Annotated in this window: 48 protein-coding genes, 1 tRNA gene and 2 pseudogenes (2 of these 51 cut by a window edge); 25 read left to right on the forward strand and 26 right to left on the reverse strand. The window is 60.5% G+C overall.

Translation table 11 applies throughout. The features are described from left to right. The 6 genes from L901_RS14115 to hutC form a co-directional block, all read right to left on the reverse strand. On the reverse strand, positions 1-1,157 hold the 5' portion of the coding sequence (locus L901_RS14115; protein WP_059757779.1) for an aldehyde dehydrogenase. 310 nt of this gene lie to the left of the window's left edge; 1,157 of the gene's 1,467 nt are visible here — the first part of the coding sequence; its start codon is at positions 1,155-1,157; the stop codon falls past the left edge of the window. Between the two features lie 4 nt (positions 1,158-1,161). Then, positions 1,162-2,202, reverse strand: a complete 1,041-nt coding sequence (locus L901_RS14120; protein ID WP_020813482.1) for an LLM class flavin-dependent oxidoreductase — start codon at positions 2,200-2,202, stop codon at positions 1,162-1,164. Then, the gene (locus L901_RS14125; RefSeq protein ID WP_059757781.1) at positions 2,199-3,137 is read right to left on the reverse strand and encodes a flavin reductase family protein; all 939 of its coding nucleotides are present in this window, start codon (positions 3,135-3,137) and stop codon (positions 2,199-2,201) included. Before L901_RS14125 ends, L901_RS14120 begins: the two co-directional genes overlap by 4 nt. Continuing rightward, positions 3,134-3,979, reverse strand: a complete 846-nt coding sequence (locus L901_RS14130; RefSeq protein ID WP_059757783.1) for an alpha/beta fold hydrolase — start codon at positions 3,977-3,979, stop codon at positions 3,134-3,136. The genes L901_RS14125 and L901_RS14130 overlap by 4 nt, the downstream gene beginning before the upstream one ends. A gap of 11 nt (positions 3,980-3,990) precedes the next feature. After that, on the reverse strand, positions 3,991-4,593 hold the full coding sequence (locus L901_RS14135) for an amino acid synthesis family protein (protein ID WP_003519589.1): 603 nt from the start codon (positions 4,591-4,593) through the stop codon (positions 3,991-3,993). A gap of 277 nt (positions 4,594-4,870) precedes the next feature. Further along, positions 4,871-5,611, reverse strand: coding sequence for a histidine utilization repressor (gene hutC / locus L901_RS14140; RefSeq protein WP_003519590.1), 741 nt, complete (start codon positions 5,609-5,611; stop codon positions 4,871-4,873). Between the two features lie 130 nt (positions 5,612-5,741). On the opposite strand from hutC, the gene L901_RS14145 reads away from it, so the two are divergent. The 5 genes and pseudogenes from L901_RS14145 to hutH all read left to right on the forward strand — a co-directional run bounded on the left by L901_RS14145 (position 5,742) and on the right by hutH (position 10,498). After that, positions 5,742-6,083: a hypothetical protein gene (locus L901_RS14145; protein WP_059757786.1), complete on the forward strand. Its 342-nt coding sequence runs from the start codon at positions 5,742-5,744 to the stop codon at positions 6,081-6,083. A gap of 101 nt (positions 6,084-6,184) precedes the next feature. Then, positions 6,185-7,222, forward strand: coding sequence for an ABC transporter substrate-binding protein (locus L901_RS14150; protein WP_059757788.1), 1,038 nt, complete (start codon positions 6,185-6,187; stop codon positions 7,220-7,222). Between the two features lie 95 nt (positions 7,223-7,317). Continuing rightward, positions 7,318-8,174: pseudogene (locus tag L901_RS14155) on the forward strand (ABC transporter permease). Beyond that, on the forward strand, positions 8,167-8,997 hold the full coding sequence (locus L901_RS14160) for a glycine betaine/L-proline ABC transporter ATP-binding protein (RefSeq protein WP_059757791.1): 831 nt from the start codon (positions 8,167-8,169) through the stop codon (positions 8,995-8,997). Before L901_RS14155 ends, L901_RS14160 begins: the two are co-directional and overlap by 8 nt. Next, on the forward strand, positions 8,990-10,498 hold the full coding sequence (hutH, locus tag L901_RS14165) for a histidine ammonia-lyase (RefSeq protein ID WP_059757793.1): 1,509 nt from the start codon (positions 8,990-8,992) through the stop codon (positions 10,496-10,498). The genes L901_RS14160 and hutH overlap by 8 nt, the downstream gene beginning before the upstream one ends. Before the next feature lie 42 nt (positions 10,499-10,540). Here hutH and L901_RS14170 read toward each other — a convergent pair whose 3' ends face one another. From L901_RS14170 to L901_RS14205, 8 genes are all read right to left on the reverse strand, one after another. Beyond that, entirely contained in the window at positions 10,541-11,239 is a 699-nt protein-coding gene (locus tag L901_RS14170; protein ID WP_059757796.1) for a GntR family transcriptional regulator, read from the reverse strand. A gap of 142 nt (positions 11,240-11,381) precedes the next feature. Continuing rightward, positions 11,382-12,266, reverse strand: a complete 885-nt coding sequence (gene purU, locus L901_RS14175) for a formyltetrahydrofolate deformylase (protein WP_059757797.1) — start codon at positions 12,264-12,266, stop codon at positions 11,382-11,384. Positions 12,267-12,459: 193 nt separating this feature from the next. Next, the gene (gene glnT / locus L901_RS14180) at positions 12,460-13,767 is read right to left on the reverse strand and encodes a type III glutamate--ammonia ligase (protein WP_059758125.1); all 1,308 of its coding nucleotides are present in this window, start codon (positions 13,765-13,767) and stop codon (positions 12,460-12,462) included. A gap of 85 nt (positions 13,768-13,852) precedes the next feature. Beyond that, positions 13,853-15,181 (reverse strand): FMN-binding glutamate synthase family protein, encoded by a 1,329-nt coding sequence (locus L901_RS14185; protein WP_020813492.1) that lies wholly within the window; start codon positions 15,179-15,181, stop codon positions 13,853-13,855. 16 nt (positions 15,182-15,197) lie between these two features. Further along, positions 15,198-15,884, reverse strand: a complete 687-nt coding sequence (locus L901_RS14190) for a GXGXG domain-containing protein (RefSeq protein ID WP_059757800.1) — start codon at positions 15,882-15,884, stop codon at positions 15,198-15,200. A 37-nt stretch (positions 15,885-15,921) separates the two neighbouring features. Beyond that, positions 15,922-16,827, reverse strand: coding sequence for a glutamine amidotransferase family protein (locus L901_RS14195; protein ID WP_059757802.1), 906 nt, complete (start codon positions 16,825-16,827; stop codon positions 15,922-15,924). Positions 16,828-16,923: 96 nt separating this feature from the next. Beyond that, entirely contained in the window at positions 16,924-17,604 is a 681-nt protein-coding gene (locus tag L901_RS14200; RefSeq protein WP_059757805.1) for an XRE family transcriptional regulator, read from the reverse strand. Positions 17,605-17,638: 34 nt separating this feature from the next. Beyond that, positions 17,639-18,613: a GlxA family transcriptional regulator gene (locus tag L901_RS14205; RefSeq protein ID WP_059757808.1), complete on the reverse strand. Its 975-nt coding sequence runs from the start codon at positions 18,611-18,613 to the stop codon at positions 17,639-17,641. Between the two features lie 89 nt (positions 18,614-18,702). Here L901_RS14205 and L901_RS14210 point away from each other — a divergent pair, with 89 nt between their 5' ends. The 4 genes from L901_RS14210 (at position 18,703) to soxG (ending at position 23,800) form a co-directional block, all read left to right on the forward strand. Continuing rightward, a complete protein-coding gene (locus tag L901_RS14210) occupies positions 18,703-19,953 on the forward strand; it encodes a sarcosine oxidase subunit beta family protein (protein WP_059757811.1) in 1,251 nt (416 codons plus the stop codon). Positions 19,954-20,026: 73 nt separating this feature from the next. Continuing rightward, entirely contained in the window at positions 20,027-20,302 is a 276-nt protein-coding gene (locus tag L901_RS14215) for a sarcosine oxidase subunit delta (RefSeq protein ID WP_059757814.1), read from the forward strand. Then, the gene (locus L901_RS14220) at positions 20,299-23,259 is read left to right on the forward strand and encodes a sarcosine oxidase subunit alpha (protein ID WP_059757817.1); all 2,961 of its coding nucleotides are present in this window, start codon (positions 20,299-20,301) and stop codon (positions 23,257-23,259) included. The genes L901_RS14215 and L901_RS14220 overlap by 4 nt, the downstream gene beginning before the upstream one ends. Continuing rightward, a complete protein-coding gene (gene soxG / locus L901_RS14225; RefSeq protein WP_059757820.1) occupies positions 23,252-23,800 on the forward strand; it encodes a sarcosine oxidase subunit gamma family protein in 549 nt (182 codons plus the stop codon). The genes L901_RS14220 and soxG overlap by 8 nt, the downstream gene beginning before the upstream one ends. A 9-nt stretch (positions 23,801-23,809) precedes the next feature. Here soxG and L901_RS14230 read toward each other — a convergent pair whose 3' ends face one another. Further along, positions 23,810-24,850, reverse strand: a complete 1,041-nt coding sequence (locus L901_RS14230; RefSeq protein ID WP_059757823.1) for a LacI family DNA-binding transcriptional regulator — start codon at positions 24,848-24,850, stop codon at positions 23,810-23,812. 148 nt (positions 24,851-24,998) lie between these two features. On the opposite strand from L901_RS14230, the gene L901_RS14235 reads away from it, so the two are divergent. The 7 genes from L901_RS14235 to L901_RS14265 all read left to right on the forward strand — a co-directional run bounded on the left by L901_RS14235 (position 24,999) and on the right by L901_RS14265 (position 32,093). After that, positions 24,999-25,964 carry a substrate-binding domain-containing protein gene (locus L901_RS14235; protein WP_059757825.1) on the forward strand — a complete coding sequence of 322 codons (966 nt, stop codon included), beginning with the start codon at positions 24,999-25,001 and terminating at the stop codon, positions 25,962-25,964. Between the two features lie 104 nt (positions 25,965-26,068). Further along, positions 26,069-27,073, forward strand: coding sequence for an ABC transporter permease (locus L901_RS14240; RefSeq protein WP_031234566.1), 1,005 nt, complete (start codon positions 26,069-26,071; stop codon positions 27,071-27,073). Between the two features lie 9 nt (positions 27,074-27,082). Continuing rightward, positions 27,083-27,904 (forward strand): ATP-binding cassette domain-containing protein, encoded by an 822-nt coding sequence (locus L901_RS14245; RefSeq protein ID WP_059757828.1) that lies wholly within the window; start codon positions 27,083-27,085, stop codon positions 27,902-27,904. 23 nt (positions 27,905-27,927) lie between these two features. Further along, positions 27,928-28,830 carry a sugar phosphate isomerase/epimerase family protein gene (locus tag L901_RS14250; protein WP_059757831.1) on the forward strand — a complete coding sequence of 301 codons (903 nt, stop codon included), beginning with the start codon at positions 27,928-27,930 and terminating at the stop codon, positions 28,828-28,830. A gap of 82 nt (positions 28,831-28,912) precedes the next feature. Next, on the forward strand, positions 28,913-30,085 hold the full coding sequence (locus L901_RS14255; protein ID WP_059757833.1) for a Gfo/Idh/MocA family protein: 1,173 nt from the start codon (positions 28,913-28,915) through the stop codon (positions 30,083-30,085). An 81-nt stretch (positions 30,086-30,166) separates the two neighbouring features. After that, positions 30,167-31,108, forward strand: a complete 942-nt coding sequence (locus tag L901_RS14260) for a sugar phosphate isomerase/epimerase (protein ID WP_059757836.1) — start codon at positions 30,167-30,169, stop codon at positions 31,106-31,108. A gap of 55 nt (positions 31,109-31,163) precedes the next feature. Continuing rightward, positions 31,164-32,093: a sugar phosphate isomerase/epimerase gene (locus L901_RS14265; RefSeq protein WP_059758128.1), complete on the forward strand. Its 930-nt coding sequence runs from the start codon at positions 31,164-31,166 to the stop codon at positions 32,091-32,093. 94 nt (positions 32,094-32,187) lie between these two features. Here L901_RS14265 and L901_RS14270 read toward each other — a convergent pair. From L901_RS14270 to L901_RS14295, 6 genes are all read right to left on the reverse strand, one after another. Continuing rightward, positions 32,188-32,277, reverse strand: a tRNA-Ser gene (locus L901_RS14270). A 197-nt stretch (positions 32,278-32,474) separates the two neighbouring features. Further along, positions 32,475-33,356 carry a dihydrodipicolinate synthase family protein gene (locus L901_RS14275; protein ID WP_059757841.1) on the reverse strand — a complete coding sequence of 294 codons (882 nt, stop codon included), beginning with the start codon at positions 33,354-33,356 and terminating at the stop codon, positions 32,475-32,477. Beyond that, positions 33,353-34,996, reverse strand: a complete 1,644-nt coding sequence (locus tag L901_RS14280) for an ABC transporter ATP-binding protein (RefSeq protein ID WP_059757844.1) — start codon at positions 34,994-34,996, stop codon at positions 33,353-33,355. Before L901_RS14280 ends, L901_RS14275 begins: the two co-directional genes overlap by 4 nt. After that, positions 34,989-35,912, reverse strand: a complete 924-nt coding sequence (locus tag L901_RS14285) for an ABC transporter permease (RefSeq protein WP_059757846.1) — start codon at positions 35,910-35,912, stop codon at positions 34,989-34,991. The genes L901_RS14280 and L901_RS14285 overlap by 8 nt, the downstream gene beginning before the upstream one ends. 15 nt (positions 35,913-35,927) lie before the next feature. Further along, positions 35,928-36,842, reverse strand: a complete 915-nt coding sequence (locus L901_RS14290) for an ABC transporter permease (RefSeq protein ID WP_003506052.1) — start codon at positions 36,840-36,842, stop codon at positions 35,928-35,930. A gap of 76 nt (positions 36,843-36,918) precedes the next feature. Then, positions 36,919-38,427, reverse strand: a complete 1,509-nt coding sequence (locus L901_RS14295) for an ABC transporter substrate-binding protein (protein ID WP_059757849.1) — start codon at positions 38,425-38,427, stop codon at positions 36,919-36,921. A gap of 323 nt (positions 38,428-38,750) precedes the next feature. Here L901_RS14295 and L901_RS14300 point away from each other — a divergent pair, with 323 nt between their 5' ends. The 3 genes and pseudogenes from L901_RS14300 to L901_RS14310 all read left to right on the forward strand — a co-directional run bounded on the left by L901_RS14300 (position 38,751) and on the right by L901_RS14310 (position 42,023). Next, a complete protein-coding gene (locus L901_RS14300; protein ID WP_059757852.1) occupies positions 38,751-39,947 on the forward strand; it encodes an exo-alpha-sialidase in 1,197 nt (398 codons plus the stop codon). Then, positions 39,944-40,899: pseudogene (gene pdxA, locus L901_RS14305) on the forward strand (4-hydroxythreonine-4-phosphate dehydrogenase PdxA). The gene L901_RS14300 and the pseudogene pdxA overlap by 4 nt, the downstream one beginning before the upstream one ends. Beyond that, positions 40,896-42,023: an iron-containing alcohol dehydrogenase gene (locus tag L901_RS14310; RefSeq protein ID WP_059757856.1), complete on the forward strand. Its 1,128-nt coding sequence runs from the start codon at positions 40,896-40,898 to the stop codon at positions 42,021-42,023. The pseudogene pdxA and the gene L901_RS14310 overlap by 4 nt, the downstream one beginning before the upstream one ends. A gap of 45 nt (positions 42,024-42,068) precedes the next feature. On the opposite strand, the gene L901_RS14315 is transcribed toward L901_RS14310, so the two are convergent. The 4 genes from L901_RS14315 to L901_RS14330 all read right to left on the reverse strand — a co-directional run bounded on the left by L901_RS14315 (position 42,069) and on the right by L901_RS14330 (position 46,788). After that, the gene (locus L901_RS14315) at positions 42,069-42,776 is read right to left on the reverse strand and encodes a FadR/GntR family transcriptional regulator (RefSeq protein WP_003519630.1); all 708 of its coding nucleotides are present in this window, start codon (positions 42,774-42,776) and stop codon (positions 42,069-42,071) included. Positions 42,777-42,780: 4 nt separating this feature from the next. Next, a complete protein-coding gene (locus L901_RS14320; RefSeq protein WP_059757859.1) occupies positions 42,781-43,821 on the reverse strand; it encodes a four-carbon acid sugar kinase family protein in 1,041 nt (346 codons plus the stop codon). 163 nt (positions 43,822-43,984) lie between these two features. Beyond that, entirely contained in the window at positions 43,985-46,228 is a 2,244-nt protein-coding gene (locus L901_RS14325) for a polysaccharide deacetylase family protein (protein ID WP_059757862.1), read from the reverse strand. A 170-nt stretch (positions 46,229-46,398) separates the two neighbouring features. Further along, a complete protein-coding gene (locus L901_RS14330) occupies positions 46,399-46,788 on the reverse strand; it encodes an acyl-CoA thioesterase (RefSeq protein WP_035260778.1) in 390 nt (129 codons plus the stop codon). A 173-nt stretch (positions 46,789-46,961) separates the two neighbouring features. Between L901_RS14330 and L901_RS14335 the strand changes: the two genes are divergently transcribed. Continuing rightward, positions 46,962-47,156: a hypothetical protein gene (locus L901_RS14335; protein WP_003519634.1), complete on the forward strand. Its 195-nt coding sequence runs from the start codon at positions 46,962-46,964 to the stop codon at positions 47,154-47,156. Positions 47,157-47,187: 31 nt separating this feature from the next. On the opposite strand, the gene L901_RS14340 is transcribed toward L901_RS14335, so the two are convergent. Continuing rightward, entirely contained in the window at positions 47,188-48,996 is a 1,809-nt protein-coding gene (locus tag L901_RS14340; protein ID WP_059757864.1) for an ABC transporter ATP-binding protein/permease, read from the reverse strand. Between the two features lie 292 nt (positions 48,997-49,288). On the opposite strand from L901_RS14340, the gene L901_RS14350 reads away from it, so the two are divergent. The 5 genes from L901_RS14350 to L901_RS14370 all read left to right on the forward strand — a co-directional run. Further along, on the forward strand, positions 49,289-52,615 hold the full coding sequence (locus L901_RS14350; protein ID WP_059757868.1) for a DUF2126 domain-containing protein: 3,327 nt from the start codon (positions 49,289-49,291) through the stop codon (positions 52,613-52,615). Position 52,616: 1 nt separating this feature from the next. Then, a complete protein-coding gene (locus L901_RS14355) occupies positions 52,617-55,022 on the forward strand; it encodes a circularly permuted type 2 ATP-grasp protein (protein ID WP_020808587.1) in 2,406 nt (801 codons plus the stop codon). A 4-nt stretch (positions 55,023-55,026) separates the two neighbouring features. After that, positions 55,027-55,905: a transglutaminase family protein gene (locus tag L901_RS14360; RefSeq protein WP_059757870.1), complete on the forward strand. Its 879-nt coding sequence runs from the start codon at positions 55,027-55,029 to the stop codon at positions 55,903-55,905. A 167-nt stretch (positions 55,906-56,072) separates the two neighbouring features. Further along, positions 56,073-57,311 (forward strand): TadE/TadG family type IV pilus assembly protein, encoded by a 1,239-nt coding sequence (locus L901_RS14365; protein WP_059757872.1) that lies wholly within the window; start codon positions 56,073-56,075, stop codon positions 57,309-57,311. Positions 57,312-57,421: 110 nt separating this feature from the next. After that, positions 57,422-57,671, forward strand: partial view of an ABC-F family ATP-binding cassette domain-containing protein gene (locus L901_RS14370; protein ID WP_003519640.1) — the 5' end (the start) only. The gene runs 1,373 nt beyond the window's last position; the window shows 250 of its 1,623 coding nt (coding positions 1-250); the start codon lies at positions 57,422-57,424; its stop codon lies off the right edge, out of view.

Below are 57,671 nucleotides of genomic sequence, written 5' to 3' on the forward strand. Positions count from 1 at the left end.
AGGACGGGGCCGAAGAACTCTTTCTCCATCGATGGCGAACGAATGCCGTCGCAATCGAGAATGGTTGGCCGATAGAAATAACCGTCGCCATCTACAGGCGCACCGCCTGTGACAACCTTGGCGCCCGCGTCCACGGAGGCGGAAACCAGAGAAACGATATGCTTTCTCTGGCGCTCCGTCGCCAGCGGGCCTACTTCCGTCGCCATATCCAGCGGCGAGCCGATGCGGATCGCCTCAGCTTTCGCCTTCAGAATTTCGAGGAACCGATCCTTGACGCTTCTTTCGATGATCAGCCGCGAACCGGCGACGCAGCTCTGGCCGGTCGCGGCGAAAATTCCCGCCACCTGCGCATTGGCAGCGCTTTCAAGATCGGCATCGGCAAAAACGAGGATCGGCGATTTGCCGCCGAGTTCCAGCGAGGTGGAAGCGAGGTTTTCAGCCGAATTACGCACGATATGACGCGCCGTTTCCGGACCGCCGGTAAAGGCGATATGGGCCACTTTCGGATGGGTGGTGAGCGCCGTGCCGCAGGCCGCGCCGAAGCCGGAGACGATATTGACCACACCGGCGGGAAAACCGGCCTCATGCACCAGCCGGGCGAATTCCAGAAGAGGTGCCGGCCCATCTTCCGAGGCCTTGACGACAATCGTGCAGCCGGCCGCGAGTGCGGGACCGATCTTGACGGCGGCGAGAAATAGCTGGCTGTTCCACGGCACGATGGCCGCCACGACGCCCACGGGTTCGCGCCGCAGCCAGACATCCATATCCGGCTTGTCGATCGGCAGATAGGCGCCCTCGATCTTGTCGGCGAGACCCGCATAATAACGATAATAATCCGCGACATAGGCAATCTGCGCGGAGGTCTCGCGGATGATCTTGCCGGTATCGCGGGTTTCGAGTTCGGCGAGCGTCTTCGCATTCTCAGTGACCAGATCGGCGAGCCGGTAGAGCAGCTTGCCACGCTGTGTCGCCGTCAGTTTCGACCAGCCTGCATCTTCGTAAAGCGCCCGGTGAGCGGCCTCGACCGCACGGCCGACATCCGCCTCGCGGCTTTCCGGCATTTCGGCCCATGCAGCGCCGCTTGCGGGATCGAGACTTGCGAAACGCGCCTCGCCATCTTCGAAACGTCCGTCGATATAGCACTGGAAACTGCGCATCGCGTTACTCCCCGAAAGCCGGCATGACATCGGAAAGGAAGCGCTCCAGCGAGGCCTTCTTACGCTCGAAGCTCATGCCCGTATCGATCCAGAAGGAATATTCGTCATAGCCCATGGCCTCGTAAGCTTTAAGCCGGCTAATCACCTCATCGGCATTGCCGACGACATTGTTCTTTCGCATGACATCGGTGGAGAGCATCGCGTTGGCGGCGATGTCTTCGGGCGCAATACGCTCGATCAGCCCCTGATGGATCGGTTTTTCGTTTTTGAACCAGGCGAAGAAATAATTGTAATAGACGCTCATCTCATGCGCCGCCTGAGCGATATCGGCTTCATCGGAACCGACATAGGTGTGGCGAAGCAGCATGATTTTCGGCCGCTGTTTTTCCGGGTTTTTGGCGCAGGCATCGTTGAAGCGGCCCATCAGGGTTTCCACCTCGTCATCGCCCTGCCAGAGTGGCGTCACCTGCACGTTGCAATCATTGGCGACGGCGAATTCATGCGAATTCGGATCGCGCGCCGCCACCCAGATCGGCGGGAAGGGCTGCTGCAATGGCTTGGGAGCGGAGGTGGTGGCCGGAAATTTGTAGAACTCGCCGTCATGCGCATAGTCCCCCGCCCACACTCCTTTGACGGCCGGGATCAGTTCGCGCATGCGCTGGCCGGCGCCCCAGGCATCGAGGCCAGGAAGCAGCCGCTCATATTCAAACGAGTAAGCGCCGCGGGCGATGCCGATATCGAGACGGCCGTCGCAGATGAGGTCGGTCATCGCGGCTTCGCCGGCAAGCTTGATCGGGTGCCAGAAGGGCGCGATCACCGTTCCCGTACCGAGACGCGCCGTCCTGGTGCGCCGCGCCAGATCGGCGATCGTCACGAAGGGGTTCGGGGCGATGGTGAAATCCATGCCGTGATGTTCACCGGTCCAGATGGCATGCATGCCGCCGCGATCGGCGATTTCGCAAAGCGTCACGAACTCTTCGTAGAGCGTCTTGTGATCCTGCGAGGCGTCCAGCCGTTCCATATGGACGAAGAGGGAGAATTTCATGGATTTGCCGCCTTCATCGAGATGGGATGGACCCTGCCGGCAGTCTCGTTACCGACATAGACACCGAAATTGCCGATTGAACTTTCCAGCGCGAACCGGTTGACAATGTCCGCCGTCGCGCCGGAGTCGAACTTTGCCGAAGCCAGCGCGCCGGGCAACAGAAAACGGCCCTGGCGCGGCGCATCGTCCCCATCCGCAAGCGCGTGGTAGACGATGTGCTGACGCCCATCCGCCTTGTTTTCATAAACCGAGTAAAGAAAGCCGGTCCTGACCGGCAGCCCGGTGAGCTCTTCCAGCCGCGCCGTCAGCGCCGCGACCGGATCGCCGCCCGCCACGACGCAGCCGGGAAGCGACAGCACATCCTCGCCGACGAGGTAAATCTCGCCACGACGCTCAAGAACCGCGCCGACAGCGATTTCACCCTCTGCCGCAGCCGAAAGCGCCTTGGCGGCCAGCATCGGCGTGAAGTAACCGCCGCGCGCATAACCGAGACCGTTCAGACCGCTATTCTCGAAAGCGTCGATACGACCGAGCAGAATGACGTGGTCTCCGGCCTCGATAACCTCCTGCATCGAACATTCGAACCAGGCTGCAACATCGGCAAAGACCGGTGAGCCTGCCGGCGCATCCGACCAGATGGCGGCGGCAAAACGATCTTCCACCGGCCGGGCGAACGTATTGGACAGGTCCTTCTGGCCTTCCGACAGAATATTGACGGCGAAATTTTTCGCACCCGTCATCGTCGCGAAATTGCGCGAGGTGCGGGCAAGGCAGATCAGCAACAACGGCGGATCGAGCGAGACCGAGGTGAAGGAATTTGCGGTAAAACCCACCGGCTTTTCGGCTTCGTCGCGGGTGGTAACGATCGTCACCCCCGTCACGAAGGCGCCGAATGCGTCGCGCAGGGCGCGCGGATCAAGGGTTGCAACGGTCATTGCGGCTCCTCCTCTAAAGCCAGCCATTCGGCCATCAGTGCATTGACGGTTTCGGGTGCGGTCAGATTGACCATATGCCGGTGCGCCTCGACGATACGGGCATAACCGCGCGGCGTGATCGCCGCCATCTGCTCCGCCATCAGGGGCGTGGAGTTCGGATCGTCCGAACCGGTCAGAAAAAGCGCCGGGCAGGTGACCGAAGGCCAGCGGTCGGCATAGGTCTCGTCCCCGCCCGCAAAAGCGGTATAGGCGACCGCGTAACCTTCCGGGTCGACCATTTCCAACCAGCCCCGCGTCAATTCCCGCGCGTGCCGGCTTTTCAGATCATCGCCGAACCAGCGCAGCAAGGGGCCTTCCTTGTCCACGCCCGTGGTGCGGATCGCCGCCGCACGCGCAAGCACCGCCGCCTTCGCAACGGGGTCGCGGCGATAAACACCGTTCAGATACCCGACACGCGCTATGCGATCACCAAGCGTCGCGGCTGCCCCGCCGGAAATCAGCGCACCCATGGAATGCCCCGCAACATTGGCGCGCTCTATCCGCATGTCGTCTAGAAACCGGCCGAACCAACCGACGAAATCCTCAAGAGTGCTGCCGGCCGCAAGACGTTCGCTGCCACCGTGGCCGGGCATATCGACCGCGATGACGCGGTGCGTCCTCGAAAACACCTCGATCTGCGGCGTCCAGGCTTCGAGCCGCATTCCAACACCGTGGATGAGGATCAGATTCTCGCCCGCGCCGGCTTCGAAATAGGCGGCCCCGCCTCCGGTCGTTTTCCGGGGGAGCGTGCCGGCACCTGCCTTTGCACCATTGACCCGTGACGTGTCGGCGACCCTTTGCATTGGCGTCCGCCTCAAACGCCGGCCGGATTGGCGACATCCTGACCGAGATCCTTCAGATCCTGATAACGGTCACCGATGCGGTGGTGCGGCCGGCCGCCAACGGAAGCACCGAGCGCGACCACAATCTCGTCGGCGGCCGGAGCATCGGGAATGGCCGTCTGGATCGTCAGATAATGCGAACGGCGGCCCTCATCATTCTTGTCCATCAGCGGGATCATGATCGGCGCATTGCCGGGGCCGCGCGTGTTGCAGAAGGCGAGATAGGATTTGGCGCCGACCGCCTGACGATAGTGATTGCCGAAGCGCAGCGTATGGATGAGCGCGGAGGCATGTTCGATCTCCCCATCCAGCCCCACGACGGCCGCCTTGCCATAGGCCTCCACCGCCTCGCCGGAACCGACGGCGTCAAGGATCATCTTCGTCAGCAACTCGCCAAGCACCGGCGCGCCGGCGTGAATTTCCGGCTTCAGATCGGCTACGAAACCTTTGCCCGCCCACGGATTTTTAACGACCGCAATGGCGGCGAACAGCTTCAACGGCGCTGCGGCAGCCTTGCCCCCCTCAATCAACGTCGTTTCGACCTGCAGCAGGGTCTTGCGGATCTGGATGGACATCAGCGCTCTCTCCGTAAATATGATGGCTTATGGTATGCCATAATATATGACTGTCAAGTACCGTAATCCCGCAAGGGCGAGCAGTTGAATTTTGGGGATTGTCGTCGCCGACAAGTCGAGCGCTATGGGCAACCGATTGCACTTGGCAAGCAACGATTGGAGGCGGGAAAATGGGGCAGATTTGACCGGGGCGTCATCAGCCGGGCTGGATGCGCAAGTGGCCGCCTTATACGGCGATAATGTTCCGGAAGATCAGGGCAACTGAGGCCGGCGGCCTCTATTCCTGACTTTCAAGCCGATATCGGGAACCCGGATAGAGGAGCCGCACGGACGTGACGGCACGGCTCGACGACCAGGTTCTGCGGCGCACCAGAAGGCAAGGCTCGTTTCGGCTGATAGCCATCAATTTGCACTCCCAGGGCTGGGGCGATGCGGCCTCGATGAATTGCTCGGTCCGCGAAATCGGCGCCGCCGCCGTCAGATAGGCATTCGGGGTAAGCGTATTGAAGTCCTGCATCAGATAATCCGGAGCGATCTCCGCATTGACGAAGCGATCTTCAAGCTGGATCGGTACATCGTCTTCGTGGTGCACGATGATGGAGTGAAAAACCTTCGCTCCCACGGCGATCTCCAGCGCCGTTGCGAGATCGGGACCGCAAACTTCCGTCTGGGCGAGGATCAGGCTCGGTCGATGCGTCGAGCCGCGCTCCTTGATCTCGTCGGCAATGTTGCGCACGCCCATCATCCCGGCGCTTCGCTTTTTCGGGGCGACAAAAGAGCCGCGCCCCTGCACGCGAACGATCACCCCCTCGGTTGCCAGCTCCCGCAGCGCGCGGTTTGCCGTCATCCGACTGACACCCAACATGTCGACGATCTCGTTTTCGGAGGGTATCCTGTGGTTGGTCAACCACTCGCCGCTGGCGATCTTTTCCTTGATCTGTTCTTTCACCCGCTCATACAGCGGCAGGGAGGAGCGATCGCCCGAGACAGGAAACTCGTTTTCGGTGACGGGCAGCATTGAAACTCCTAAAAATCGGGCGACTGCACAAAACGCAGCCAGAATCCGCGCAAGCACAAAATTATCACATCCTATCTTGCTTGTCTTTCGCAAATGTGTGAAGTTACATATACAACTTGAGGGGAAAATAATGGCAAGCGAAGACTCGATCTCCGGCGGCCGCAAGTCTCCCGCCGATGGTCGGGGCGATATTCGAATGCCCGCCCAGCGCAACGGCAGGAGCTACCACACCGATGCCGAAGCCATGTTTGGTGGCTCGGCCGGGCAATATGCGCTGAAAGACCGCTCTTGCCAGAACCCGCCAACCGCACGCGCCTTCGACCCGACATGGCCAATGCGCGTGAAGCATATGAATTTCTCAAAGTTGTATAGTGAACTTCCGACACACCGCTCCAGGGTGAACATCGAATTCCATATTGATTCGACGAGCGCCCGGCCGCCGATTTCGACGGGACATGAAATGCATCAATGACCGCCGGGTTCAGGGGTAGACATCTGCCCAGGGCACGCCCGGCCGAAACCACAAAACGCATGCCAGCAACTTGCCAATCATCAAACCAAAAGGGGAATGCAATGCTGAATTCAAAGCTGAAAATCGCGCTGGCCACCACCGCGCTCATCATGGGAGCCTATGCCGGGTCCGCGAGAGCGGAAGGCTATTGCGCCGCTGGAAAGACCATCACCTTCGCCGGCATCGACTGGGAAAGCGGTGCTTTCATCACCGAAGTCATGAAGGAAATCCTCTCCAAGGGCTATGATTGCAAGGTCGATTCCATTCCCGGCAACTCCGTAACGCTGGAACAGGCGACCGCCAATAACGACGTGCAGATCTTCGCTGAAGAATGGATCGGCCGCTCCGACGTCTGGAACAAGGCTGCGGAAGCCGGGCAGGTAACATCGGTCGGCAAGACTTTCGTCGGCGCCGCCGAAGGCTGGTTCGTGCCGGAATATCTGGTCAAGGGCGACCCGGCAAAAGGCATCGAAGCCAAGGCTCCGGACCTGAAGAGCGTCGACCAGCTTTCCGACCCGAAGATCGTCGAACTGTTCAAGGATCCGGAAGAGCCGACCAAGGGCCGCTTCCTCAATTGCCCCTCGGGCTGGACCTGCGAAGGCGTCAACACCGCCAAGCTGCAGGCCTACAAGCTGGAAGCAAACTATGTGAACTTCCGCCCCGGCACCGGCACCGCTCTCGACGCCGCAATTGCCGCCGCCTACCTCCAGGGCGAGCCGATGCTGTTCTATTACTGGAGCCCGACGGCAATCATGGGCAAATACAAGCTCATCCAGTTGCAGGAGCCGGCCTATAGCGACGCCTGCTGGAAGGAACTGACGAGCGCCGATGGAAAGCGCGACGCCGGTTGCGCCTTCCCCTCCGTCGAGGTGGCTTATGGCGTGAACAGCACCTTTGCGAAGGAAGCGCCGGACATCATCGCGATCCTTGAAAAGGCGACATTCCCGCTGACAGAGATCAACTCCAGCCTCGCCTACATGACCGACAAGCAGGTCGATGCGACAGCCGCCGCAAAGACCTTCCTTCAGACCAAGGCCGATATCTGGGGCAGCTGGGTTTCTGCGGACGCCAAGGCGCGGATCGAAGCCGCCGTCAAGTAAACATCGCAGGCGCGCCGGGCTTCCGGCGCGCATTTTCCCGTCAGGACAGGGGCCGGCTCCCGGACATGGGGCCGGCAGGCGCGAGGACGACACCAATGTTTCCTGAAGTTTTCCATATTTCCATCCGAGGCCCGATCAATGAGATCGTGCGTTCGCTGGTGGTGAATTACGGCTCCGTTTTCAAGGCGATCTCGCAGACGATCCTGCAGGCGATCCTCTTCGTGGAATGGGTGCTGCGCGGTCTGCCGTGGTGGGTCATTTTTCTGGTCTTCCTGGTGCTCGCCTGGTTCGCGGCGAAAAAGATTTCGCTCGTCATCATGGTGGCGGTGATGCTTTTCATCGTCGGCGCGCTCGGTCTCTGGGACCTGACAATGCAGACGCTGGCGCTGATGCTGATTGCCAGCCTCATCTCCATCGTCATCGGCGTGCCCATGGGCATCCTGCTTGCCAAAAGCGAGTGGGCAAGGCGCATCACCCTGCCGGTGCTCGACGTCATGCAGACCATGCCGAGCTTCGTCTATCTCATTCCCGCCATCATGCTTTTCGGCCTCGGCAAGGTTCCGGCCGTGCTGGCCACCATCGTTTATGCCGTCCCGCCGCTGATCCGCCTGACCGATCTCGGCATCGGCAGGTGGACCGCGAAGTGGTGGAGGCGGCAACCGCCTTTGGCGGCAGCCCGCGACAAATTCTCTTCGGCGTCGAATTGCCGCTCGCCACGCCCACGATCATGGCCGGCCTCAACCAGACGATCATGATGGCGCTCTCCATGGTCGTCGTCGCCTCGATGATCGGCGCGCGCGGCCTCGGTGAGCAGGTGCTGAACGGCATCCAGACGCTCGATGTCGGCAAGGGCCTCGAAGCGGGTCTCGGCATCGTTATTCTCGCAATCGTGCTCGATCGTATCACCCAGGGTTTTGGCCGATCCAGCCGGAAGGAAATTGGCAATGACTGATATCCATATCCGCAACGTGTCCAAGATCTTCGGCGGCAACTGGAAGGCCGCGCTCGCCATGGCGCAGCAGGGCGCGGAGAAAAGCGACATTCTGGCAAAGACGGGATGCAGCGTCGGTCTCGACAATGTCAGCCTCGATATAGCCGGCGGCCGCATTTTCGTGATCATGGGCCTCTCCGGTTCCGGCAAGTCGACCCTTGTGCGCCACATCAACCGCCTTATCGAACCGACAAGCGGCGAGATTCTCGTCGGCGGCGACAATGTTCTCGCGCTGAAACCGAAGGACCTGCGCGACTTCCGCAACCGGCGCGTCAGCATGGTGTTCCAGAATTTCGGCCTGATGCCGCACCGCACCGTGTTGCAGAACGTCGTTTATGGCCAGCGCGTGCGCGGGTTGACCAAGGCCGATGCGCGGCCCATCGGCATGAAGTGGATCGAGACCGTCGGCCTTTCTGGCTATGAGGACAAGTTTCCGCACCAGCTTTCCGGCGGCATGAAGCAGCGCGTCGGCCTCGCCCGCGCGCTGGCCGCCGATACCGACGTCATCCTGATGGACGAGGCCTTTTCGGCGCTCGACCCGTTGATCCGCGCCGACATGCAGGACCAGTTGCTGCAGCTCGAAAAGAACCTGCACAAGACCATCGTTTTCATCACCCACGATCTCGACGAGGCGCTCCGCATCGGCGCGCAGATCGCGATCCTGAAGGACGGCAAGCTGGTGCAGGTGGGAACACCGGACCAGATCCTCAACAGCCCCGCAAACGATTATGTCGCCCGTTTCGTGGAGCGCCGCACGGGTGCGGGAGAAGGCCAGCATGGCTGATACGATCACCATCGATCGTCCCCTCACCTGGCAAGAGATCGCCGCTATTGCAAAGGGCGCCACGCTTTCCCTGTCGGATAAAGCGTGGCGGCGCATTGCCGAAGCCCGCGCCATCGTCGATGCGCTCGTCGAAAAACGGGTGCGCGGTTACGGCATCAATACGGGTGTCGGCGCGCTCTGCGATGTGATTGTTGACATCCCGCAGCAGCAGGCCCTCTCCCGCAACATCCTGCTCAGCCACTCCTGCGGCGTCGGAGAACCGCTCGGACGCGAAGAAACGCGCGCCATCATGGCCGCCCAGATCAACAACTTCGCGCATGGTTATTCCGGCGTGCAGGTCAAAACGGTCGAAGCGCTGCTCGCCCTGCTGAATGGCGATATTCTTCCCGTTATTCCGTCAAAGGGCTCGGTGGGTTACCTCACCCATGCCGCGGCCATAGGGCTGGTGCTGATCGGCGAAGGCCGGGCCCGCCACGGCGGCGAACTCATCAGCGGCAGGCAGGGGCTCGAAAAGCTCGGCCTCGAACCTATGATTCTGCAGGCGAAGGAGGGGCTCAGCCTCGTCAACGGCACGCCCTGCGCCACCGGCCTCGCCAGCCTCGCGCTCGCCCGCACGACTTCGCTCCTTGACTGGGCCGATGCGGCAGCGGCAATGAGCTATGAAAACCTTGGTGCGCAGGCCGATCCGTTCGCCGCAGGGCCGCTGGCACTGCGCAGCTCGCCCGGCATCCAGACCGTTGGTGCGAACCTGCGCCAGCTTCTGGCGGCAAGCCCGCTTCTTGCCCGGTCGGCCGGATCGCGCACGCAGGATCCGCTAAGCCTGCGCGCCGTGCCGCAGGTGCATGGCGCCGTTCGCGACAGCGTCACGCAGATCGCGGACGTCGTAGACCGCGAGCTCGCGAGTGTTACGGACAACCCGGTCGTCGGCGGCACGCCGCAGTCGCCGGAGGTCCATTCCCAGGCCCATGCCGTCGGTGCAGCGCTCGGGCTTGCCATGGATGGGCTGGCGACGGCCACGGCCGAACTTGCGGCGATTTCCGAGCGGCGTATCGACCGGCTCGTCAACCCGCTTGTCAGCGGGCTGCCCGCCTTTCTGGCGGAAAGCGATGGTGTCTGTTCCGGTTTCATGATCATCCAGTACACGGCCGCAGCGCTTGCCGCGGAAAACCGCCGCCTCGCCGCCCCCGCCAGCCTCGATGGCGGCATCACCTCCGCATTGCAGGAGGATATACTGACACATGCTACCGCCGCCGCCGACAAGACGCTTTCGATTATCGGCAATCTGGAAACCATTCTCGCAATCGAGATCATGAGCGCCGCGCAGGCTTACGACATGCAGCCAGACGAAGGCGGCCGTGCGCCCGGCACCGATAGGCTCTACCGGCGTGTCCGGACGGCGGCGCCATTTTACCGCGACGACCAGCCGCTCAACGATTTGGTAGCTGCCGTTCGGGAAATGCTGCAAACCACGCTTGCGGGGACAGGTGCCGACGCAGGCTAGATACTGCGTCGGAAATTTTAGCCGCACACAAGGTGGAAGAGGTCACTCTTTGCCGGTCTTCTGGGCGATGAGAACGGCTTCCGCAATCGCGCTTGCGCTCGCGACATGGTCCAGAGCCGCCTTGTAAGCGGCGTCTCCATCCCCCTGCCGGATGGCTTCGACGATCTTTTCCATTTGCGCCGGACCTTCGGTATCGCGGCTTTTCGTCTTGATCGTCATCGAACGAAGATGGTTGATCCGCACCGTCAGCAGATTGACGACGCCCCAGGCGACATGTCGGTCGATCTTGCTAAACAGCGTCTGATAAAAGGACGAGGTATGCGCCAGAACGCCCGGCATATCCCTTTCGACATAGCTTTCGCGGATATGACTGAGCGACGCTTCAAGCGCTTCCACGATGGCAGGATCGCGGCGCTCCGCACAAAGGCGCGCCGCCATTCCTTCCAGCGCACCGCGAATTTCATAAATCTGCTTCGCCTCATCGAGATCGAGCATCGCGACCATCGGGCCCTTGTTCGGCAAATTCGCCACCAGCCCCTCGGATTCCAGATGCCGCAGGACCTCACGAACGATGGTGCGGGAAACGCCGAGCTGGGCGCAGAGATCCCGCTCGACCAGACGGTCGCCCGGGCGGAAATAGCCGTTCACGATGGCGTCACGGACCTTGTCGAGCGCGAGTTCCCTCAGCGTCTTTGTCGGGCGCTCAACGCGAATGGCAGTTCCGTGCGAAGCATCTGTCATGGTATCACCTCGTTTGACACCTCCCGTTTCGTTGCAACGCAGTTACGAACAAAACGGGAAATGGCTTTTGTATTATGGCGTACCAGCTTATTTAGCGCCGTGCTCTCCTTAAGGCAACATCAGCACGGCTCACGCAGAATGCTCATCCCATTCTTTCGGAGGCGTAAGAGCCGGGACCGGGGGGAAACACCACGGTTCGGCTGTCGTTCAGGAATACACGCCGATGAATATGGGCGTGGATGGCACGCGCCAGCACCTGCGCCTCCACGTCGCGGCCGAGCGACACGTAATCCTCGGCCGACTGCGCATGGGTGATGCGCACGGTATCCTGCTCGATGATCGGCCCCTCATCCAGATCGGCGGTCACATAATGCGCCGTCGCGCCAATCAGCTTCACACCGCGCTGATAGGCCTGCTTGTAAGGGTTGGCCCCCTTGAAGGACGGCAGGAAGGAGTGGTGGATATTGATGATCCTGCCCGACATCGCCTCGCACATCCTGTCGGAAAGCACCTGCATGTAACGCGCCAGCACGATGAGTTCCGTACCCGAACTTTCCACGATCTCCATGATCCGGGCTTCGGCCTGCGGCTTGTTCTCTTTCGTCACCGGAATGTGGTGGAAGGGAATGTCGTGATTGACGACGACCTTCTGATAATCGAAATGGTTGGAAACCACACCGACAATATCGATCGGCAGCGCCCCGATGCGCCAGCGGTAGAGCAGGTCATTGAGGCAATGGCCGAAGCGCGACACCATCAAAAGAACCTTCATCCGCTCTGCCTGATCGTGCAGCGCCACCTCCATGCCGAACTTTTCCGAGATCGGAGCAAGCCCGGCCATCAACGCGTCGCGTGTCGCACCCTCCTCGGAAATGAAACCCACGCGTATGAAAAAACGGCCGGTGCCGAGATCGTCGAATTGCGAACTGTCGACGATGTTGCACCCCTTCTCAGCGAGAAAGCCTGAAAGGGCGGCGACAATGCCGCGGGTGGATTTGCATGTCACGGTCAGGACGAAGTTCGTCATCTGGCACTCTTTCTGTCATCGATAAAGCATGTCTCTCAAAAGCGTGCAGCGGTTTTGGGACCCAGACATGCTTAAAAACAAAGATCTAAAGCGCGCGGCATGAATCAGATTGGACGCGACGCGCTTTAGTGCAAAACCCCGCGCTTTTGATCAGCGCGAGGAAAAGCCGCAAGGGCGGCGGGGAAAACCGGGCTCAGACGTCGAGCGTGGTCTGATGCTCCCAGGCGGTGAATTGCGAGCAATAGCTGTTCCACTCACCCTGCTTGAGCTTCAGATAGGCCTTGGAGAATTCCGTGCCGAGCGCCTGCTGCAATTCCGCATCTTTCTCATATTCGCGCAGCGCATCGAGAAGGTTGAGCGGCAGCTTCGGTGCATTCGTGACCTTGTGGCCCTCGCGATACATGTCGATATCGTAGTGCGGACCGGGATCGGCCTTGGAACGGACACCGGAAAGGCCGGCGGCGATGATGATGGCCTGCAGCAGATAGGGGTTCACGGCTCCATCCGGCAGGCGCAGTTCGAACCGTCCCGGCCCCGGCACGCGCACCATATGGGTGCGGTTATTGCCGGTCCAGGTCACCGTATTCGGCGCCCAGGTCGCGCCGGAAATGGTGCGCGGCGCGTTGATGCGTTTGTAGGAATTGACCGTCGGATTGGTGACGGCCGCAAGCGCCGACGCATGTTTCATGATGCCGCCGAGAAACGTCTTGCCCTTGGCCGACAGACCGAACGGCATTTCCCTGTCGGCAAAGGCGTTGACCTTGCCGTCGAGGTCCCAGACCGAAATATGGGCATGGCAGCCATTGCCGGTCAGACCCTTAAAGGGCTTCGGCATGAAGGTGGCGCGCAGTCCGTGCTTTTCGGCGACGGATTTGACCATGAATTTGAAGAAGGAATGTTTGTCTGCGGTCTGCAGTGCGTCGTCATATTCCCAGTTCATCTCGAACTGGCCGTTCGCGTCCTCATGGTCGTTCTGGTAGGGCTTCCAGCCCAGCTCCAGCATGTAATCGCAAATCTCGGCAATGACATCATAACGGCGCATCACCGCCTGCTGGTCGTAGCAGGGCTTTTCAGCCGTGTCGTATTCGTCGGAGATTTTCGCACCATCCGGCGAAATCAGGAAAAATTCCGGCTCCACGCCGGTCTTGACCCTGAGCCCTTCGCCAGCCGCTTCAGCGATGAGCTTTTTCAGCACCACGCGCGGCGCCTGCTCTACCGGCTGATCTTCCATCACGCAATCGGCAGCGACCCAGGCGACATCCTTTTTCCACGGAAGCTGAATGACCGAAGAGGCGTCGGGCACGGCGAATAGATCGGGATGAGCAGGCGTCAGATCGAACCAGGTGGCAAAGCCCGCAAAACCCGCGCCATCCTTCTGCATATCGGCAATCGCTTCTGCGGGAACCAGCTTGGCGCGCTGGCCGCCGAAGAGATCGGTATAACTGATCATGAAATATTTGATGCCCTTTTCGGCAGCAAATTTGGAGAGGTCCAGTGTCACGTCATTCCCCTTTTTTTGAATATCAGACACTTCATCGAAAAAAGACGGGCACATCCTCCCAAATGCGCCCGTCCGTTCTTATGGCTTAAAAGCTGCCTTTGCCCGGGAACCAGTTCGTTCCCGCCAGCGGAACCTGCGCCATGGCGGCAGCCTCCATCGTCAGCGCCACCAGATCTTCCGGCTCCAGATTATGGAGATGGTTCTTGCCGCAGGCACGCGCGATGGTCTGCGCCTCGAGCGTCATGACCTTCAGGTAATTGGCAAGACGGCGGCCGGCGGCGACGGGATCGAGGCGTGCGGCAAGTTCCGGGTCCTGCGTGGTGATGCCGGCGGGGTCTTTGCCCTCGTGCCAGTCATCGTAAGCGCCGGCCGTGGTGCCGAGTTTCTGGTATTCGTCTTCCCACTTGGGATCGTTGTCGCCGAGCGCCACCAGCGCCGCCGTGCCGATGGCGACCGCATCGGCACCCAGCGCCAGCGCCTTGGCGACATCAGCACCCGAACGGATGCCGCCGGAGACGATCAGCTGCACCTTGCGGTGCATGCCGAGATCCTGAAGCGCCTGCACGGCGGGGCGAATGCAGGCGAGCGTGGGCATGCCGACATTTTCGATGAAGACATCCTGCGTGGCCGCTGTGCCGCCCTGCATGCCGTCAAGCACCACCACATCCGCACCGGCCTTCACCGCCAGCGCCGTGTCGTAATAGGGCCGCGCGCCGCCGACCTTGATATAGATCGGTTTTTCCCAGTCGGTAATTTCGCGCAGTTCGAGGATCTTGATTTCGAGATCGTCGGGGCCGGTCCAATCAGGGTGACGGCAGGCGGAGCGCTGGTCGATACCCTTCGGCAGGTTGCGCATATTGGCGACGCGATCGGAAATCTTCTGGCCGAGCAACATGCCGCCGCCGCCCGGTTTCGCGCCCTGGCCGACGACGACCTCGATGGCGTCCGCACGGCGCAGATCCTTCGGGTTCATGCCGTAACGGGAGGGCAGGTACTGATAAACCAGCGTCTGGCTGTGGCCGCGCTCCTCATCCGTCATGCCGCCATCGCCCGTCGTGGTGGAGGTGCCGGCGATGGTTGCGCCACGGCCGAGCGCTTCCTTGGCGTTACCTGAGAGAGCGCCAAAACTCATGCCGGCAATGGTGATCGGCGTTTTCAGCGTGATCGGCTTCCTGGCGAAGCGCGTGCCGAGGGTCACGGTCGTATCGCATTTCTCGCGATAGCCTTCGAGCGGATAGCGCGAGATGGACGCGCCGAGAAACAGGAGATCGTCGAAATGCGGCACCTTGCGCTTGGTGCCCGCGCCGCGAATATCATAGATGCCGGTCGCAGCCGCACGGCGGATTTCCGCCAACGTATGGTCATCGAAAGTTGCGGATTTGCGCGGCGGGGTGAAGGGGTTGTGATAGCTCATCGGAATATCCCTCGCCTCAATACGCGTCGGCGTTGTCGATGTTGAAATTGTAGAGCGTGCGGGCCGAGCCGTAGCGCTTGAACTCGTCAGGGCTGACATCCGTGACGCCGGCCTTGTCGAGAAGTTCGGCGAGCTTTTCGAGATGTTCGGGCCGCATCTCCTTCTCGATGCAATCGGCACCCAGGCTCTTCACCGAACCGCGCACAAAAAGCTTCGCCTCATAAAGGGAATCGCCAAGCGCATCGCCCGCATCGCCGCAGACGACGAGATGGCCGGACTGGCCCATGAAGGCCGACATGTGGCCGATATTGCCCTTCACGACGATATCGATGCCCTTCATGGAAATGCCGCAGCGGGAGGCGGCATTGCCCTTGATGACCAGAAGCCCGCCGCGGCCTGTGGCGCCGGCATATTGCGAGGCGTCCCCCTCGATGACGACGGTGCCGGACATCATGTTCTCAGCGACACCCGGCCCGGCCGAGCCGTGCACGGTGACATTGCCGCCATCATTCATGCCGGCGCAATAATAACCGACCGAACCGTGCACATCGACGGTGACGGGGCTGTCGATACCGACCGCCACGGCATGGTGGCCGCGCGGATTGACGACCTCGAATTCGGTGTCGTTCGCGCCCGAGGAAAGACCGTGGAGCGCCTTGTTGAGTTCACGCAGCGGCGTGTGGGAGAGATCGAAAACTGGCATGGATTATGACTTTCAAAACAGGCGCCGATGACGGGTCTCAGGCGGCCTTTTCATGGTCCCAGAAATAGACGGTCGCCGGCTCCGGCTCCCAGACGCGGGCATTTTCAATGCCGGGCAGATTGACCAGCGCGCGATACTCAGAGCCGAAAGCGACATATTGGTCGGTCTCGGCCATGACAGCAGGCTTGCAGGCGATGGGATCACGCACCACGCCGAAACCGGATTTGGTGCCGACGACGAAAGTGAAGAAACCATCGAGATCGTCGAGCGCGCCGTTCAGCGCCTCGCCCAGATCCTTGCCCTTGGCCATTTCCGCCGTGAGATAGGCGGCGGCGACTTCCGAGTCGTTCTGGGTCTCGAAGACCATGCCTTCACGCACCAGTTCGCGGCGCAGATTATTGTGGTTGGAAAGCGAGCCATTATGCACCAGGCACTGGTCTGCGCCGGTGGAGAAGGGATGCGCGCCAAGCGTCGTCACCGCCGATTCCGTCGCCATGCGGGTGTGGCCGATGCCATGCGTGCCGGCCATGGAGCGCACGTCAAAACGGGTGACGACATCCTTCGGAAGACCGGTTTCCTTATAGATTTCGACGCTGTCGCCGGAACCCATCACGCGCACATTCGGGCGGATTGCGGAAAGAACCGCGCGGATGCCATCCAGCTTCTCGGCGGGAATATCGAGAACAGCATGAGTGCTTTTCACCGTGACCGCGGCATCGACGCCGCTTTCCTTCAGCGCTTCGGCGAGGCCGGAAAAATCGGCGGCCGGATCGCCCGACTGGATCGTCACTTTCGCGCGGCCATTGGCAGCGCTTCCGTAGATCGCGATGCCGGCCGAATCCGGGCCGCGATCGGTCATGGTGACGAGCATGTCCGAAAGCAGCTGACCCAGCTGCGGTTCAAGGCTTTTGTCTTTCAGGAATAGTCCAACAATGCCGCACATCGACAGGCACCTCCATTCGTTTCTGAATGAAGGGCTAACATATGGAATTCCATTCCGTCAACTATCAGGAATATTTTTTTCTTCTAAGGCAAATTATCAATCGTTGCTCAGCCGCCTTTGCGGATAGGAAATGATCGACAGATAACGGGCGGGAAGCTTCACCAATTCCTCCGGCCCGTGCGGCGCATCGGCGTCGAAAAACAGGCTGTCGCCAGACTGCATGGTGAAAAGCTGCTCGCCGTGGCGGTAAACCACCTCGCCTTCCAGCATGTAGAGAAACTCCATTCCCTCATGCTGGAAGGTCGGGAACACGTCCGAATCCTTGGTTAGCGTGATGAGATAGGGCTCGACGGTGACGCCGCTGGTATTGTTGTCGATATGGCCGAGCAGGCTGTATTGATGACCGGCGCGCGTGCCCCTGCGCTCGATATTCACGCCCTGGCCCGCCTTGACGAAGGTGGCGCTGCGCGGTTCCTCGAAACCGCGAAAGAAGGCCGTGATCGGCACGCCCAGCGCCTTTGAAAGCGTCTGCAGCGTGGTGAGCGACGGCGAGATATTGCCGTTTTCGATCTTGGAGAGCATGCCCACGGAAACGCCGGTGGCCGATGCAAGATCGGTGACCGTGATGCCGAGTTTCTTGCGATAGGCGCGCACCTCATGGCCAATCGCCATTTCCAGATTATTGACCCTTGGCTCGCGGATGGCATGGGGATCCTGCGACAGGAACTGCGCAGTTTCGGTCTTTGTGGTATCCTTCGCCATGGCGTCCTCCGGCATTATCGTGTTTTCCCTTCCTTACAGGAAAACTATTTTAATTCGGAGGAAATCTTTGCCGCAGTGTATTTGGGGTATGGCCGAACCGGGCCTTGAAGCTTCCGGAAAAATGCCCGGCGCTCGAGAAGCCGGTGGCGAAGGCCACTTCGGCAATGGAGAGCGGGCTTTGCTCCAGCAGCCGCCGGGCGTGATCGAGGCGGATCGCGCGGTATGTTTCCAGAAATGTCGTTTTCAGATGGGTTGCGAAAAGCCGGTCGAGGTGACGCGCGCTGGTTCCCGCCAGTTTCGCCATGGTCTGCCGGTCGAGCGGGCTTTCAATGGTCGTTTCCATTTTTTCCAGCACGGTCAGTAGGGCCGGATGGTTGGTGCCATGACGCTCGGCGGCGGAACCCCTTTGCGGCGCGCCGGGTTCGGCCACAGCCGTGTGCAGATACCAGTCGCTGACACGCCGTGCGAAATGAGCGCCCATTCTTTGCGAAATCATCGCATGCATCATGTCGAGCGGCGCGACGCCGCCGGCGCAGGTGATGCGGTCCCCGTCGAAAACGAACCGCGCCTGCCGGGGCGTGAGATGGCCGAAGGCCTCTTTCAGCACCGACGCATGCTCCCAGTGAATGGTGAAATTGCGGTTTTCCAGCAATCCCGCCGCCGCCAGCACATAAGCGCCGCTGGAAATGCCCCCGATCCGGACACCCTGCCGCGCCAGCCGCCTTAACGTCCCGTAAGAATTTTCCGCAACGGTCCAGTCCTGCGGCCCGCCCCCTGCGCAGACGAAGATCGTGTGGCATCTTTCGCCTGCGGTGGCGAGTGCCTCGCAGCCGACAATGATGCCGGAAGAACTTCTGACGGCCTCACCATCGAAAGACAGCGGAACCACATCGTAAAGATCGGTTCCGGCGATCAGATTGGCGGCGCGCAATGGCTCCGCCGCCGAGGCGTAAGACATCAGCGCGAAATTCGGAACCAAGATGAAACCAATGCGCTGGACATTCTTCTGCTCAATGATCCTCATGTCTCTTTTTTAAATCATTATGTCCTTTATTTGCAATTCCCTTTCGAACGACGCCAGTAAGCTTGCGCGATATCGTTCGAGGTACGCAGATGCGCTATTCCGCCTTTTCCATTTTCAAGAACGGCCTTTTCGGCAACAAGGCGTGGAAACCCGCCTGGCGGGAGGTGTCTCCGAAACCGCATTATGACGTCATCATCGTTGGCGGCGGCGGACATGGGCTGGCGACGGCCTATTATCTTGCGAAAGAATTCGGCGTCACCAATGTCGCGGTGCTGGAAAAAAACTACATCGGCTCCGGTAATGTCGGCCGTAACACCACGATCATTCGCTCCAATTATCTGCTGCCGGGTAACAATCCCTTCTACGAGCTTTCGATGAAGCTGTGGGAAGGGCTGGAGCAGGATTTCAACTTCAACGCCATGGTTTCCCAGCGCGGCGTGCTGAACCTCTATCATTCGGATGCCCAGCGCGACGCCTATACAAGGCGCGGCAATGCCATGCGACTGTACGGCGTGGATGCCGAATTACTGGACCGCGCCGCAGTCAAGGCGATGCTGCCGTTTCTCGATTTCGAAAATGCCCGCTTTCCGGTGCAGGGCGGCCTGCTGCAAAGACGCGGCGGTACCGTGCGTCACGATGCCGTCGCCTGGGGTTATGCGCGTGCCGCAGACAGCCGCGGCGTCGATATCATTCAGGGCTGCGAGGTAACCGGCATTCACCGCGAAAACGGCAGGGTCGTGGGTGTGGAGACCGCCAAGGGCTTCATCGGCTGCGGCAAGCTGGCGCTCGCGGCAGCCGGCAATTCCTCGCAGGTGGCCGCCATGGCCGGGCTGAAACTGCCGATCGAAAGCCATGTGCTGCAGGCTTTCGTATCGGAGGGTCTGAAACCCTTCATCGATGGCGTCGTCACCTTTGGGGCCGGCCATTTTTACGTTTCGCAATCGGACAAGGGCGGCCTCGTCTTCGGCGGCGATATAGACGGCTACAACTCCTATGCCCAGCGCGGCAATCTGGCGACGGTCGAACATGTCGCGGAGGCAGGCAAGGCGATGATACCGGCGCTCTCGCGCGTCCGGGTGCTACGCTCCTGGGGCGGCATCATGGATATGTCGATGGATGGTTCGCCGATCATCGACCAGACCCCGATCGACAATCTCTACCTGAATGCCGGCTGGTGTTATGGCGGCTTCAAGGCGACGCCCGCTTCCGGTTTCTGCTTCGCCCATCTTCTGGCGCGCGGCGCACCGCAGGAAACGGCAACGGCCTTCCGGCTGGACCGCTTCCGGCGCGGTTATCTCATCGATGAAAAGGGCCAGGGCGCCCAGCCCAACCTACACTAAATTTATAGCGGGATGGCGAAAACCGCTCACAGTTTTCGCCATCCCGCTATCTGGCGGATCAAGGACATCTGAAATGGCAAGTCTCGTGCCCTGCCCGCATTGCGGGCCAAGACCCAGGGAAGAATTCACCATCAAGGGCGCGGTCCTTCAAAGGCCCGCCACCGATGCCGGCACGGAGGAATGGTTCGATTATGTCTATCTGCGCGACAATCCCCGCGGGGCGTATGAAGAATATTGGCACCACACATCCGGCTGCCGCCGCTGGCTGGTCGTCGCCCGCGATACCGCCACCCATGAGATATCCGCCTGCCGCGACGCCGCCGACAAGACGAAAGTGACAAACGCATGAGCGCCAACCGCCTGAAGACCGGCGGTCTGATCGACCGTTCCAAACCGCTTTCCTTCACCTTCGACGGCAAGCCGATGTCGGGCTTTGAGGGCGACAGCCTCGCCTCCGCCCTGCTCGCCAACGGCCAGAAACTCGTCGGCCGCAGTTTCAAATACCACCGCCCGCGCGGCATATTGACGGCGGGTGCAGCCGAGCCGAATGCGCTGATGACCATCGGCCGCGGCGGGCGCACGGAGCCGAACACCCGCGCCACCATGCAGGAGCTTTATGCCGGGCTGGAAGCCAACAGCCAGAACCGCTGGCCCTCTCTCGATTTCGATATCGGCGCCTTGACCGGCCTTCTGTCTCCCTTCCTCGGTGCGGGATTCTACTACAAGACTTTCATGTGGCCTGCCGCCTTCTGGGAAAAGGTCTACGAGCCCTTCATCCGCAAAGCCGCCGGTCTCGGCAAGGCGAGCTACGAGGCGGACCCGGATGCCTATGACAAATGCTGGGCGCATTGCGACCTGCTGGTGATCGGCTCCGGCGGGGCAGGTCTGGCAGCGGCGCTTGCCGCAGGACGCGCCGGCGCGCGCGTCATCATTCTCGATGAACATTCCCTCGCAGGCGGCGGGCTTCTTTCCGAAACCGCCACCATCGGCGGCAAGAGCGCTCCGGATTTCGCGGCACAATGCGTTGCCGAGCTCGAAACCCTGCCGAATGTGACGGTGCTGACGCGGACCACGGCTTTCGGCTGGTATGACGGCAATGTTTTCGGCGCGGTGGAGCGGGTGCAGAAACATCCCGATCCGAAAGCCCATGTGCCCGTGGAGCGCCTGTGGCGCATCGTCGCCAAGCGGGCGCTGCTTGCAACCGGCGCGGAAGAACGGCCGCTGGTCTTCGGTGGCAACGATGTTCCCGGCGTGATGATGGCCGGCGCCATGCGCAGCTATCTCAACCACTATGCCGTCAGCCCCGGCACGGCGACGGCAATTTTCACCACCAATGACAGCGGTTATGCCCTTGCCCGCGATCTGGAGGCGCAGGGTGTCGCTCTGGCTGCCATCATCGACAGCCGTGAGCAGGGCAATCCGGCCTACGAAGGCAAGGCGCGCGTCATCAAGGGTGGCGTCGTCTCGAATGCCAAGGGCGGCAAGGCGCTTTCCGCCATCGAGGTTTTTGCGAATGGCCGTGCGGAGAGCCTGAATGTCGATGCGCTGGCCATGTCGGGCGGCTTCAGCCCCATCATCCATCTCGCCTGCCATCGCGGCGGCAAGCCGGTCTGGTCGGAAGACGATGCCGCTTTTCTGGCGCCCGGCAATCTCAAGGGGCTGGAACTCGCCGGCGCGGTTTCCGCAATAAACGGTATCGCCGCCTGCCTTGAGGATGGCGCGCGGAAGGGCGCAGCGCTGGCACAACAGCTCGGCTTTGCATCAGCTGCACCGACATTCGGCACGGTGGAAAACGATATCGTGGCCCCGCCTGCAAAGCCGCTCTGGTCCATCCCTGGCATCAAGGCGAAAGCCTTTGTCGATTACCAGAACGACGTTCACCGCCAGGATCTCGGCCTCGCCATCCGTGAAGGTTATGGCCATGTCGAACTGGCCAAACGCTACACCACCAACGGCATGGCGACGGATCAGGGCAAGCTTTCGAATGTCAACGCCATCGGGCTGCTGGCCGAAGCGCGCGGTATCTCCCCGGCGGATGTCGGCACCACGACGTTCCGGCCGTTTTATACGCCCGTCTCCTTCGGCGCACTGACCGGAGCCTATCATGGCCAGCATTTCCAGCCGGTGCGCAAATCGCCGCTGCATGGCTGGGCCGAGAAAAACGGAGCCGTCTTCGTCGAAACCGGTCTCTGGTATCGCTCTTCCTGGTTTCCGTGCGAAGGCGAAAGCGGCTGGCGGGAAAGCGTCGACCGTGAGGTTCTGAATGTGCGCAAGAATGCCGGGCTCTGCGATGTGTCGATGCTTGGCAAGATCGAAATCTGTGGCAAGGACGCCGCCGAATTCCTGAACCGGGTTTATTGCAACGCTTTCCTCAAACTGCCGGTCGGCAAGGCGCGTTATGGTCTGATGCTGCGTGAGGATGGCATGATCTATGACGACGGCACCACCAGCAGGCTGGAGGAAAACCGCTTCTTCATGACGACCACCACCGCCTATGCGGCGGGCGTCATGAACCATCTTGAATTCTGCGCGCAGGCGCTCTGGCCTGATCTCGACGTGCGGCTTGCCTCCGTCACCGATCAATGGGCGCAGATGGCGATTGCCGGACCGAAGGCGCGCACCATTCTCCAGAGGATCGTCGATGAAGATATTTCCGACGAGGCCTTTCCCTTCCTCGCAGCCCGGGAAGTCTCCCTGTTTGGCGGGCAGTTGCATGGACGCCTGTTCCGGATTTCCTTCTCCGGCGAACTGGCCTACGAGCTTGCCGTCCCGGCCGGCTACGGCGAGAGCGTCGCCGATGCCCTGATGGAAGCCGGCAAGCCAGAGAATATCATGCCCTATGGCGTCGAAGCGCTTGGCGTGCTGCGCATTGAAAAGGGACATGTCACCCACAATGAAATCAACGGCACGGTGGTGCCCGCCGATCTCGGCTTCGGCAAAATGGTCTCCACCGCGAAGGCCGATTTCATCGGCCGACGGATGCTGGAGCGCGAGGGGCTTTCCGACGCCGACCGTCCGAGCCTCGTCGGCCTCGTGCCGCTTGATCCAAAACAGTCCTTCCGCACCGGCTCGCATATTCTTGCGAAGGATGCCGCGGCAACGCTGGAGAACGATCAGGGTTATGTGACCTCCAGCGCCTTCTCACCGCATTTAGGTTCGACCATCGGTCTCGCCCTCGTCAAGAATGGCCCTGCGCGGCATGGCGAGGAAATCACGGTCTGGAATGGCCTGCGCAACGAATTTACCCAAGCCCGCCTTTGCAACCCGGTTTTTGTCGATCCTCAAAACGAGAAACTCCATGTCTGATTTCAAGTCTGACTTCAAATCCGGCTTCCGGCCGACGCTCCGCCCGGTGCTGGGCGCGAAGCGAGCGATTGCCTCCACCGCCATCAAGCTCTCTCCGCTGCCGGAAGGCACGATCATCCACGTTCTGGCCGCACCCGACGCAACGGATCTGGAAGCCCGCCTTCGCGACCTTGCCAAAGGCGATATACGCGCGGTCTCACCGGGCCAATGGTTCATCGTCGGTGAACACCCTCTGTCTCATGCCGATATGAAGGCGCTTTTTGGGTCGCTCGAACCTCAGGCAATGGGTGTCGACCAGAGCCAGGGACGCGTTCGCATCCGCATCGAAGGCAAGATGGCCGAGCGGGTTCTGGCCAAAGGCACGGCGGTCGACCTGTCTCTAGCAGCCTTCCCGGTGGGACATTCCGCCGCGACGCTGATCGGCCACATAGCAGCCCACCTCACCCGGCTTGATGGACAGGTCTTCGAAGTCATCGTGCTGCGCGGTTTTGCCGAAAGCCTGTGGGACGATCTTGCCCGGATGAGCCTCGAATTCCAGTGATCGTGCCGCTCAGGTCCAGATGCTTTCGGGCGTCAGGATTTCGAAGGGCACGATCCGCTGTTCAACGGAAGACGAATCTCCGTTCTCGATGCGCCGTAACATCACGTCGATCAATTGCTGCGGCATCCTGTCAAGGGGAAGCGGCAGCGAGGCGGTGATCAGTCCTTCGTTGAGGCCTTTTCGTGTTTCGGGTCCGATATCGTTACAGATGATTTTTATGTCGCGCTGCCGCTCGGCAGGCAGTTCCCTGAGTGCGCGCAGAACACCCGATATGCCGCCGCCATTGACATAAATCCCCCTGAGCCCCGGTTCGGCAACAATCATATCCCGCACGATGACATAGGCATTTTCCGGCTCCTCGTGGGTCAGCAGCGTTTCCGCGACCTGAAGTTCAGGTGTGTTCTCGCGCATATAGGAGCGGAAGCTGGCGTCCGAAACATCCTGGCACTGATACCGATTGCTGCCGATCAGCGGCGCGACCACGCCCTCGCCCTTTACCGTCTGGCTGAGGAACCACGCCGCCGTGCGGCCACGTTTCCAGCTGTCGGTGCCGACAAAGCCCGCGCGGCTTGCCGCCGATAGATCGGATACGTAAGTCACCACGGGAACGCCCTTGCCCCGCAGCTCGTCGATCGCCTGGCTGACGAGCGGATGATCGGCCGTCACCACCGCGATTGCGCCGCAGGATTGTCCCATCTTCAAGAGATTGGCGGACACGGCCTCCGGTGAAAGATCGTCCTCGAAAACGACATCCGGCTCGATGATGCTATCCGGCCGCTGGCGTGCGGCGGCGACGATCCCTTCCGCCCAAAGCCGGTAGAGCGGCCGGTGGGATTGCTGCAACAGAAAGCCGAGCCGGTGATGGGGCATGGCCTCGCGGCGACGGTCCTTGATGGTGCCGAGACCATAAAAACCGATTTCCTCCGCCGCCTTGAGTATCTGGTCGATCGTATCCTGGCGCACGGAAGTCGAACCGTGCAGCAGCCGGTTTACCGTGGAGATGCTGACACCGGCGGCTTTCGCAAGATCGGTAATGGTCGGTCGGTTCATGACGCCTCACAATCATATCATCCATGAATGACATTAAATGATATTAAATGCAACATTAAATGAAATATAAATTCCATTCCCATGAAAATGAAAGATATAAATCACCCTGTCATTAGGGCCCGTCGGGAGAATGGGCAGGGAGGAAGCAATGGCATTTTTCAGGAAATTTCTCGCAACGGGCGCTGTGTCGCTCGTGATGGCATCCGGCGCGTTCGCGGCCAATATCGCGGTTGTCGGCGGCAAGAACGACGATGCGTTCTGGAACCTCATCAAAAAGGGTGTCGACGACGCACGCCTCGTGGTCGAGGCGAATGGCGGCAAAGTCAATTACCTGCGTTTGCAGACCTATGACAATTTCGCGCCCGATGTGGTGCAGCTGATCCAGACCGCCATCAGCCAGAAGGTCGATGGTCTCGTCATTCCGAACTGGGTTCCGGAAGGCGAGGATCCGGCGATCCGGGAAGCCATCAATGCCGGTATCAAGGTCATTCTCATGAATGCCGGTGGGCACGAAAAGGCCAAAGAACTCGGCGCGATCAATTATGTCGGCTCCGACGAATATATTGCCGGCGTCGCCGGCGGCGAATATTTCGCGAAACAGGGCAAAAAGAACGTCATCTGCGTCAATACCGTTCCGGGCGCCGCCAATCAGGAGGCGCGCTGCAAGGGCGTCATCGACGGCATTACCAAGGCCGGCGGCGCCGGCAAGCAACTGCCGCTTCCCGCCACCAGTTTCGGTGACGCCACCGCCGTCGCCGAGGCGATCAAGGCGACATTGCTACAGGACAGCAAGATCGACGGCGTCCTGACCATTTCGGCGGGCGATGCGGATTCCGCCACCATCGGCATCATGCAGGCGAGCAAGACCGAAACCGCCCTGCTTGGCACTTTCGATCTCAACCAGTCCGGCCTCGATCGGATCAAGGACGGGACACAGGGTTTCGCAATCGACCAGCAGCCCTACCTGCAATCATTGCTGGCGGTAACGCTTCTGGCCTCGGCCATCGATTTCGGAACCGATCTGCCGACCGCCCCGCTGCTGACGGGACCGAACATCGTCGACAAATCCAACATCCAGACCACGCTTGCCGGCGTCGCCAAGGGAGCGCGCTGAGCGGTTATCCGTACCCGCCTCCGATCCCCGGAAAAACCGGGGGTCGGGGTTTGACGGGCAGAGGATATCCCCCCGGCACTTAGGCCAATATTGGAGTGAACGACGTGAAAAATCTCTCTTTGGGCGACCTTCTGCGCCGCCCGGAATCAGGCGCCTTTCTCGGCCTTGTTTTCGTTCTTGCCTTCTTCGTCATCTTCGGCAGCATCGATTTCCTGAAACCCGCCGGCGCCGCAAGCTGGCTGAATGTCGCCGCCAATCTCGGCATCGTCGCCATTCCCGTCGGGCTGCTGATGATTTCCGGAGAGCTCGATATTTCCATCGGCGCGATGATCCCGGCCGGCGCGCTGACGGTCGCCATTATCTCCGGTTATTACGGCATGCCGATCTGGCTCGGCATTGTCGGCGCGCTTTGCCTTGGGTTGCTTGTCGGGCTTATCAACGGCTTTCTGGTGATACGGACCGTGGTGCCCTCACTGATCGTCACGCTCGGCACGCTGTTTGCGGTGCAGGGTCTGATCCTCGGCTTTTCCGTGCTCTTGACCGGCACGACCAGCGTGGCGCTGAGCCCTGCCCAATCCGGCCCCGTCGCCAAATTCCTGTTCGGACAATTCATCGGCGGCAGTTTTCAGGTCAGCATCGTCTGGTGGCTACTGCTGACGGCGATCTATATCTTCTATGTCCATTATTCGCCCTTCGGAAACTGGATTTTCGCCATGGGCGGTGACCGGGTGAGTGCCCGCAATGCCGGCATTCCCACCGACAAGCTGACGGTGACGCTTTTCGTCCTTTCCTCCGTCAGCGCCTCCTTCGTCGGGGTCTGTCAGGCGATCCTGTTCAATGTCGCCCAGGTTTCGGCCGGCATGACCTTCATCTTCAACTCCATCATCGCGGTCGTCGTGGGCGGGGTGTTGCTGACCGGCGGCTTCGGTTCGGTGATCGGTATTTTTCTCGGCACCATCACCTTCGCCATCGTCAATCAGGGCATTTATTTCACCGCCTTTGACCGCAACTGGTCGAGCCTCATCATCGGCGTCATGCTGCTCCTGGCCGTGCTGATGAACAACACTTTCCGTGTCATGGCGCTCACCTATTCGCCGAAGAAGAAGTGAGGCAAGACGATGTCGACACCCATTCTCGAACTTAAAAACGTCAACAAATCCTTCGGCCCGATCGATGTTCTGCACGATATCTCGCTGAAGGTACGGGCAGGCGAGGTGCTCTGCCTGCTGGGAGACAATGGCGCGGGCAAATCCACGCTGATCAAGACGCTGGCCGGCGTCTACCAGCCGAGTTCCGGCGAAGTGCTGATGGATGGACAGCCGGTCAATTTCGACGGGCCGCGCGATGCGCAGCGCATGGGCATTTCCACCGTGCACCAGTTCGGCGGAACCTTTCCCCTTATGAGCATCGGCCGCTCCTTCTTCATCGGTGCGGAACCCACCAAAGGCTTCTGGCCCTTCCGGATCTACGACCGCAAAAAAGCCAACGAAATCGCCGTCAAGGCAGTGCAGGAATTCGGCATCACCCGCATCGATGACGGCGACCGCCTGATCGGCGGCCTTTCCGGCGGCGAACGGCAATCGCTCGCCATCGCCCGCGCGGTGCATTTTGGCGCACGCGTTCTGATCCTCGATGAACCGACGGCGGCGCTGGGTGTGAAACAGGCGTCCCACGTTCTGCGCATCGTGCTGGAAGCGCGCAAGCGCGGCATTGCGGTGATCTTCATCACCCATCAGGTGACCCATGCCATCGCCGTCGGCGACCATTTCGCCGTACTGATCCGTGGCGCAGTCGCCGCCAATTTCCGCAAGGGCGAAAAATCCCGCGAGGAAATCACCGATCTGATGGCTGGCGGCGAGGCGCTCGCCGATCTCGGTGCCGAGGTGGAAAATTACATGGCCAGCCATGACGGCCATCCGCCGCAGCCGCCATCCAGTTAAGACATATAGAAGGATCAAGACCGATGAAAATCGCCCTAGACCCCCACATGCACCGTTTCACCGGCCTCGATGAGTTGCCCGCCAAGGTGAAGGAACTCGGCTACGACTGGATCGAACTCAGCCCGCGCGCCGATTTCCTCGAATGGTTCAAGGCGCCGCGCGTCTTTCCCGAGCGGATCAGGTCTTTCAAGAAGGCGCTGAAGGACGCCGATGTCGGCATCGCCTCGCTGCTGCCCATGTATCGCTGGGCCTCCAATGACGAGACCGAACGGCAGGCGGCGGTAAAACACTGGAAACGCGCCATCGAGATCGCCATCGAACTCGAGGTCGATACGATGAACTCCGAATTCGGCCGCGGACCGCATCCCGACAAGGGTTCCTGCTACTGCTGCCATACCGGCTCGATGATCGAGGCCTGCGAGGATGCCTGGTGGCGTTCGATGGAAGAACTGGTGCCGATCTTCGAGCGCGAAAACATCAACCTGCATGTCGAGCCGCATCCGGAAGACTGGTGCGAAACGCTGCAACCGGCGCTGGACATCATCCGCACCGTCAATTCGAAGAACGTCAAATTCCTCTATTGCGCACCGCATACCTTCTATTTCGGCGACGACACCAAGGCGATGCTGCGCGAAGCCAAGGATGTGCTCGCCCATGTGCATGTGGGCGATACCTTCAACCACAAGGCCAGTTCCGGGCTTCGTTATATCCTCAATCCGCCGGGCACACAGGCGCGGGTGCACCAGCACCTGAATATCGGTCAGGGCGAAGTGCCGTGGGACGATTTCTTCGGCACGCTTTCCGAAATCGGCTTTGACGGCATCATGACCTCCTGCGTCTTCGCCTGGGAGGACAGGGCCGATGAATCGAGCCGGTTCATGCGCACCAAGATGCAGGACTATATCGACCTCTATTTCAAGAAATGACGCGGCAAACCGGCGCTGAGCCCGAGGCAGACCCCGACTCCCGCCGCGGCCATTCGCAACATCAAATGGAAAGACGACTGACATGATCAACGGAGAAAGACTGATTTCGCGCCCGCTGCGCTGGGCCATGGTGGGCGGCGGACGCACGGGACAGGTGGGTTACAAGCACCGCACCGGCGCCCTGCGCGACGGCAACTACCAACTCGTTGCGGGCGCCTTCGACCTCGATGCCGAAAGGGGCAAAGACTTCGGCGTCAATCTCGGCGTGGCGGCGGAACGCTGCTATGCGGATTACAGGGCGCTGATTGCCGGCGAGACGGCGCGGGAAGACGGTGTGGACGTCGTCTCCATCGCCACCCCCAATTTCACCCATTACGAGATCACCAAAGCCTGCCTTGAGGCCGGGCTGCATGTCATCTGCGAAAAGCCGCTATTCTTCACCGTGGCCGAATGCGATGAGGTGGCGCGGCTGGCTGAACGGAAGGGCCTTATCGTCGGCGTCACCTATGGCTTTACCGGGCATCCGCTCGTCCACCAGATGGCAGCCATGGTCAAAAAGGGAATGCTGGGCGACATCCGTATCGTCGACCTGCAATATACCCATGGTTTCAATGCCGGTGACGATGTGGGCGCGGGCGAGGCCGTCAAATGGCGCACCAATCCCCGCACCGCCGGCCCGACCTTCGTGTTGGGCGATATCGGCACGCATCTCTATTATCTCTCGGAAGTCGTGCTGCCGCATATGAAGGTGGAACGCCTGCTCTGCGACCGCAAGGCCTTCATCCCCACGCGCGCGCCGCTGGAGGACCACGCCACCGTTCTGATGCATTACGACAATGGCGCACGCGGCCGCCTCTGGGTCTCCTCCGTCAATGCCGGCAATATGGGATCGCAGCGTTACCGTTTCGTCGGCTCCAAGGCGTCGCTCGAATGGTCGGATTCCCATCCCGATCAGCTGATCTACGAGGTTCAGGGCGAGCCCGGCCGCATCCTGCACCACGGCATGCCCTATCTGGAACAGGAAAGCCTCGCCATCGACCGCATGGGCGCGCTGCATACCGAAGGTCTCGGCGATAGCTGGTCGAACATTTATCTCTGGATCGCCCAGGCAATCGACGCGGCAAATCGCGGTGACAAGGCTTTTCTGAAGACCCACCATTATCCCGGCATCACCGCCGGCACCGAAGGCGTTCGCTGGCTGGAAAATTGCGTCCGTTCGGCCGATGCCGGCGCCGCCTGGGTCGATTTCGCTTAACCAGCTTGGGGGCGCGCCGGACAACTCTCCCGTCCTCCTCCTCTTCAGGCGCGTCCCCATACCTCCTCGGAAAGATGAACGATGAAACTCGCAATTTGTACTGACGTCATGGCAAGCCTGCCCTTCACCGATATGCTCGACAAATGCGTCGCGCTCGGTGTCGAGGGCATCGAGATGACCGGCGGTGGCTGGTCCAGCGGCCCGCATTTCCGCGCGGATGAACTTCTGGCGGACAGGGGGGTGCTCAAATCCAAGCTCAAGGAAATCGAGGCCCGCGGCCTCGAAATCGCTGCGCTGAATTGCTCCGCCAATCCGCTCGATCCCGGCGACATGGGCAGGCGCCACCTTAAAGAGATGCAGGACACCGTCCGGCTGGCGGGCGAAATCGGCGTGACGAAGATCGTCACCATGTCCGGCCTGCCGGAAGCAGCACCGGGTGACACGGTGCCGAATTGGCTCGTCTACACCAAGAGCTGGCCGAACGAGATGCCGGAGCGCGACCGTTACCAATGGGAAGATCGCGCCTTTCCGCTCTGGCACGGGCTTGTGAAGCTCGCCAAGGAAGCGGGCGTCGAAAAATATGCGCTCGAGAATTTCTCGGCCATGCTCGTCTGGAACCCGGAAACCCTGTTCCGCCTGCGCGATGAAATCGGCCCAACGGTCGGCATGAATCTCGACCCGTCGCACCTGATGTGGATGGGGGCCGATCCCATCGCGTCCGCCCGTGCACTCGGCAGCGCGATCCACCATTGCCACGGCAAGGACACCCGCATCGAACGCGGACTGGCGGATGTGAACGGCCTGCTGGAGCTGAAAGAAGTGACTGACGTCGCCAACCGCAGCTGGAACTATGTGGCGGTGGGTGCCGGCCATGACCTGCAATGGTGGAAGGAGTTTTTCTCCGTGGTGCGCATGGCCGGTTACAATGGCTGGGTCAGTCTGGAAATGGAGGATTTCACCATGTCCACCGAGGCGGGCATCCAGTCCTCCATCGACGCCCTTAAAGCCACCATCAGCCGCTGAGACCTGATCCGGGTCGCAGAAAGCGGCCCGGCGTCAATTGCGCCACGAGGATGTCATGACCAACCCGATCACCATCACCACCGCTCCCTGCTGCTGGGGCGTCGACGATGTCAAAAATCCCCATCTGCCCCATTGGGAAAAGGTGCTGGACGAGGCGAAGGCCGCCGGTTTCGGCGGCTTGGAACTCGGCCCCTACGGTTATCTGCCGCTCGACCTCGAGCGTGTTTCGCAGGCGCTGAACGAGCGCGACCTGAAGATCGTCGCCGGCACGATCTTCGACGATCTGGTCTCACCGGACAACCGCGACAATCTGCTGCGCCAGACCGACGAGATCTGCGCGCTGATCACCCGCCTGCCGAAACCGGAAACCCATGCCGGCCAACGCTTTTCCGCCCCCTATCTGACGGTGATGGACTGGGGACATGACGAGCGAGACTACGCCGCCGGCCATTCCGACCGCGCGCCGCGCCTTGATGGGGGCGCATGGAACGACATGGTCGAAAACATCCGCGCAATCGCAACGCTCGCCCGTGACAAATATGGCGTGCGCACCACCATCCACCCCCATGCTGGCGGCTACATCGAATTTGCCGATGAGTTGCAGCAGATCGTCGAGGACATTCCCGCCGATCTGGCAGGCCTCTGCCTTGATACCGGCCATATGGCCTATTCCGGCATAAACCCCGTCACCACGCTTCGCCGCTATTGGGATCGCGTCGACTATATTCATTTCAAGGATATCGACGCTGCGGTTTTCGAGGAGGTGATGGCAGAACGCATCCGCTTCTTCGACGCCTGCGCCAAAGGCGTCATGTGCCCTATCGGTCGCGGCTCAATCGACTATCCAGCCATCCGCAGCCTTCTGACGGAACTTGGCTATGGCGGCTATATCACCATCGAGCAGGAGCGCGATCCGCGCAATGCCGGCGGCATTCTGGATGATCTGGCGGCCAGCAGGACGTTTCTTGCTGAGTGTGGGTTCTAAGCGGGCACAAGACAGGCAAGTGTATCGTGCCAAGGACTGGCCCGGCGCGGCGAAGTGAAAATGACGGGCAGACTCAGCTTCGGAATGAAAGTTATGGCGGAGAGGGTGGGATTCGAACCCACGATACCCTTGCAGGTATGCCGCATTTCGAGTGCGGTGCATTCGACCACTCTGCCACCTCTCCGCATGCGCGAACGCTTGCGTTGCGCGCTCCTCTTAAACATCAATGGCCGGGCTGACAAGGGGAATTTCGTGTTTGTGTCACAAATTATTCGTCGTGGGTGAAGCTCGGGAAATACATCGGCTTCTGGCCGTTTTCGCAGATATTTTTAAGATGACGCGCACGATCCTCAGGGGTGCGCGTCACATTCGATAGCAGCGTCAGATCCGTTGATAACGCCGCAAGATTTCCAGGATTTTTTCATCCTGCTCTTTATCCGGCAGAAGGGCCGGTTGGCGGCTGGCGCCGACGGATGGGTCCTGGAGATAAAGCGAGCGTTTGACCATGGCCGGTGCGAAGCCGAGGGCGTAGAGATCGGTGCGGAAGTCGGCGTAGATTGCCTGCTGGCGTTCGGCCTCGGTGATGTCACCGGCGTTGAAAGCATTGAGAATGCCGGCAAGTACATCCGGCAGCGCGTTGCCGAGGCCGGAAATGCAGCCTGCGGCACCGTTCTGCAACGACCAGAGAACAAGGTGATCCGGACCGGAATAGACCTCGAAGCCGGGCATCTCCTTTGCCACCTGAAGATAGGCTTCGAGCGTCTGCTGCGCGCCGCCGGAATCCTTGATGCCGGCAATATTGCCATGGGTGGCGAGTTTGCGGGCGGTTTCCGGCTCTATGTGGTTCTGAGTGCGGGCGGGAATGTCATAGAGATAGACCGGCGTTTCGACGGCATCGGCCACCGTCGAGAAATGGCGGATCAGGCCATCCTGCGTGCAGGCGATGAAGAAAGGCGTGATGACGGCGATGCCGTCAACGCCGATGCGGTCGAAGGCTTTGGCAAGTTGCAGGGTTTCGAATGTGGCGGGCATGCCGGCATTCACGATGACTTTGGCACGGCCGGCAACTTCGTCCACCACCTCTTCCGTCAGCCGGATTTTTTCCGCATGCGTCAGCGCGGTGAAATCGCCATTGGTGCCGGCGCACATGATGTTGTTGCCGGCCGCCACCTGGCGGCGCACCTGCGCGCGGGTCGCTTCGTAATTGATGGTTTCGTCCTCGTTGAAACAGGTAACGAGCGCGACGAAAGCTTGTTTGCTCATGAAAGAACTCCGCTTGAATTTCCGATGGCGTCGCCGGCAACGGCCGGATGACGCTGAGATTGCATATCGGGGTCGGGATCGAGGCTCGCGGATAGAAGGGCACGGGTATAGGCCTCGCGCGGCGCTTCGAAAACCTGGCGTACAGTGCCGAACTCCACCACCTCTCCCCGCTGCATGACCATGACGTGATCGGCAAAATCCCGAACCACCGGCAAATCATGCGCGATGAAGATAAAGGAGAGGCCCATTTCACGGCGCAGCTTGTCCAGCAGTGCGATAACCTGCGCCTGAACCGAGACATCGAGCGCCGAGACCGCCTCGTCGCAGATGATGAGCTTCGGTTCCAGCGCCAATGCGCGGGCAATGGCGATCCGCTGCCGCTGGCCGCCGGAGAACTGGTGCGGATAACGGCGCATATGTTCCGGCGAGAGACCCACCTGATGCAGCAATTCCGCAACCCGCTCACGCCATCTTGCCTTGGGCAATATCTCCGGATGGATGACCCAGGCCTCGGAAATCAGCTGAAACACCGTCATGCGCGGATTGAGCGACTGGGTGGGATCCTGAAACACCATCTGCAAATCGCGCCGGAGCGCGAAGAGTTCGGCAGGCGGAAGCTTGAAGAGGTCGCGACCCTTCCACAAGGCGCTGCCCGCATCCGGTTCGTCGAGGCGAAGTAGAATACGCGCCAGCGTCGATTTCCCGGAACCGCTTTCGCCGACGACTGCGATGGTTTCTCCGGCCATGAGGTCGAAGGAAACGCCCTTCAGCGCCTCGAAGGCGCCGTAACGCTTACGCACGTCGCGCACGCTGAGCAGCGCTTCGCCCGTCGCCTGCGGCTCGTGCATGTCGCCCCTGCCGGGTGCTGCACTGATGAGCTTGCGGGTATAGGGGTGCTGCGGATTGCGATAGACCTCGCGCACCGTGCCGGCCTCGACCAGAACGCCCTTTTCCATCACCACCACGCGATCGGCGATTTCCGCAACGACGCCGAGATCGTGGGTGATGATGAGCACGGCCATGCCGGTTTCCCGCTGCAATTCCTTGAGCAGCGAAAGCACCTCGGCCTGCACCGTCACGTCAAGCGCGGTGGTCGGCTCATCGGCGATCAGGAGATAGGGCCGAAGCGCCAGCGCCATGGCGATCATGACGCGCTGGCGCTGACCGCCGGAAAATTCATGCGGATATTTCTTCAGGGCGCCGTCCGGGTCAGGAATACCGACGCGAGCGACAAGCCGCCTCGCCTCCGCTTCGGCCTTTGCCTTGTCCATACCGTGGGTGGTCATCGCCTCACGGATCTGCCAGCCAACGGTATAGACCGGATTGAGATGGCTGAGCGGGTCCTGAAAGATCATGGCGATGCGCCGGCCGTTGATTTCGCGGCGCGCCTCCGCGGGCATGGTCAGAAGGTCCTGGCCGTCGAGCAATATCTGGCCGCTGCTGATATGTCCGGGCGGCATGTCGATGAGGTTCATGATGGCCGAGGACGATACCGACTTGCCCGAACCGCTTTCGCCGAGGATGGCCAGCGTTTCGCCACGGTCGATATGGTAGGAGACATCCTTCACCGCATGGACGACACCGCTTGCGGTGTGGAACTCCACGGAAAGGTTGCGCACGTCGAGAAGATGGTCAGCCATGCTTGCGGCCTTTCATTTCCAGCCGCCAGCGCTGCACGGGATCAAGCGCGATGCGCAGCCAGTTGGAAAGCAGGTTGAGCGACAGGGTGGTGAGGATGATGGCAAGTCCCGGCCAGAACGACAGCCACCAGGCATTGGTAAGATATTGCCGCCCCTGCGAAATCATCAGGCCCCAGGTGATTTCCGGCGGCTGAATGCCGATGCCGAGGAAGGACAGCGCGCTTTCCGCCAGCATCACATAGGCGAAATCGAGCGTGGCGAGCGTCGTCAGCGTCGGCAACACGACGGGCAGGATGTGGCGGAACAGGATACGTTTGCCCGATGCGCCCATGACCCTTGCCGCCTGCACGAACATGCGCTCGCGCACCTCCAGCACCTCCGCCCTCGTGGTGCGGATGTAAACGGGAATGCGGGTGATGGCGAGAACCAGCATCAGGTTGAGGATGGAGGAGCCGAGCAGATAAAGCACGATGACCGCGATCAAGAGCGACGGGAATGACATGATCACATCCGCAAGCCGCATGATGATCTGGCCGACACGGTTGGAGGAAAAACCGGCGATCAGCCCGAGCACGGTGCCGGTGACGGCGGAGAGAAGCACGGCGCCGGCGGCGATCATCATCGTGTTTTGTGTGGCAGCGACAATGCGCGCGAGAAGCGAACGGCCGAGCGCATCCGCCCCCAGCCAGAAATACCACTCGCGCTGCCAGTCGAACGGGGCGAGGTTGCGCCCGCGCAGGTTCTGTTTCGTCGCCAGATCGCCAAGCCAGGCAGGGCCGACAAAAGCAAGGATAATGACAATGATGAGGAAGATCGCGGCGCAGAGCGCGAATTTATCCGCCCACAACATGCGCAGCATACGTGTTGCGAAGGACGGCTCGGCGATGATCTCGGTGTCCGCATTGGAAAGGCTCATGGCTGAACGGCCTCCTCAGTGCCGGATACGCGGATCGAGGAGCGCATAGGCGATATCGATCAGAAGATTCATCAGGAAGATCGCCAGCGCGGTCACTAGAATGGCGGCCAGCACGACGTTGAAATCGCGCTGCAGAATGGAATCGATCATCAGCTTACCGACGCCGGGAAAACCGAAAATCGTTTCGACGATGACCGCGCCGTTGAGAAGGCTTGCCGCCTGATCGCCAATGACGGTGATGACCGGCAGCATGGCGTTTCGCAAGGCGTGAATGAAGATGATCGGACCCGATTTCACGCCCTTGGCGCGCGCCGTTTTGACATAGGCCGAGGACAAAGCGCCGATCATCGAGCCGCGCACCACCTGCACGATAATGCCGAAGGGGCGCACGAACAGGACCGCGATCGGCAATATCCAGTGCAGCACGGAACCCGTGCCCGACGTGGGAAGCCAGGCGAGATTGACGGAAAATACGACGATGGCGACAATCGCCAGCCAGAAATCCGGAACGGATGCACCGATGAGCGAGATGCTCGAGGCCATGCGATCGAAGAAGCCGCCGGAGCGGAAAGCCGCAAGCGAACCGACAACGATGGCGGCGGTGGTGACGAGCGACATGGTGATGACCGCAAGCCACAGCGTCCAGACAAAAGCCTCCAGCACCACATCCAGCGCCGGGCGGGCTTTCCTGAGCGATTCTCCGAGGTCACCCGTCATCACATCACCCGCATAACGCAGGAACTGCACCATCAGCGGATCGTTCAGCCCATGCAACGCCCGGAACTGCTGCTTCAACTCTTCAGAAGCCTCGACCGGCAGAAACAGGGCGGCCGGGTCCCCCGTCAGGCGGGACAGGAAGAAAACCATGACGATGAGACCGATCAGGGAGATCAGGCTTGCAACGGAACGTTTTCGGATGAAGCTCAGCATGGTTGCCTCCGGTTTTTCAGTGCGGCGGCGAAGCTTTCGCCGCGCCGCCGCTTCTCAATTAATAAGACGCGGGGTCTTATTTGATGCCGATTTCCGAAAGCTGCAGCATCGAGTTGGTGGCGATGGTGGGCTTGAAGTCCAGCCGCTCGGAGACGCGGGAGAAGCCGACCATGTGGAACAGCAGCACGTCCGCCACCACATCGTCGTGCAGATAAGCGATGAGTTCCGACCAGAGCTTGGCGCGCTCGTCGCCGACCGCTGCGGATGCACGTTCGATCAGATCGTCCACCTTCTTGTCCGAGAAACCGGACTGCGTGCCCTTGGTCGCATATTTGAAGAACATGGTGAAGGACGGGTCGCCCTTTGAGTTGTCGTGCATGGCGGCGACGATCTGCGGTCCGCGGCCTTCCTTGAAGGGCTTGGAGTAATAGCTTTCGTGCTCGGCCACCTCCACGAATTTCAGGTCGATCTTGAAGCCGACATCCTGCAATTGCTGCTGGATCGCTTCCATGATCTCGGTGACGTTGGGGAAATTCGCGGTGCGTGCGATGATGGTGATCGGCGTATCCACCTTCACACCGGCAGCCTTTGCTTCCTCGAGCAGCTTCTTTGCGCCCTCGGGATCATAGGGGAAGACCTTGACGTCGGGGTTCCAGCCAAGCGTGGTCGGCGGAACGAGTGCGGTGGCCAGCACGGCACCCTCCGGAACCAGCGTGCCAAGGAAGGCCTGCCGGTCGATGGCGAGGTTGAGCGCGCGGCGCACTCGCACATCGTTCAGCGGCGCAATATTGTGATCGAGACGCATATAGACCGTCTCGCTGTCGAGATAGGAAAAATCGGTCTTCGTATTGGTAGCGTCGAGCTGCGAAATCGAAGGTGAAAGATCGGCTTCGCCGGTCTGCACCATGGCAGCGCGAACCGAAGGATCGGCGCGGAAAAGATAGGTCGCTTCCGTCACCTGCGGCTTGGCGCCCCAATAATCGTCGCGTGCGGTGAGGACAATCTGCTGGCCCGGCGTCCAGTTGGTCAGCTTGTAAGGTCCGGTGCCCACAGGCTCGCGGATGAATTCCATCTTGGTTTCTTCGGGAACGATGGTGACGAGCGACATGAGGAGCGGCAGAATGGGCTGCGCCGGTTCGGTCTTGAAGTCTATCGTGTGGTCATCGACGATAGACGGGGTCACCGTCATGCCGCCGAAATAACGGCGGGACTCGCAGGCGTTCTTGTCGCTCATGATGCGTTCGAAGCTGTGCTTGACGTCCTTGGCATCAAATGTCGTGCCGTCGGAAAACTTCACGCCTTCACGCAGGTGGAAACGCCAGCTTCCGTCGGCATTCTGCTCCCACTTCTCGGCAAGGCGCGGCTGAACGCCCTTCTTGCCGCGCACATCGAGCTCGGTCAGCGTCTCGCTGACATTTTCCATGATGATGCGGCCGATATTGGAACGGGTGGCCATGCAGGGTTCCAGCAGGTCCGCCTCTTCCGCCAGCACGATCTTGATCGGCCCCGATGCCGCAAGCGCCGGCGAAACCGCGGCGCTGAGGGAACCCAAGACAAGGGCGCCCGCAATCAATGACTTCTTCATTCCGTTCTCCTCCCAGATTCAGAAATTCAGCAACATGGCGGCGCGCCGCAAGGGGCATCTGAAAAATCCCCATCTCCTGCATTGAGGAGCATGACATGCGGATGATTGTCTCCTCCACCCGTAGACAGAGCATCGACGTTATCACATTTTTTGTCAATTTATTTTTCTAAGACAATTTTTATTCAAGCCGAATCTCTTATTTTTATCATTAAAAAACAAAATCTTAATTTCAAAAATCAAAAATATATGATCCTCTTCTTTTATCAAATAAACTTGACAACTTTTCGAATATGTCATTTTCATCAGGACAAGAGGAGACCACGATGACCCCTGATGACATCGCTCACGCCATGACCGGAGCCATCCATGCCGTGTCGCAAAACCGGCAGGAAGCGTTCCTGCCGTCGCCCATGATCCAGAACCATGCGAGCTTCCTGCACCTTCTGGATGACGGCACCCTGCTCTGCGCATGGTTCGGCGGCACGCTGGAAGGAAAATCGGATATTTCGATTTTCGCATCCGTGCTGACAGCGGGTGCAACCCGCTGGGGACCACCGCAGCGCCTGAGCCACGACCCCGCCCATTCCGAACAGAACCCGGTTCTCTTCACCGCGCCGGATGGCGTTCTCTGGCTGTTTCACACAGCCCAGCCCTCCGGCAATCAGGATGAATGCCGCATTCGCATGGCGCGCATCCACCGCGACGCGACTGCACCGGAAAAGCTTATTTCCGAGGAAGGACGTTTTCTCGATCTTCCGAAAGGCTGCTTCATCCGCGCGCCGCTGCGCATCCGCGATGACGGCGCCTGGCTGTTGCCGATCTTCCGCTGCATCCAGCGCCCCGGCCAGAAATGGAACGGCAGCCATGATACGGCAGCGCTCGGCATATCCACGGACAATGGCGCGACTTGGCAATTGCAGGAGCTGGAGGAATCAACCGGCTGCGTGCATATGAGCCCGGTCGCAGTGACGAATGCGGACTACGCCGCCTTCTTCCGCCGTCGTCAGGCTGATTTCGTCTATCGCACGGAAAGCGCCGATGGCGGCCGCTCATGGTCAAAGCCGCAGCCGACCGATGTGCCCAACAATAATTCCTCCATTGCCGTGATCAGTCTCAACGATGGCAGGCTGGCAATGATCTGCAACCCCGTCAACGCCGCGCAGTCGAGTGATCGCCGCGCCTCGCTTTATGACGAGCTGGGAGAGGAAGACGACAGGCCGGATGCCGATCCGAGCGGCGGCTGTGTGCCGGTCTGGGGCGTGCCGCGCGCGCCGGTTTCGATCTGCCTGTCCGACGATGACGGGCGCAGTTTTACCACCCGGATCCTGATCGAAGACGGGCCGGGCACCTGCCTTTCGAACGATTCGACCGATGGGCGCAATCTGGAAATGTCCTATCCGTGGCTTCTGGAAGCGCCGGACGGTACGCTGCATGCGAGCTACACCTATCATCGCCGCGCAATCAAATATGTCCGGCTGGCGCCCGGCTGGGCTAACGAGAACGACGGGAGACAAAGATGAGCAACATCATTGGCATCACCATGGGCGACCCCTGCGGCGTCGGCCCCGAGATCACGGTGCGGGCGCTCGCAGAAATGTCCGCCCCGGATCGTGCGGCGACGCGGATTTACGGCAACCTCGCCACGCTGGAAGCGGCGCGGGATGCGCTCGGCGTTGATATCGATCTTTCTCAGCACGTGGTCGACCTGCCCGTGGAGGGCGCGCCGCTGCCCTGGGGTACATTGTCGCCTGTTGCCGGAGACGCCGCGTTCCGCTTTATCGAAAAGGCCGTTCGCGACGCCGAAGCGGGCGCAATCGGCTGCATCGTCACCGCGCCGATCAACAAGGAAGCCCTGAATCTCGCCGGCCACCATTATGACGGGCACACCGGCATGCTGCGCAGCCTCACCGGTTCCTCGGCCGCCTATATGCTGCTTGCTTCCGAACGGCTGAAAGTCATTCACGTTTCCACCCATGTTTCCCTGCAGGAGGCCATTCGGCGGGCGACGACGGAGCGGGTGCTGGCAACCATCCGCGCCGGCAACGCGCATCTGAAACGCATCGGTTACGATCGACCGCGCATCGCGGTTGCCGGCATCAACCCGCATTGCGGTGAAAACGGCCTGTTCGGCACCGAGGATGACGACCAGATCGCACCGGCGGTCGCCGCCGCCCGCGCCAAGGCATCGAGGTGCAGGGACCGATTTCCGCCGACACCGTGTTCCACCGGGCTTATTCCGGCGCTTTCGATCTCGTCGTCGCGCAATATCACGATCAGGGCCATATCCCGATCAAGCTTGTCGCCTTCGACACCGCCGTCAATGTCTCCGTCGATCTGCCGATAGACCGCACCTCCGTCGACCACGGCACGGCTTTCGATATCGCCGGCAAGGGCATCGCCAATCACGGCAACATGAATGCGGCCATCGCCTATGCGCGCAAGCTGGTGGCGGGCAAGGAGCGGAAGGAATGAGCACCATGTCGACAGCTCCCATTCTCATCCACCAGCCACGACGGCTTGCCGTCGGCGCTGGCACCATTTCCCAGGTCGGCACCTGGGCGGGAAAAACCGCATCGACCCTGATTATCGCCACACCGTTGACGGCGAAATTTGCCGAACGGCTGCAATTGCAGGGCCCTTTCACGATCTTCGACGCCATTCCCGGCGAGCCCGACACCGCAACGCTCGATGCCGCCCTTGCCGCAGCACGCGCCGCCAAGCCGGATCTCGTCATCGGCCTCGGCGGCGGTTCGGTAATGGATGTGGCGAAGCTCGTCGCGGCGCTGTGGAATTCCAGCCAGGCGCTTGAGGATGTGGCCGGACCGAACAGGGTCTCCGGGCGCGACACAAGGCTGGTGCAGATCGCCACCACTGCCGGCACAGGCTCGGAAGCGGGCATCCGCTCGCTTATCACCGATCCCGTCAAGGGCAACAAGATCGCGGTCGAAAGCCCTCATCTGATCGCGGATTTCGCCGTGCTCGATCCGGAACTCACCTATTCCGTCCCATCAGCCGTTACGGCGGCAACCGGGGTGGATGCCATGGCCCATTGCGTCGAAGCCTTCACCAACCGCAAGGCCCATCCGATGATCGACGGTTTCGCGCGCATGGGTTTTGCGCTGGTCGGCAAATATCTGGCGCGCGCCGTTCGCGACGGTGCGGATACTGAAGCGCGGGAAGGCATGATGCTTGCCTCCTATTATGGCGGCATCTGCCTCGGGCCGGTCAACACGGCGGCCGGCCACGCCATCGCCTATCCGCTTGGCACGCTTCTTAACCTGCCGCATGGGCTGGCAAACGCCATCGTCTTTCCGCATGTTCTGGCCTTCAACCAGCCTGCGGTTTCGGCGAAGACGGCGGAAGTGGCGGGAGCGCTCGGGCTTCGCGAACACCTTTCGCCCGATGATCTGCGCAAGGCGGCAACGGATTTCTGCGCCGGGCTCGGCATCGAAATGTCACTCGCACGGCATGGCGCGACTGAGGCCGATCTTCCCCGCTACGCTGAGGATGCGCATGCCATCCGCCGACTGATGGACAATAACCCCGTCGACATGAGCGTCGAGGACGTGCTCGGCATTTACCGCCACGCCTTCTGAGAGAACCCGGTGCGCGGACGCGTGCATCGGCCTTCGGCCATCCGCTTAGTCTGTGTGCGAAGATTCGAACAGGCGGTCGCGCGATCCCGTCAGGTGCTGAAGCATCAACTGGCGCGCCGCCTCTGCGTCCCCATCGGCAATCGCCTTTGCGATTGCCTCATGCTCGGCGAAAACACGCGTCAGGCCGGATGCCTCCCGCTTCACCGACATGCCGTGGAACTTCATTCCCATTGCAATATGGTCCTTGAGCGCTTCCATCGCGGTGGAGAAATAGCTGTTTCGCGCCGCCCGCGCGATGGCGAGGTGGAACTGATAATCGGCATCCTCGCGGTGGGACTGGCGATTGGTCGCATCCCGCATCAGCTCGAGCGCCTTCCGGATCGCCGCAAGTCTCTCGCCATCGTGCCGCAAGGCTGCCGCGGCCGCCGCTGCCGGCTCCAGCGTCAGCCTGAATTCGTAACAGTTGAGAAGATCAGCAACGTTTTCGAGCTGCCCGAAGCCAAGCGGCTCGCGCAGGCCAAAAGCCCTGACATAGCTGCCGGAGCCTCTGCGGGAATAAATGAACCCCTGCTCGCGCAGCCGCCGCAACGCCTCGCGCACGACGGGTCGCGACACTTCGAATTCCATGGCGAGTTCATGCTCGGTCGGCAGCCGCTCATCCGGCTTGTAGGCGCCGGATTTGATCGCCCGGTGCATTCTTTCGAAAATAATGTCCGGAAGTGCCTTGCGCGCCGTTTCTTTCATCAGCCCCATCTGGTCAGCTCTCTCCAGCGTCATTGTCGCCAAGCATCATTTTCGCGATCCGTTTCAACGTGTCAGCTTGCCCAAAACCGCCGGATTTCGCAATGATGCATTGATCTCCGGACCAGCCGACCCCGAGACCCGGCAGGCATTCGCCGGCAAGACGCAGGCGCGAAACGCCCATGGCCCGCAGCACGGCCTCTGCCGTGGCTCCGCCAGATAACAGCAGCCTGGCCGCCCCGGCGGTAAGATGCGGCACGACGCCTTCCGCCAATCGGTCTGAAACCGCAAGCGGCGACAGATTTTCCGTACCCTGCGTCGCTTGAACCAGCGTCAGACCGGCACCGTCATCGGTGTGGCGGGGCATGATGCCATTCGGCGCCTCAACGATCGAGACAGGCCCAATGCTTTTGAGAACGTCAATCTGCTCCACCGTGATCGGGTCGCGAGATCCGATGACAAAAAGCCCCCTGCCGGGTGGAATGAACGCCGCTTCAGGAACAGCCTGCGCCGTCATCGCTTCAGCCAGCGCCTCGGCAAGTCCACGCGCGCCAACCAGAAGATCGGCCCCTTCCGCCTGCGCGGCGGCGAGAGCTTCCCTGATATCGCCCTTTGATCGCGTGTCGGGTATCGTGCAGCGGCCGGCATGTGCGCCCAGCCTTTCATGAACCGGAATGGCAACTTCGACGCCAAAGCCGGAAACGGTTCCGCCAATAACGACGCGTCCGAAATCCGGAATGGCGGGCGCGACAAGCGCGTGCCGATAGGAAATCGCATCCATTTCCGCCGCAATATGCCCTTTCAGGCGGGAATCTATCTTCTTGAAAAGGATGGTATCGGCCGGAACCAGCCCCAGCAGTTCCTGCGTGCGACGCCGGGCTTCATCTGCTTCGCCATCGCGGCAGCCGAGGTTGACGCTGAGAACGGCAGGCGCATCTGCGAGCGCCGCACGCACACCGTCAAGCCCTATCGCAACCTCGGTCGCCAGCCCACGCCCGGCAAAGGGGGCGGCGGCGTCGAGCGCTCCGGTCAGATCATCGGCAAAAATCAGCAGCACGGGTGAGGCCTTCATAAAAGTTGTAATGTTTTGTGTCGATAAATTTATTTATAATCAATAGATAAATAGATGTGAATAACAAAAATTATGGCGCAGCTTCTCGGACTGGCCAATCGACCGCAAAGAGGCTCAAAGGACGAGAGAGGGCGAACGAACAACGTCGCTAGATGAACCGGAAGGGCAGGCCCGAGATGAACGCCTTGACGAAGCGCTTTGTCTGAAAGCGTCCATTCAGCGATACGCGCGGCAACTGCGTCGGCTTTTCAAGGCTGTGGGGACCGATAACGCCAGCCTGCGTGGTCACGGCCGCGGAAAATCCTGCATCGTAAACCGCTTTCGCTTCACGTTCTCCCACGGCCTTTACCCAGCCATAGGGATAGGAAAAGGACCGTGGCCGGTGGCCGGCATAGGCTTCCACCCGGCGCGTCGATTCCGCAATTTCATAAGCCAGACGCGCCGCATCGACCTTGCGCATATTCACATGGGTCATGGTATGCGCGCCGAAATGCACCAGAGGGTCCTTCGCCAGCGCCCTGAGCTCATCTTCATCCATGACAAGTTCGTCCATGATCGCGATGGGATCGACGCCATGCTGCCTCGCGGCACGATCGATCCTTTCCACCGCCTCGTCTTCCGAAAAGTTCTGGACGAAATCTTCAAGCCGCGTGAATGCCTCCGCTTTCTGCGAAGGGCTGGCGCATGCCACCTGCTCCGGCCCCGCCCCGAAATCGAATTCGAACGACGCGGCTTTCTGCGTCAGGGCAGCGGCGGTTTCCCACCAGAGGCTGCGTGTTCGCTCCACAAAACCCGGCGTAATGAAAATCGTGTAAGGAACGGCATATTTACGGAAGATCGGCGCGGCATAGTCGGCATTGTTTCGATAGCCGTCATCGAGCGTGAAGGCGCAGAACGACCGGCCTTCGTGATTATCGGCAAGCAGAGCCGGCAGATCGTGCAGATGGACAGGAACAAGACCGCATTCGAGAGCGGCCTGTATCGCTTCTTCCAGAAATTGCGGCGTGACGGACAATTGCACATTGGGTGCGAAAGCCGAAACAGCCCTTCCGGGGCGCACATGATGAAGCGTGAAGATCACACCACGACCGGCGAAAGACGGAAATGCCGAACGGACGGCCGGGAGAGAACTCACCTCCAGCCCCGCCCTTATGGCCCCATATTTCACAAGGCGTTTTATCGGCTGAAAAAACATCCTCCTCGATTGTCCTGATGTCAGGCCGGGAAGAAGGCGTTTTCTCACGACTCTCGAGATCGTCAGCGGCAGATCGATCAGGCCCGGCAAGGGATCGTTCGGCGCAAAGGCGGCCCAGCTGCGGATATTGCCCAGAGAAGCGAAATAGTCGCCGATTTTCGCCTGCCCCCTCCGGGCCAATGTGAAGGCGGCAACGGCATCGCGGACAAGATAGGACCAGGAAACGCCCTGCCGCACATTGCCGGGCTGGCCGATCGGCTCGCCATTGGCGACCCGCCATAGCAGGGTGCCAAGGTCGATGCCCGCCGCTGAGCAAAGGCCAAACCATGACCATGGACGCGGATTGACATCGAGCAGCTTGAGCTTGCCGTCCCGGCCGTCGAGCTTGAATTCCACCTCGACCAGCCCGCTATGGCCGGCCGATTTCAGTATTTTTCGGGCCGCATCCACCGCTTGCCCGTTGTCGACGACCTCGACGCGGGTGCTGGTATAGCCGAAATCGACAGGATATTGCCGGGCGCGCCGCGCGGTGAATTCCGCTACCGGCTCTCCATTCAGCCACAGCGCCGCGTAGGAGAACTGACTTTCTCCCCCACCCGGAATGAGTTCCTGCACGACGACATTGCCGGCGCCGATCTCTCCGCTCGCATCGGCAAAAGCCGTTTTCAGAGCATGTCGGTCATCGGCGCGAATGACTTTCGCCCGGGCGATGGGGGTATCGCCACCGCCCATATTCGGCTTGAGAATGACGGGAAACAATATGTCCAGCGTATCGATGTCAGCGGCCGATGCCAGCGCATAGGTTCGCGGAATACTGACGCCAAGTTCTGCGGCGCGCTGGTAAAGCAGCGGTTTTTCGCAGAGCCATTGCAGCGCGGTCCAATCCGGCAGGATGATTTTGTAGAGCGAGGACAGTTCCTCACGATGCTGCGCAACGAGCTGGACCTCTCCGTCGCCGGACGGCACCAGCAGACAGCCCTTCAAACCATGCTTGTCGGCCATTTGACGCAGGAACGGCAGCGCCCCGGCATCATGCGGGCCGGCCCAGCGGATTGTTTTCCGCACGAAACGCGACCAACCCGGCAAAGGGGAATCGTGGGTGAGGTAATAAACAGGCACATTCAGGGCGCCGAGGCTTCGGGCAAGGGCGAGCGTGCCGTGAGCGCCGCCGACAATAACAACACCTGGAATGGTCAAAGCCTGATCCCCGTCCTATTCCATATCTTGATCGCAAAAATTGATAAATAAATTGGATATTTCTAAAGTATTGAGCGGTCGGATATCGAATTGCGAAAAATCCGAAACGCCTATGCTTTTAATCTTTCGCAGGCGCTTCGGAATTGCTTTGAAAAAAAGCGGAAGCCGCCTCACGCCTCCTTGCGGACAGGACGCGGATCGCCGTTGTCGTCCACCGCGACCATGATGAAAACGGCCTCCGTCACCTTTTCGCGTGAATCCTGATAGTGCCTGCGGGTCCAGGCCTCGATCTTCAGCGTGACGGAGGTGCGGCCGATCTTTTCGATTTTGGTGTAGACACACAATGTATCGCCGATCTTGACCGGCTTCTTGAAGACGATCTCGTTGACTGCGACGGTAACGGTGCGGCCGCCGGCCACATCATTGGCGCGGACGAAAGCGGCAAGGTCCATCTGCGACATGACCCAGCCGCCGAAAATATCGCCGGCCGGGTTGGCATCGGCGGGCATCGCAAGCGTTCTGAGCGTGAGTTCCATATCGGCGGGCGGTTGCTGGTCCATGTCTCAAAGTCCTTTCACAAGCCTCCCGCTGCCGGACTTAAACAACCGCACCCCATCCGCCAATAGCCGATTTGTCGCGGCAGCCCTTCCAAAACAGCAAGGAATCACAGAGCCATCGTAAGCTTCGGTTAACCATGATGAGGCACGATTCCAAAAAACGCGAGGGCGTGCGAATGGCCTATGACTGGAGTGGAAACAACACAATACAGCAGCGCTACGACCGTATCGTCCTGGCGGTCGCCAGCGTCGTCGCCATCAGCCTGGCGACCGGCACTCTTGCCCTGCGTTCGCAGGTGGAGCCGGACACCACCATAAGCCTTGCCAAACAGCAGCGGCTCGATTCGGACAAATGGCATTTGCGGCTCTAGTCCGCCCCGAACAGCCGAATGGCCCAATGACCTATTCCGGAGCGCTCCCGGCCCTGGAGATATTTTCCTTCTGCGCGGTATGGTCGAGATGCGCCACAGCCGGGTTAAGAACCGACAGGAATGTTTCCGACCGGCCGATATAGATGATCGCCGCACCGTCGATCCCGTTCAGAACTGCCGCCAGCGTATCCTGCGTCTGTTTTTCCAGCCCTTCGAGCAAATCGTCGATAACGACGAATTTCGGCTTCAGCAGCAGGGCATTGGCCACCCGGATACTGGCCTGCTCATCCGAATCCAGTTTTTTATCCCAGCGAATGTTTTCCTCGAGACGCGATGCCATCTCGCCAAGCCCGCAGGCAGTGAGCGCCGAGACATAATCCGCATCGGCAAAACGCTGGGGCGCGCGCGGATAGGCGAGGATTTCACGCAGCGATCCCGCCGGCAGATAGCCGTGCTGGGCAATGAAAAGCGTGTCGGACTGTTCGGGCATCTCAATCCTGCCCTGCCCCCAGGGCCACAGGCCTGCCATGGCCGCAAACAGCAACCTTCGGTTCACGCCCTGCTCGCCATTGATCATCAGCCGTTCGCCCGGCCCGATCTCGACTTCGCTCTCGCGCAGCTGGAAGCCGCGATCCAGATCCTGCCCACCCGCATCGCGGCAGATCACTACCGACTGGAGGCGGATTTTTTCATTCTCCGCGCTGCGTTGCAGATCGATCGCCAGGCCGTGCTGTTCGACGCTGTCCATCTGGATAAGGGCGTTACGGAAGACCGAAACGCGCTGCAACGTCGCCTTCCAGCTGGCGATCGGCCCGAAATTGTCGATGTACCAGCGCAGCGCCGTGTTGACCTGGTTGAACGCACCGACGGCCATCATCAGCCCGCCGAAGGTGAGGTTGCCGGAGAAATAAACCGGAGCCGCGATCAGGATCGGCGCCACCACCGCCAGCCAGCCATATCCTGCCGAAACCCATGTCAGATGTGTCAGCGCCATGGCGAGCCCGCGAATGACGCCGAGCACCGCATCAATATCGATACCGATCCGCCGCCTTTCGTTCTTTTCGCCGCGTGCAAGGGCAATGGCAGCAAGATTTTCGCTGGCCCGCATCAGTGAGAAGCGAAGCTCCGCTTCTTTAGAATAACGCTCGGCATTCAGCCCCACCAGCCGATAACCGACGAGATTGCTGAGCAGGGAAGCGGAACCGGCGTAAATGATCGCCGCCCAGACCATATAACCGGGGATCGCATAGGTATCGCCGCTGATGGTGATGGCAAAGCCGGCCGAGAGCGACCAGAGGACGCCGATAAAGCTGACGAGCAGGATCGTCGCATTGACGAGACCGATGGAAAGCGCCGTACTGCTTTCAGCCAGATTGCGGACATCGTCATGCAGGCGCTGGTCGGGGTTGATCGCAATCGTGCCGAAACCGGCAAGGCGCGCGGCCCGCCCCGGTTTTAGCCATTGATCCACCATATCCTTGGCAAGACCCTCGCGCATGTTCAGCGCCGTCATCTGGTTCAGCCAGGTCTGGATGACGTTGAGGAGCAGCAACAGCCCCGCGATGATGGCGAAGACCTCCAGCTGGTGAATGAAGGCGGCAAGATCGCGCCGCTCCAGCGCGTTGTAAAACGGCGCGTTCCATTCATTGAGCCTGATCTGCCCATAGGCGGTGAGCAATATCACCGTGAGCAGCGCTATCGACAGCAAGATCAGCCGGGTGCGCACTGGCGAGGTCCAGAAGGCACGCCCCATCATGCGCAGTTGCGCCGGGAAATCGAGATCGAAACCCGAAAGATTAGCCGCGCTTTTGCGCTGATCGTCGGTCACCGTTGTTGCCATTCATTCCATTCCGAAACGTCAGTCGGCAAAGAAAGCGGGTCGCGATTCTGCGCCTTTCGTTGCCAAGCAATAACACGCCGTTCGACCTTGTCCACAATCCCGGCGAAATCTCAGCGGCGATGATTGAAAAGCCCGGACAATTCTTACCGCAGGCAAATATCGCGGCCTTGACCAACAATGCGGTTGCCCCCGGAAATGATCCTTGCTTTCTTTTCCTGCATTGCACAAAATCCGAATAATTTCAGAGGGGCGGACAAACCGCATAAGCCGGAAAACCGGGCAAGGCAGATTAATGGCGATCAAAGCGAGCATCTATCATCTGACGCATTATAAGTACGACAATCCGGTTCGCCTTGGACCACAGATCATAAGATTAAAGCCCGCCTCGCACTCCAGAACCCGCGTTATCAGCCATTCGCTCAAGGTTTCGCCCTCCAATCACTTCGTGAACCTTCAACAGGATCCCTACGGCAATTACCTCGCCCGCTTCGTTTTTCCCGAGCCGGCGACGGAATTTAAGATCGAGGTCGATCTTGTCGCCGATATGACGGTTTACAATCCGTTCGATTTCTTTGTGGAGGAAGAGGCGACAAAGTGGCCCTTCGACTATCCGCAGGAATTGCGCGACGACCTTTCCATCTACATGAAGCCGGAGCCAACAGGCCCGCTGCTTGCCGCCTTCATGGCCACCGTCGACCGCACGCCGGGGCAGCAGACGGTGGACATGGTCGTTGGCCTCAATGCCCGCCTGCAACAGGAGATCGGTTACGTCATCCGCATGGAACCGGGCGTCCAGACGCCGGAGGAAACGCTTGCTTCCGGCAAGGGGTCCTGCCGCGATACCAGCTGGCTGCTCGTGCAGGTTCTGCGGCATCTTGGCCTCGCCGCCCGTTTCGTGTCGGGATATCTCATTCAGCTCACCCCCGATCTCAAGGCGCTGGATGGCCCATCCGGCACGGAAGTGGACTTCACCGATCTGCACGCCTGGGCCGAAGTCTATATGCCCGGCGCCGGCTGGATCGGCCTCGATCCCACCTCGGGGCTTCTGACGGGCGAGAGCCATATTCCGCTGGCGGCAACGCCGCATTACCGCAATGCGGCACCGATTTCCGGCGGTTATTACGGCCATGCCAATACGGAATTCGCCTTCGACATGCAGGTCCGGCGGGTTGCCGAAACGCCGCGCATCACCAAACCCTTTTCGGATGAAAGCTGGGAGGAACTCAATGCGCTCGGCCAGGAGGTCGATGACGTTCTGAACAGCCATGACGTCCGGCTGACCATGGGCGGCGAACCGACCTTCGTTTCCATCGACGATTTCGAATCCGACGAATGGAACACCGGCGCGGTCGGGCCGACAAAGCGTGAAAAGGCCGATGCCCTGATCCGCCGTCTGCGTGAGCGTTTCGCACCGGGCGGCTTTCTGCATTACGGGCAGGGGAAATGGTATCCGGGCGAAAGCCTGCCGCGCTGGACCTTCTCGCTCTATTGGCGCAAGGACGGCCTGCCGATCTGGCAGAACCCGGCGCTGATCGCCGAGGAGGGCGCAAATACAGGCGTCAAGGCGGAAGATGCGCAGAAACTGCTGGGCGGCATCGCCTCCCATCTCGGCATCGAGCCTGAGCTGGTGCTGCCGGCCTATGAAGATCCGGCCGAATGGATCATCAAGGAAGGCAGCCTTCCCGACAATGTCGATCCGTCCAATTCCAAGCTGAAAGACCCGGAGGAGCGAAACCGCATGGCCCGCGTCTTCGAGCGGGGACTGACGACACCGACCGGTTATATTCTTCCCGTTCAGGCGTGGAATGCGCGCGCCGCCGGCAAACGCTGGATCAGTGAAAAATGGAAGACGCGGCGCGGAAAAATATTCCTCGTTCCGGGTGACAGCCCGGTGGGTTACCGCCTGCCGCTCGGCACCCTGCCTTATGTGCCGCCATCCGCCTATCCTTATATTCATGAAGCCGATCCTTCGATCCCCCGTGGTCCGCTTCCCGATGTGCTGACGCCATCGGGCCGCGCCATGCCCGAAGCCTCCTTCCATGCCAGCGAGGCCCCGGGGCAGGAGCGCATAGAACAGACGCTCGGCGAAATCGGCGGCGCGGTGCGCACCGCCATGTCGGTGGAACCGCGTGACGGAAGGCTTTGCGTCTTCATGCCGCCGGTCGAGCGCATCGAGGACTATCTGGAACTGATTGCAGCAGCGGAAGCGGCAGCCGCCGATCTTGGTTTGCCCGTCCATATCGAGGGTTATGCGCCGCCGCATGACGAGCGCGTCAATGTCATCCGCGTCGCACCCGATCCCGGCGTCATCGAGGTCAACATCCACCCCGCCGCGGGCTGGAAGGATTGCGTCGACATCACCACGGCTGTTTATGAGGAAGCGCGTCAATCGCGTCTCGGCGCCGACAAGTTCATGATCGACGGCCGCCACACCGGCACCGGCGGCGGCAACCATGTGGTCGTGGGTGGCGCCAACCCCAATGACAGCCCCTTCCTGCGCCGGCCCGATCTTCTCAAAAGCCTCGTTCTGCACTGGCAGCGGCATCCCTCGCTCTCCTATCTCTTCTCAGGTCTCTTCATCGGCCCGACGAGCCAGGCGCCGCGTATCGACGAAGCCCGCCACGACAGTCTCTACGAGCTGGAGATCGCGCTTGCGCAGGTGCCTGCCCCCGGAGAAGGCGTGCCGCCGCTGCCATGGCTGGTCGACCGGCTGTTCCGCAATCTTCTGACGGATGTGACGGGCAATACCCATCGCGCTGAAATCTGCATCGACAAGCTGTTTTCGCCTGACGGGCCGACTGGCCGCCTTGGCCTTGTGGAATTCCGCGGTTTCGAAATGCCGCCCAACGCGCGCATGTCGCTCGCCCAGCAATTGCTGGTGCGCGCCCTCATCGCCCGCTTCTGGAAAAACCCGGCCGCCGGCAAATTCGTGCGCTGGGGTACGGCGCTCGCCGACCGTTTCATGCTGCCGCATTATATCTGGGCGGATTTCCTCGACGTGCTTGCCGACCTCAGGGAAAACGGCTTCGATCTCAAGCCGGAATGGTTCACTGCCCAGCAGGAATTCCGTTTCCCCTTCTTCGGCGAAGTGGAATATGAGGGTGCGAAGCTGGAACTGCGCCAGGCGCTGGAGCCCTGGCATGTGATGGGCGAACAGGGCGCCATCGGCGGAACCGTGCGTTATGTCGACAGCTCCGTCGAGCGCCTGCAGGTGCGGCTGGAAACCTCCAATCCCGCCCGTTACGCGGTTGCCTGCAACGGCCGCGCCGTGCCGCTGACCCCGACTGAAAACCGCAGCGTCGCGGTCGCCGGCGTTCGCTTCAAGGCATGGCAGCCCGCTTCCGGCCTGCATCCAGTTCTGCCCGTCAATTCACCCTTGACCTTTGACATTTATGATACATGGTCGAGGCGATCGATCGGCGGATGCATCTACCATGTTGCTCATCCGGGCGGGCGCAATTACGAGACGTTTCCCGTCAACGGCAATGAGGCCGAGGCACGCCGCCTCGCCCGTTTCGAACCATGGGGGCATACGGCAGGGCAATATCCGCTTAACGCGGAAACCGAGTCGCCAGAATTTCCGCTGACGCTCGATCTGCGTCGGCCTTACGGAGTGTAAATTGTCAAAAGCCCCGGCAACGGAACGCAAGACGGAAACGAGCGCGCAACCGCGTGGGCTTGAATATTCCCCCTTGCCGGGCGTTGCCGACGAAATGCTCGATACCAATGGCAAGGTCAGGCCGGTCTGGAAGACCCTGCTCGACGCCCTGTCACGCATGTCGGAACGGGAATTGCACGAGCGCTTTGCCCGCACCGACCGCTATCTGCGCGATGCCGGCGTGTTCTACCGCGATTACGGTAAGGGCAGCAGCGAAAGAAACTGGCCGATCTCCCATATTCCGGTCCTGATCGACGACAGGGAATGGGCGGTTCTTTCCGAGGGGCTGAAACAGCGCGCCAATCTTCTAGAAGCCATGGTCGCCGATTTTTATGGCGAAAACCGGCTGGTCAAGGAAGGTTTCGTACCCCCGGCCCTGATCGCCTCCAATCCGGAATATCTGCGGCCCATGGTCGGCGTGAAACCGGCAAGCGGCCATTATCTGCATTTCTGTTCCTTCGAGATCGGGCGCGGACCTGACGGAAACTGGTGGGTGCTGGCCGACCGGACGCAGGCGCCTTCCGGTGCGGGTTTCGCGCTCGAAAACCGGGTGGCCACCACCCGTGCACTTTCCGACATCTATGCCGAAACCCATGTGCATCGTCTGGCCTCGTTCTTCGGCGCTTTCCGCGACACGCTGCAGGCGCAAAGAAAGCACCCAGACGACCGGATCGCCGTGTTGACGCCCGGCCCCGCCAACGAAACCTATTTCGAACACGCCTATATCGCCCGTTATCTCGGCTTCATGCTGCTGGAAGGCGAAGACCTCACCGTCGTCAACGGCCGCGTCATGGTCAGAACCGTAGCGGGACTGAAACCGGTCGGCGTTCTCTGGCGGCGTCTCGACGCCTCCTATTCGGATCCGCTGGAACTGAACCAGCAATCCCATATCGGCACGCCGGGCATGGTGCAGGCGCTACGCAATGAAGCGCTCACCGTCGTCAATGCGCTCGGCAGCGGCATTCTCGAGACGCGGGCACTGCTCGCCTTCATGCCGCGCATCTGCCGCCACATTCTGGGCGAGGAGCTGAAACTGCCCTCCATCGCCACCTGGTGGTGCGGGCAGGAATCGGAACGCCGCCATGTCGCCGGCAATATCGAAGGCATGGTCATCGGCCCCGCTTATTCCCGGCTTCCCTTCTTCGACGATAACGGTCAATCCGTGCTTGGCTCGTCGCTGCGCGAAACGGCGAAGGAATCGATCAGCGACTGGCTCGCCTCCGACGGCCACAGGCTGGTGGGACAGGAAGTGGTGACGCTTTCGACAACCCCGGCCTATATCGACAACAAGCTCGTGCCGCGCCCGATGAGCCTTCGCGTTTTTGCCGCGCGCACCCAGGATGGCTGGCAGATCATGCCCGGCGGCTTCGCCCGTATCGGCAGCAGCAACGATGTCTCCGCCATTGCCATGCAATCGGGCGGAAGCGCTGCGGATGTCTGGATCGTCAGCGACAAGCCGGTGGAACGCACCACGCTTCTGCCGGCGGAAGAAAGCTTTACCCGCAATATGCCGGGCAGCCTGCCGAGCCGCGCCGCCGACAATCTCTTCTGGCTCGGCCGTTATATCGAGCGTTCGGAAGGCGCCCTGCGCATCCTGCGCGCCTGGCACGGGCGTTATGCCGAATCCGCCGATCCGCGCCAGCCTCTGCTCGCGCATGTGACACGCTATCTCGAAGCGCTCGATGTGGAGATGAGCGATGCCGTGCCGGAAAGCCTGCTGAACAACATCAACAGCGCGCTTTATTCCGCCAGCAATATCCGCGACCGCTTTTCGCCTGACGGGTGGCTGGCGCTGAACGACCTTGCCAAGACCGCCCGCCGTTTCCACGCGAAAGTCGCCCCCGGTGACGACGCCACCCATGCCATGACGATCCTGCTGCGCAAGCTTGCGGGCTTTGCCGGTCTCGTGCACGAAAACATGTATCGCTTCACCGGCTGGCGTTTCCTGTCGATCGGCCGTTACCTGGAGCGCGGCCTGCATATGACGCGTCTTCTCGGCCATATGACCGGCCCGGACGCACCTGACGGCTCCTATGACATGCTGCTCGAAATCGGCGACAGCGTCATGACCCATCGCCGCCGCTACAACGTCAATACGGCCGGCCTGACCGTGACCGATCTTCTGGCGCTCGACCCGCTCAATCCCCGCTCGATCCTGTTCCAGCTTAACGAGATCCGCACCGAGGTGGAACAGCTTCCGAACGCCTTCGTCAACGGTCAGATGTCGCCCTTCTACCGCGAGGCGATGCGTCTGCATTCCGGGCTTGCGGTCATGACGCCGGAAAACATGAACGGCGCGATCTATCGCCAGCTCGAAACCGACATGGAACATCTCTCCGATGTTCTGGCCCGGACCTATCTTGGATAATCCTATGCTTTACGATCTTTCCCTGCATATGGGTTACACCTACGACACGCTGGCCCACGGCGCGCGCCACATCATCCGGGTCCTGCCGCTCTCCATCCCTGGCCGGCAGCGGCTTGTCGCCGGCTCCATCGATGTTTCGCCGGTGCCGGAAGAACGTGCCACCTTCGAGGACTTCTTTCATCAATCGGCCACATCAGTGCATCTGCGCGCGCCGCATGAGAAGCTGGATATCCGCATGCAGGCCCGCGTGATGGTGGAGGCACCGGCGCTGACGGCGGATTTTTCGCCCGAGCTTTCCCGCCTGCCGCAGGACCTGGCCGATGTCTGGTCGCTCGATTTCCAGTCGCCGCACCACTTCATCGGTGCGAGCCCGAGGATCGGAATGGATGCGGCAATATCCGCCTATGCCCGGGAATTGCTGAAACCCGGAATGACCATTCGCGAAATCGCGCTCTCTCTGTGCAAACGCATCCACAAGGACTTTACCTATGACGGCGAGGCGACGACCGTCGATACGACGCCATCGGAAGCCTTCAAGCTCAAGCGCGGCGTGTGCCAGGATTTTTCGCATATCATGATCATGGCGCTGCGCAGCCTCGGCATTCCCGCCGGTTATGTCAGCGGTTTCCTGCGCACCATTCCGCCACCGGGCAAGGAACGGCTTGAAGGCGCCGATGCAATGCATGCCTGGGTTCGCGTCTGGTGCGGAGAAGCAGCCGGTTATCTGGAACTCGATCCCACCAATGATATCGTCGCCGGAAGCGACCATATCGTCGTCGGTTACGGCCGGGATTATTCCGATGTCGCCCCGGTGATCGGTGTCTTGAAGAGCTATGGCAACCAGCAGATAAAACAGGCTGTCGACGTCATCCCCGTCCAATAATGACACGATGTGTATTATTGCGGCCATCGCGCCAACAATTCTTGAAAATACTTCGAAAACTGCTCCAATTTGATCGCTGCGTAAAATTGAACCGATCACGTTAGCGGATTTTACATCGTTTGCGGCTTCTCTGTGCTCAGTCGAATATTCTAATCCGTGAGCCCCTCATGACCGCCTCTGCACATCAAAAACCGAAGCGCCGTTTTCTCGCCGATACCAGCGGCAATTTCGGCATGATGACGGCCATTCTGCTACCGGTATTGCTGGGTTTTGCCGGCGCCGGCATGGAGTTGGCGAATGTGATGCAGGTGAAAGCGGATATGCAGAATACTGCGGATTCTGCAGCCCTTGCGGCGGCCACCGAGGCCCGTTTGAAAATGGGCGACCTGACGGACGAGCAGATCAAGGAAATCGCCAAGAACTTCATCGCGGCCCAGATGGAAAAGAACCTGACCGAGGAAGAGAAAAAGGAACTGGAGCAGAATTCTCCGACCAATATCACGAAGACGGAAAATGCCCGCGGCAAAACCTACACCGTCGAGACCACGATCAACCACCGAGTACAGCTCAATCCGCTGCTCGGGTTCATTGGCGCAAAAACACTCGATCTTTCGGTAACGGGCACCGCAAAGAGCACCGTCAACAAGGGCGCACCGATCTCCATGTATCTGGCGCTTGATCGTTCCGGTTCGATGTCATTCAAGACGGATACCATCAATACCGCGAAAAAATCGTGCCCGGTTTATACGGCTGACAATTGGGGTACCAGCGAAGCGAAGGCCACATCCAGTCCCTGCTATGTCAACAAGGCCACGTCGCTCAAAACCGCCGTCGGGTTCCTCGTCGCAACATTGAACAAGGCTGATCCGACCTACACGGCTAACGGCGGCTCAGAGCTCGTCCGCACCGGTGCCTCGGTCTATACGCACGAGACCTATGCGGCCCAGCCCATCAGCTGGGGTACGGGCAGCGTTGTCAGCTACGTGGACAAGCAAATCCCGGAATTCCCCACCGGTGGCACGGATGCCCGCAGCAGCCTGAACGCCGCCTATAACGCCCTTAAAAAATCCAACACCGACGAAGCGAAAGCACATAAAGACAAAGGCAGTGAATCGTTCGAGCGCTACATTGTTCTCATGACCGACGGTGAAATGACGGGCAACAGCGCCTCGTGGAACTCCAGCATCGACCAGTCCGTGCGCACCACCTGCGAGACCGCCAAGAAAGACGGGATCAAGATTTTCAGCGTCGCCTTCATGGCGCCGGACAAGGGCAAGTCGCTGTTGCAATATTGCGCATCCAGCCTCGACAATTATTACGCGCCGGAAAACATGGAGCAGATCGTCACAGCCTTTGGTGAAATCGCCCGCAAGGCTGCCGGCAGCATAGCCACGCTCACCAACTGATCTGTTTCCGGAGCGTCTTGTCGGCTGCATGGCTGACAAGACGTGTGCGACAGGTGACAGCGGCGGCGGCCCGTGGCATAGGAGGGCCGCTCCCATTCACAGGCCCTGTCATGATCCGCATCGAAAACATCAGCAAGTCGAACAGTCACCGTATTCTCTATATCGAGGCCTCCGCCGCGCTCAATCGCGGCGAGAAGATCGGCCTTGTCGGCCCGAATGGCGCCGGCAAGACCACGCTGTTCCGGATGATCACCGGCGAAGAGCAGCCCGACGAGGGCCAGGTCGTCGTCGAAAAGGGCATGACGGTCGGTTATTTCGATCAGGATGTCGGTGAAATGTCCGGCCGCTCGGCCGTCGCGG

The sequence above is a fragment of the Agrobacterium sp. D14 genome, assembly GCF_001526505.1.
GTDB classification, from domain to species: Bacteria; Pseudomonadota; Alphaproteobacteria; order Rhizobiales; family Rhizobiaceae; genus Agrobacterium; species Agrobacterium leguminum.

Bases quoted from the DNA above. Each gene is read 5' to 3' on its own strand.
- L901_RS14275 (WP_059757841.1), bottom strand. From the start codon at position 33,356: ATGAGCAAACAAGCTTTCGTCGCGCTCGTTACCTGTTTCAACGAGGAC.
- L901_RS14200 (WP_059757805.1), bottom strand. From the start codon at position 17,604: ATGCCGGAGGACGCCATGGCGAAGGATACCACAAAGACCGAAACTGCG.
- L901_RS14285 (WP_059757846.1), bottom strand. From the start codon at position 35,912: ATGAGCCTTTCCAATGCGGACACCGAGATCATCGCCGAGCCGTCCTTC.
- L901_RS14250 (WP_059757831.1), top strand. From the start codon at position 27,928: ATGAAAATCGCCCTAGACCCCCACATGCACCGTTTCACCGGCCTCGAT.
- L901_RS14365 (WP_059757872.1), top strand. From the start codon at position 56,073: ATGACCGCCTCTGCACATCAAAAACCGAAGCGCCGTTTTCTCGCCGAT.
- L901_RS14330 (WP_035260778.1), bottom strand. From the start codon at position 46,788: ATGGACCAGCAACCGCCCGCCGATATGGAACTCACGCTCAGAACGCTT.
- L901_RS14245 (WP_059757828.1), top strand. From the start codon at position 27,083: ATGTCGACACCCATTCTCGAACTTAAAAACGTCAACAAATCCTTCGGC.
- L901_RS14190 (WP_059757800.1), bottom strand. From the start codon at position 15,884: ATGCCAGTTTTCGATCTCTCCCACACGCCGCTGCGTGAACTCAACAAG.
- L901_RS14195 (WP_059757802.1), bottom strand. From the start codon at position 16,827: ATGTGCGGCATTGTTGGACTATTCCTGAAAGACAAAAGCCTTGAACCG.
- L901_RS14350 (WP_059757868.1), top strand. From the start codon at position 49,289: ATGGCGATCAAAGCGAGCATCTATCATCTGACGCATTATAAGTACGAC.
- L901_RS14315 (WP_003519630.1), bottom strand. From the start codon at position 42,776: ATGGGGCTGATGAAAGAAACGGCGCGCAAGGCACTTCCGGACATTATT.
- soxG (WP_059757820.1), top strand. From the start codon at position 23,252: ATGTCTGATTTCAAGTCTGACTTCAAATCCGGCTTCCGGCCGACGCTC.
- L901_RS14205 (WP_059757808.1), bottom strand. From the start codon at position 18,613: ATGAGGATCATTGAGCAGAAGAATGTCCAGCGCATTGGTTTCATCTTG.
- hutH (WP_059757793.1), top strand. From the start codon at position 8,990: ATGGCTGATACGATCACCATCGATCGTCCCCTCACCTGGCAAGAGATC.
- L901_RS14125 (WP_059757781.1), bottom strand. From the start codon at position 3,137: ATGACCGTTGCAACCCTTGATCCGCGCGCCCTGCGCGACGCATTCGGC.
- L901_RS14295 (WP_059757849.1), bottom strand. From the start codon at position 38,427: ATGAAGAAGTCATTGATTGCGGGCGCCCTTGTCTTGGGTTCCCTCAGC.
- L901_RS14235 (WP_059757825.1), top strand. From the start codon at position 24,999: ATGGCATTTTTCAGGAAATTTCTCGCAACGGGCGCTGTGTCGCTCGTG.
- L901_RS14280 (WP_059757844.1), bottom strand. From the start codon at position 34,996: ATGGCTGACCATCTTCTCGACGTGCGCAACCTTTCCGTGGAGTTCCAC.
- L901_RS14185 (WP_020813492.1), bottom strand. From the start codon at position 15,181: ATGAGCTATCACAACCCCTTCACCCCGCCGCGCAAATCCGCAACTTTC.
- L901_RS14360 (WP_059757870.1), top strand. From the start codon at position 55,027: ATGCTTTACGATCTTTCCCTGCATATGGGTTACACCTACGACACGCTG.
- L901_RS14310 (WP_059757856.1), top strand. From the start codon at position 40,896: ATGAGCACCATGTCGACAGCTCCCATTCTCATCCACCAGCCACGACGG.
- L901_RS14265 (WP_059758128.1), top strand. From the start codon at position 31,164: ATGACCAACCCGATCACCATCACCACCGCTCCCTGCTGCTGGGGCGTC.
- L901_RS14220 (WP_059757817.1), top strand. From the start codon at position 20,299: ATGAGCGCCAACCGCCTGAAGACCGGCGGTCTGATCGACCGTTCCAAA.
- L901_RS14300 (WP_059757852.1), top strand. From the start codon at position 38,751: ATGACCCCTGATGACATCGCTCACGCCATGACCGGAGCCATCCATGCC.
- L901_RS14150 (WP_059757788.1), top strand. From the start codon at position 6,185: ATGCTGAATTCAAAGCTGAAAATCGCGCTGGCCACCACCGCGCTCATC.
- L901_RS14210 (WP_059757811.1), top strand. From the start codon at position 18,703: ATGCGCTATTCCGCCTTTTCCATTTTCAAGAACGGCCTTTTCGGCAAC.
- L901_RS14215 (WP_059757814.1), top strand. From the start codon at position 20,027: ATGGCAAGTCTCGTGCCCTGCCCGCATTGCGGGCCAAGACCCAGGGAA.
- L901_RS14120 (WP_020813482.1), bottom strand. From the start codon at position 2,202: ATGAAATTCTCCCTCTTCGTCCATATGGAACGGCTGGACGCCTCGCAG.
- L901_RS14230 (WP_059757823.1), bottom strand. From the start codon at position 24,850: ATGAACCGACCGACCATTACCGATCTTGCGAAAGCCGCCGGTGTCAGC.
- L901_RS14160 (WP_059757791.1), top strand. From the start codon at position 8,167: ATGACTGATATCCATATCCGCAACGTGTCCAAGATCTTCGGCGGCAAC.
- L901_RS14255 (WP_059757833.1), top strand. From the start codon at position 28,913: ATGATCAACGGAGAAAGACTGATTTCGCGCCCGCTGCGCTGGGCCATG.
- hutC (WP_003519590.1), bottom strand. From the start codon at position 5,611: ATGCTGCCCGTCACCGAAAACGAGTTTCCTGTCTCGGGCGATCGCTCC.
- L901_RS14145 (WP_059757786.1), top strand. From the start codon at position 5,742: ATGGCAAGCGAAGACTCGATCTCCGGCGGCCGCAAGTCTCCCGCCGAT.
- L901_RS14335 (WP_003519634.1), top strand. From the start codon at position 46,962: ATGGCCTATGACTGGAGTGGAAACAACACAATACAGCAGCGCTACGAC.
- L901_RS14260 (WP_059757836.1), top strand. From the start codon at position 30,167: ATGAAACTCGCAATTTGTACTGACGTCATGGCAAGCCTGCCCTTCACC.
- L901_RS14130 (WP_059757783.1), bottom strand. From the start codon at position 3,979: ATGCAAAGGGTCGCCGACACGTCACGGGTCAATGGTGCAAAGGCAGGT.
- L901_RS14340 (WP_059757864.1), bottom strand. From the start codon at position 48,996: ATGGCAACAACGGTGACCGACGATCAGCGCAAAAGCGCGGCTAATCTT.
- L901_RS14135 (WP_003519589.1), bottom strand. From the start codon at position 4,593: ATGTCCATCCAGATCCGCAAGACCCTGCTGCAGGTCGAAACGACGTTG.
- L901_RS14290 (WP_003506052.1), bottom strand. From the start codon at position 36,842: ATGCTGAGCTTCATCCGAAAACGTTCCGTTGCAAGCCTGATCTCCCTG.
- purU (WP_059757797.1), bottom strand. From the start codon at position 12,266: ATGACGAACTTCGTCCTGACCGTGACATGCAAATCCACCCGCGGCATT.
- L901_RS14170 (WP_059757796.1), bottom strand. From the start codon at position 11,239: ATGACAGATGCTTCGCACGGAACTGCCATTCGCGTTGAGCGCCCGACA.